Annotated in this window: 55 protein-coding genes (1 of these 55 cut by a window edge); 25 read left to right on the top strand and 30 right to left on the bottom strand. The window is 70.5% G+C overall.

All coding sequences use genetic code 11. The features are described from left to right. Together FY030_RS15975 and FY030_RS15970 are read right to left on the bottom strand one after the other, a co-directional pair. Positions 1–308: the start of an MATE family efflux transporter gene (locus tag FY030_RS15975; protein WP_158062500.1), read on the bottom strand. Its footprint begins 1,036 nt before the window's first position; only the first 308 of its 1,344 coding nucleotides appear in the window; it begins with the start codon at positions 306–308; its stop codon lies beyond the left edge, outside the window. Between the two features lie 54 nt (positions 309–362). Beyond that, the gene (locus FY030_RS15970; protein ID WP_158062499.1) at positions 363–842 is read right to left on the bottom strand and encodes an Hsp20/alpha crystallin family protein; all 480 of its coding nucleotides are present in this window, start codon (positions 840–842) and stop codon (positions 363–365) included. A 413-nt stretch (positions 843–1,255) separates the two neighbouring features. Here FY030_RS15970 and dnaB point away from each other — a divergent pair, with 413 nt between their 5' ends. Beyond that, positions 1,256–3,061: a replicative DNA helicase gene (gene dnaB / locus FY030_RS15965; protein WP_158062498.1), complete on the top strand. Its 1,806-nt coding sequence runs from the start codon at positions 1,256–1,258 to the stop codon at positions 3,059–3,061. 564 nt (positions 3,062–3,625) lie between these two features. On the opposite strand, the gene FY030_RS15960 is transcribed toward dnaB, so the two are convergent. Continuing rightward, positions 3,626–4,423 (bottom strand): class I SAM-dependent methyltransferase, encoded by a 798-nt coding sequence (locus FY030_RS15960; protein ID WP_238348466.1) that lies wholly within the window; start codon positions 4,421–4,423, stop codon positions 3,626–3,628. A 208-nt stretch (positions 4,424–4,631) separates the two neighbouring features. Between FY030_RS15960 and FY030_RS15955 the strand changes: the two genes are divergently transcribed. Continuing rightward, positions 4,632–5,879 carry an IS256 family transposase gene (locus FY030_RS15955; RefSeq protein ID WP_158062497.1) on the top strand — a complete coding sequence of 416 codons (1,248 nt, stop codon included), beginning with the start codon at positions 4,632–4,634 and terminating at the stop codon, positions 5,877–5,879. An 89-nt stretch (positions 5,880–5,968) separates the two neighbouring features. On the opposite strand, the gene FY030_RS15950 is transcribed toward FY030_RS15955, so the two are convergent. Together FY030_RS15950 and FY030_RS15945 are read right to left on the bottom strand one after the other, a co-directional pair. Next, positions 5,969–6,271, bottom strand: a complete 303-nt coding sequence (locus tag FY030_RS15950) for a hypothetical protein (RefSeq protein ID WP_158062496.1) — start codon at positions 6,269–6,271, stop codon at positions 5,969–5,971. Between the two features lie 21 nt (positions 6,272–6,292). Next, the gene (locus FY030_RS15945) at positions 6,293–7,480 is read right to left on the bottom strand and encodes an integrase core domain-containing protein (protein ID WP_158062495.1); all 1,188 of its coding nucleotides are present in this window, start codon (positions 7,478–7,480) and stop codon (positions 6,293–6,295) included. Positions 7,481–7,838: 358 nt separating this feature from the next. Here FY030_RS15945 and FY030_RS15940 point away from each other — a divergent pair, with 358 nt between their 5' ends. Together FY030_RS15940 and FY030_RS15935 are read left to right on the top strand one after the other, a co-directional pair. After that, the gene (locus FY030_RS15940) at positions 7,839–8,441 is read left to right on the top strand and encodes a GNAT family N-acetyltransferase (protein WP_192498653.1); all 603 of its coding nucleotides are present in this window, start codon (positions 7,839–7,841) and stop codon (positions 8,439–8,441) included. Between the two features lie 381 nt (positions 8,442–8,822). After that, complete coding sequence (locus FY030_RS15935) at positions 8,823–9,857, top strand: phosphotransferase enzyme family protein (protein WP_158062493.1); 1,035 nt, start codon at positions 8,823–8,825, stop codon at positions 9,855–9,857. A gap of 96 nt (positions 9,858–9,953) precedes the next feature. Here FY030_RS15935 and FY030_RS16485 read toward each other — a convergent pair whose 3' ends face one another. Together FY030_RS16485 and FY030_RS15930 are read right to left on the bottom strand one after the other, a co-directional pair. Then, complete coding sequence (locus FY030_RS16485) at positions 9,954–10,094, bottom strand: NAD-dependent epimerase/dehydratase family protein (protein ID WP_192498652.1); 141 nt, start codon at positions 10,092–10,094, stop codon at positions 9,954–9,956. Further along, positions 10,091–10,987 (bottom strand): EamA family transporter, encoded by an 897-nt coding sequence (locus FY030_RS15930; protein ID WP_158062492.1) that lies wholly within the window; start codon positions 10,985–10,987, stop codon positions 10,091–10,093. The genes FY030_RS16485 and FY030_RS15930 overlap by 4 nt, the downstream gene beginning before the upstream one ends. Before the next feature lie 102 nt (positions 10,988–11,089). Between FY030_RS15930 and FY030_RS15925 the strand changes: the two genes are divergently transcribed. After that, positions 11,090–11,620: a MarR family winged helix-turn-helix transcriptional regulator gene (locus FY030_RS15925; protein ID WP_238348465.1), complete on the top strand. Its 531-nt coding sequence runs from the start codon at positions 11,090–11,092 to the stop codon at positions 11,618–11,620. A 621-nt stretch (positions 11,621–12,241) separates the two neighbouring features. Here the strand turns inward: FY030_RS15925 and argS are convergent. Then, positions 12,242–13,972 carry an arginine--tRNA ligase gene (argS, locus tag FY030_RS15920; RefSeq protein ID WP_158062491.1) on the bottom strand — a complete coding sequence of 577 codons (1,731 nt, stop codon included), beginning with the start codon at positions 13,970–13,972 and terminating at the stop codon, positions 12,242–12,244. A gap of 201 nt (positions 13,973–14,173) precedes the next feature. Here argS and FY030_RS15915 point away from each other — a divergent pair, with 201 nt between their 5' ends. The 3 genes from FY030_RS15915 to FY030_RS15905 all read left to right on the top strand — a co-directional run bounded on the left by FY030_RS15915 (position 14,174) and on the right by FY030_RS15905 (position 16,195). Further along, on the top strand, positions 14,174–14,623 hold the full coding sequence (locus FY030_RS15915) for a VOC family protein (protein WP_158062490.1): 450 nt from the start codon (positions 14,174–14,176) through the stop codon (positions 14,621–14,623). A gap of 533 nt (positions 14,624–15,156) precedes the next feature. Then, a complete protein-coding gene (locus FY030_RS16980; protein WP_337692502.1) occupies positions 15,157–15,561 on the top strand; it encodes a phosphotransferase in 405 nt (134 codons plus the stop codon). A 160-nt stretch (positions 15,562–15,721) separates the two neighbouring features. After that, a complete protein-coding gene (locus FY030_RS15905) occupies positions 15,722–16,195 on the top strand; it encodes a GNAT family N-acetyltransferase (protein WP_158062489.1) in 474 nt (157 codons plus the stop codon). A gap of 100 nt (positions 16,196–16,295) precedes the next feature. On the opposite strand, the gene FY030_RS15900 is transcribed toward FY030_RS15905, so the two are convergent. The 6 genes from FY030_RS15900 to FY030_RS15875 all read right to left on the bottom strand — a co-directional run bounded on the left by FY030_RS15900 (position 16,296) and on the right by FY030_RS15875 (position 20,845). Then, positions 16,296–16,538 carry a helix-turn-helix domain-containing protein gene (locus tag FY030_RS15900; protein WP_158062488.1) on the bottom strand — a complete coding sequence of 81 codons (243 nt, stop codon included), beginning with the start codon at positions 16,536–16,538 and terminating at the stop codon, positions 16,296–16,298. A 3-nt stretch (positions 16,539–16,541) separates the two neighbouring features. Beyond that, positions 16,542–16,997 carry a hypothetical protein gene (locus FY030_RS15895; RefSeq protein ID WP_158062487.1) on the bottom strand — a complete coding sequence of 152 codons (456 nt, stop codon included), beginning with the start codon at positions 16,995–16,997 and terminating at the stop codon, positions 16,542–16,544. 321 nt (positions 16,998–17,318) lie between these two features. After that, positions 17,319–18,089 (bottom strand): HEAT repeat domain-containing protein, encoded by a 771-nt coding sequence (locus FY030_RS15890; protein ID WP_158062486.1) that lies wholly within the window; start codon positions 18,087–18,089, stop codon positions 17,319–17,321. A 115-nt stretch (positions 18,090–18,204) separates the two neighbouring features. After that, positions 18,205–19,044 (bottom strand): ABC transporter permease, encoded by an 840-nt coding sequence (locus FY030_RS15885; RefSeq protein WP_158062485.1) that lies wholly within the window; start codon positions 19,042–19,044, stop codon positions 18,205–18,207. Next, positions 19,041–20,024 carry an ATP-binding cassette domain-containing protein gene (locus tag FY030_RS15880; protein WP_158062484.1) on the bottom strand — a complete coding sequence of 328 codons (984 nt, stop codon included), beginning with the start codon at positions 20,022–20,024 and terminating at the stop codon, positions 19,041–19,043. The genes FY030_RS15885 and FY030_RS15880 overlap by 4 nt, the downstream gene beginning before the upstream one ends. Beyond that, positions 20,021–20,845 (bottom strand): alpha/beta hydrolase, encoded by an 825-nt coding sequence (locus tag FY030_RS15875; protein WP_158062483.1) that lies wholly within the window; start codon positions 20,843–20,845, stop codon positions 20,021–20,023. Before FY030_RS15875 ends, FY030_RS15880 begins: the two co-directional genes overlap by 4 nt. A gap of 195 nt (positions 20,846–21,040) precedes the next feature. On the opposite strand from FY030_RS15875, the gene FY030_RS15870 reads away from it, so the two are divergent. Together FY030_RS15870 and FY030_RS15865 are read left to right on the top strand one after the other, a co-directional pair. Further along, the gene (locus FY030_RS15870; RefSeq protein WP_158062482.1) at positions 21,041–23,401 is read left to right on the top strand and encodes a hypothetical protein; all 2,361 of its coding nucleotides are present in this window, start codon (positions 21,041–21,043) and stop codon (positions 23,399–23,401) included. 64 nt (positions 23,402–23,465) lie between these two features. Beyond that, positions 23,466–23,819 carry a VOC family protein gene (locus FY030_RS15865; RefSeq protein ID WP_158062481.1) on the top strand — a complete coding sequence of 118 codons (354 nt, stop codon included), beginning with the start codon at positions 23,466–23,468 and terminating at the stop codon, positions 23,817–23,819. A gap of 61 nt (positions 23,820–23,880) precedes the next feature. Here the strand turns inward: FY030_RS15865 and FY030_RS15860 are convergent, their stop codons facing one another. From FY030_RS15860 to FY030_RS15855, 3 genes are read right to left on the bottom strand one after another with little or no spacing between them, the layout of a single operon-like run. Beyond that, positions 23,881–24,513 carry a class I SAM-dependent methyltransferase gene (locus tag FY030_RS15860; protein WP_337692465.1) on the bottom strand — a complete coding sequence of 211 codons (633 nt, stop codon included), beginning with the start codon at positions 24,511–24,513 and terminating at the stop codon, positions 23,881–23,883. Then, the gene (locus FY030_RS17240) at positions 24,432–24,617 is read right to left on the bottom strand and encodes a hypothetical protein (RefSeq protein ID WP_337692464.1); all 186 of its coding nucleotides are present in this window, start codon (positions 24,615–24,617) and stop codon (positions 24,432–24,434) included. Before FY030_RS17240 ends, FY030_RS15860 begins: the two co-directional genes overlap by 82 nt. Before the next feature lie 60 nt (positions 24,618–24,677). Beyond that, positions 24,678–25,160, bottom strand: a complete 483-nt coding sequence (locus FY030_RS15855; protein ID WP_158062480.1) for a MerR family transcriptional regulator — start codon at positions 25,158–25,160, stop codon at positions 24,678–24,680. Between the two features lie 28 nt (positions 25,161–25,188). On the opposite strand from FY030_RS15855, the gene FY030_RS15850 reads away from it, so the two are divergent. Further along, positions 25,189–26,142 carry an NAD(P)/FAD-dependent oxidoreductase gene (locus FY030_RS15850; RefSeq protein WP_158062479.1) on the top strand — a complete coding sequence of 318 codons (954 nt, stop codon included), beginning with the start codon at positions 25,189–25,191 and terminating at the stop codon, positions 26,140–26,142. A gap of 68 nt (positions 26,143–26,210) precedes the next feature. On the opposite strand, the gene FY030_RS15845 is transcribed toward FY030_RS15850, so the two are convergent. Together FY030_RS15845 and FY030_RS15840 are read right to left on the bottom strand one after the other, a co-directional pair. Then, positions 26,211–27,431: a glycosyltransferase gene (locus tag FY030_RS15845; RefSeq protein ID WP_158062478.1), complete on the bottom strand. Its 1,221-nt coding sequence runs from the start codon at positions 27,429–27,431 to the stop codon at positions 26,211–26,213. A 75-nt stretch (positions 27,432–27,506) separates the two neighbouring features. Further along, the gene (locus FY030_RS15840; protein WP_158062477.1) at positions 27,507–27,965 is read right to left on the bottom strand and encodes a GyrI-like domain-containing protein; all 459 of its coding nucleotides are present in this window, start codon (positions 27,963–27,965) and stop codon (positions 27,507–27,509) included. A gap of 226 nt (positions 27,966–28,191) precedes the next feature. On the opposite strand from FY030_RS15840, the gene FY030_RS15835 reads away from it, so the two are divergent. Continuing rightward, positions 28,192–29,340: a 6-phosphofructokinase gene (locus FY030_RS15835; RefSeq protein ID WP_192498651.1), complete on the top strand. Its 1,149-nt coding sequence runs from the start codon at positions 28,192–28,194 to the stop codon at positions 29,338–29,340. 76 nt (positions 29,341–29,416) lie between these two features. Continuing rightward, positions 29,417–29,965, top strand: coding sequence for a hypothetical protein (locus FY030_RS15830; RefSeq protein WP_158062475.1), 549 nt, complete (start codon positions 29,417–29,419; stop codon positions 29,963–29,965). A gap of 173 nt (positions 29,966–30,138) precedes the next feature. On the opposite strand, the gene FY030_RS15825 is transcribed toward FY030_RS15830, so the two are convergent. The 3 genes from FY030_RS15825 to FY030_RS15815 form a co-directional block, all read right to left on the bottom strand. Then, complete coding sequence (locus FY030_RS15825) at positions 30,139–31,509, bottom strand: HNH endonuclease signature motif containing protein (protein WP_192498650.1); 1,371 nt, start codon at positions 31,507–31,509, stop codon at positions 30,139–30,141. 137 nt (positions 31,510–31,646) lie between these two features. Then, positions 31,647–32,096 carry an MmcQ/YjbR family DNA-binding protein gene (locus FY030_RS15820; RefSeq protein WP_158062473.1) on the bottom strand — a complete coding sequence of 150 codons (450 nt, stop codon included), beginning with the start codon at positions 32,094–32,096 and terminating at the stop codon, positions 31,647–31,649. Positions 32,097–32,129: 33 nt separating this feature from the next. After that, entirely contained in the window at positions 32,130–32,606 is a 477-nt protein-coding gene (locus tag FY030_RS15815; protein WP_158062472.1) for a cupin domain-containing protein, read from the bottom strand. A 181-nt stretch (positions 32,607–32,787) separates the two neighbouring features. On the opposite strand from FY030_RS15815, the gene FY030_RS15810 reads away from it, so the two are divergent. Then, on the top strand, positions 32,788–33,426 hold the full coding sequence (locus FY030_RS15810; protein WP_158062471.1) for a class I SAM-dependent methyltransferase: 639 nt from the start codon (positions 32,788–32,790) through the stop codon (positions 33,424–33,426). A 204-nt stretch (positions 33,427–33,630) separates the two neighbouring features. After that, entirely contained in the window at positions 33,631–34,656 is a 1,026-nt protein-coding gene (ctlX, locus tag FY030_RS15805) for a citrulline utilization hydrolase CtlX (RefSeq protein WP_158062470.1), read from the top strand. Between the two features lie 115 nt (positions 34,657–34,771). On the opposite strand, the gene FY030_RS15800 is transcribed toward ctlX, so the two are convergent. After that, positions 34,772–35,398, bottom strand: a complete 627-nt coding sequence (locus FY030_RS15800) for a GNAT family N-acetyltransferase (protein ID WP_158062469.1) — start codon at positions 35,396–35,398, stop codon at positions 34,772–34,774. Between the two features lie 250 nt (positions 35,399–35,648). Here FY030_RS15800 and FY030_RS15795 point away from each other — a divergent pair, with 250 nt between their 5' ends. The 6 genes from FY030_RS15795 to FY030_RS15765 all read left to right on the top strand — a co-directional run bounded on the left by FY030_RS15795 (position 35,649) and on the right by FY030_RS15765 (position 41,828). Beyond that, the gene (locus tag FY030_RS15795) at positions 35,649–36,854 is read left to right on the top strand and encodes a S8 family peptidase (protein ID WP_158062468.1); all 1,206 of its coding nucleotides are present in this window, start codon (positions 35,649–35,651) and stop codon (positions 36,852–36,854) included. Between the two features lie 81 nt (positions 36,855–36,935). Then, positions 36,936–37,571, top strand: a complete 636-nt coding sequence (locus FY030_RS15790; protein WP_158062467.1) for an HAD family hydrolase — start codon at positions 36,936–36,938, stop codon at positions 37,569–37,571. A 178-nt stretch (positions 37,572–37,749) separates the two neighbouring features. Then, entirely contained in the window at positions 37,750–39,156 is a 1,407-nt protein-coding gene (locus FY030_RS17235) for a GNAT family N-acetyltransferase (RefSeq protein ID WP_337692463.1), read from the top strand. Between the two features lie 86 nt (positions 39,157–39,242). Then, a complete protein-coding gene (locus tag FY030_RS15775; protein ID WP_158062466.1) occupies positions 39,243–40,415 on the top strand; it encodes an alpha/beta fold hydrolase in 1,173 nt (390 codons plus the stop codon). Between the two features lie 67 nt (positions 40,416–40,482). Next, positions 40,483–41,280: a methyltransferase domain-containing protein gene (locus FY030_RS15770; protein WP_158062465.1), complete on the top strand. Its 798-nt coding sequence runs from the start codon at positions 40,483–40,485 to the stop codon at positions 41,278–41,280. Next, the gene (locus FY030_RS15765) at positions 41,277–41,828 is read left to right on the top strand and encodes a GNAT family N-acetyltransferase (protein WP_158062464.1); all 552 of its coding nucleotides are present in this window, start codon (positions 41,277–41,279) and stop codon (positions 41,826–41,828) included. Before FY030_RS15770 ends, FY030_RS15765 begins: the two co-directional genes overlap by 4 nt. 102 nt (positions 41,829–41,930) lie before the next feature. On the opposite strand, the gene FY030_RS15760 is transcribed toward FY030_RS15765, so the two are convergent. Both FY030_RS15760 and FY030_RS15755 read right to left on the bottom strand, forming a co-directional pair. Next, on the bottom strand, positions 41,931–42,710 hold the full coding sequence (locus tag FY030_RS15760) for an ABC transporter permease (RefSeq protein WP_158062463.1): 780 nt from the start codon (positions 42,708–42,710) through the stop codon (positions 41,931–41,933). Next, positions 42,710–43,468 carry an ABC transporter ATP-binding protein gene (locus FY030_RS15755; RefSeq protein WP_158062462.1) on the bottom strand — a complete coding sequence of 253 codons (759 nt, stop codon included), beginning with the start codon at positions 43,466–43,468 and terminating at the stop codon, positions 42,710–42,712. The genes FY030_RS15760 and FY030_RS15755 overlap by 1 nt, the downstream gene beginning before the upstream one ends. Before the next feature lie 111 nt (positions 43,469–43,579). On the opposite strand from FY030_RS15755, the gene FY030_RS15750 reads away from it, so the two are divergent. The 3 genes from FY030_RS15750 to FY030_RS15740 all read left to right on the top strand — a co-directional run bounded on the left by FY030_RS15750 (position 43,580) and on the right by FY030_RS15740 (position 46,872). Then, positions 43,580–44,704 carry a sensor histidine kinase gene (locus FY030_RS15750; protein ID WP_158062461.1) on the top strand — a complete coding sequence of 375 codons (1,125 nt, stop codon included), beginning with the start codon at positions 43,580–43,582 and terminating at the stop codon, positions 44,702–44,704. After that, complete coding sequence (locus FY030_RS15745; RefSeq protein WP_158062460.1) at positions 44,701–45,378, top strand: response regulator; 678 nt, start codon at positions 44,701–44,703, stop codon at positions 45,376–45,378. Before FY030_RS15750 ends, FY030_RS15745 begins: the two co-directional genes overlap by 4 nt. 159 nt (positions 45,379–45,537) lie before the next feature. After that, complete coding sequence (locus tag FY030_RS15740; protein ID WP_158062459.1) at positions 45,538–46,872, top strand: MFS transporter; 1,335 nt, start codon at positions 45,538–45,540, stop codon at positions 46,870–46,872. Positions 46,873–46,887: 15 nt separating this feature from the next. Here the strand turns inward: FY030_RS15740 and FY030_RS15735 are convergent, their stop codons facing one another. Further along, entirely contained in the window at positions 46,888–47,910 is a 1,023-nt protein-coding gene (locus FY030_RS15735) for an LLM class flavin-dependent oxidoreductase (protein WP_158062458.1), read from the bottom strand. Positions 47,911–47,982: 72 nt separating this feature from the next. Further along, positions 47,983–50,337 (bottom strand): excinuclease ABC subunit UvrA, encoded by a 2,355-nt coding sequence (locus FY030_RS15730; protein WP_158062457.1) that lies wholly within the window; start codon positions 50,335–50,337, stop codon positions 47,983–47,985. Positions 50,338–50,413: 76 nt separating this feature from the next. Between FY030_RS15730 and FY030_RS15725 the strand changes: the two genes are divergently transcribed. Then, complete coding sequence (locus FY030_RS15725; RefSeq protein ID WP_158062456.1) at positions 50,414–51,187, top strand: DUF998 domain-containing protein; 774 nt, start codon at positions 50,414–50,416, stop codon at positions 51,185–51,187. Here the strand turns inward: FY030_RS15725 and FY030_RS15720 are convergent. The 3 genes from FY030_RS15720 to FY030_RS15710 all read right to left on the bottom strand — a co-directional run bounded on the left by FY030_RS15720 (position 51,099) and on the right by FY030_RS15710 (position 55,397). Beyond that, entirely contained in the window at positions 51,099–52,484 is a 1,386-nt protein-coding gene (locus FY030_RS15720; RefSeq protein WP_192498649.1) for an ArnT family glycosyltransferase, read from the bottom strand. The genes FY030_RS15725 and FY030_RS15720 overlap by 89 nt on opposite strands. Positions 52,485–52,597: 113 nt before the next feature. Continuing rightward, the gene (locus FY030_RS15715) at positions 52,598–53,881 is read right to left on the bottom strand and encodes a glycosyltransferase (RefSeq protein WP_158062454.1); all 1,284 of its coding nucleotides are present in this window, start codon (positions 53,879–53,881) and stop codon (positions 52,598–52,600) included. Positions 53,882–53,966: 85 nt separating this feature from the next. Further along, positions 53,967–55,397, bottom strand: a complete 1,431-nt coding sequence (locus FY030_RS15710; protein ID WP_202879725.1) for an NCS2 family permease — start codon at positions 55,395–55,397, stop codon at positions 53,967–53,969. Between the last annotated feature and the right edge of the window lie 142 nt (positions 55,398–55,539).

Below are 55,539 nucleotides of genomic sequence, written 5' to 3'. Positions count from 1 at the left end.
AGCAGCGCCAGCCACAGCCCGTCGATGCCGGCGCTGATGGCGCCGCGGTGGTCCCCGGCGCCGAGCTTGCGGGAGACCACTGCGGTCGTGCCGTAGGCCAGGAAGATGAACAGGTTGACCGCGGTCAGCAGCACCGCGCTGGCCACCCCGAGGCCGGCCAGGGCAGCCGTGCCCAGGTGGCCGATGATCGCGGAGTCGGCGAGGAGGAAGAGGGGCTCCGCGACCAGCGCCAGGAAGGCCGGGATGGCCAGACGCAAGATCTCCCGCGCCGGGGTCGGCGCGGGAGATCTCTGGTCGTCGGTGGTCACCGGCTGATTCTGCCACCGGGCCGGGGTGGGCCCGGTGGGGCGGTCCGGCCGGCGTCAGCTGGCCTGCGCGGTCTCCGCGTGGTCGTTGCGCGAGGTGACCTCGCCCTGCACGTCCTTGGTGCCGTTCAGGCGGTTGCCGCCGGCGGAGTGCGCGACCTGGATCTTGCGGGGCTTGGCCTCCTCGGCGACCGGGATGGTCAGCGTCAGCACGCCGTCCTCGTAGCCGGCCTCGATGCGGTCCAGGGCCACGCCGTAACCGAGGGTGAGCTGGCGGGCAAAGGTGCCGGAAGGGCGCTCGTGCGAGAGCCACTGCTCCACGTCCTCCTGCTCGTGGCGCTCGGCCCGGATGGTCAGGGTGCGCTCCTCGACGTCGACGTCGATCGAGCCGGGGTCCACGCCCGGCAGGTCGATCCTGGCGACGAAGGAGTCATCCGCGCGGTAGAGGTCCATCGGCATCGCCGAGCTGGCAGGGGTGCGGAGCGTCTCAGACATCAAGCGCTCCATGTCACGGAAGGGGTCGAAACGGCTCATCATCTGGTCCTCCTTGTTCACTTGAGCCTGGGGCTGGTGGAGTGCTCGATTAGCACTCTCACCTCTAGAGTGCCAAACGTCGATCAAGGGTGCAAGTCTTCCCACCGGCCTTGGCCGACACGCCCGGGAGAACTTTTCCTCCACAGGCTGTGAGTGATGAATGCGCAGGTCAGGGCAGTGATGGGGCGGAAGTTGCTGGCTTGTCCACAGGGATGTCCACATCTGTCCCCAGGCACCCCTGCGCGTCGTCCACCCTGTGTCCACACCCGGTCCACAGGAGGATGGTGCGCTCCCTCACGGGACGGCTTACGGTGGGGCGACCGCCCGCGTGCGGGATCGGCCGTGACCCGCACCGGCGGGGTCTGTCGGTGGCCGCTGGTGTCATCGGGGCTGTCATCGGATGGAGAGGGAGGCGCATGGCGCTGAGCGAGATGGAGGTCTACGGGCCTCCGGACACCGGTGGGGGACCCGAGGACCGGTTGCCGCCCCAGGACGTCGCCGCCGAGCAGAGCGCGCTCGGCTCGATGATGCTGTCCAAGGACGCCATCGCCGAGTGCTCCGAGATTGTCCGCGCCCAGGACTTCTACCGCCCCGCCCACGAGACGATCTTCGCCGCCTGTGTCGACCTCTACGCCCGGGGGGAGCCGGTCGACGCCATCACCGTGGGCGATGAGCTGACCAAGCGGGGCGACCTGCAGCGGGTGGGCGGCACGGCATACCTGCACCAGCTCATCGCCTCGGTGCCCACCGCGGCCAATGCCTCCTTCTACGCCGAGATCGTCGCCGAGCGTGCCGTGCTGCGTCGTCTGGTCGACGCCGGCACGCGCATCGTGCAGAGCGGCTACGCGGGCGGTGACGTGGAGGAGATCGTCAACGCCGCCCAGGCGGAGGTGTATGCCGTCGCCGAGACGCGGGGCGGCGACGACTACCGCCCGCTGGGTCAGCTCATCGAGCCCACGATGGACGAGATTGAGCACGCCGCTGGTTCCACGGGGGAGATGACCGGTGTGCCGACCGGGTTCACCGACCTGGACGAGCTCACCAACGGGCTGCACCCTGGCCAGATGGTCATCGTGGCGGCCAGGCCGGCTGTCGGCAAGGCGCTCGCCCTGGACACCCCGCTGCCCACCCCGCAGGGCTGGACCACGATGGGGGAGGTCGCGGTCGGTGAGGAGGTGCTCGGCGCCGACGGTCGGCCGACGACCGTGGTCGCGGCGACCGAGGTCCTGCTCGACCGGCCCTGCTTCGAGGTGGAGTTCTCCGACGGCTCGGTCATCGTCGCGGACGAGGAGCACCTGTGGCAGGTGTCGATCGACGGCGAGCCGCAGGTCGTCACGACCAGCGTCGTGCGGGAGCGTTGGCAGGGCAGCGCGGAGGTGACCGTGGCGCGCGGTCAGGGCGCGGGCGGACTCGACGAGCAGACGTGGAGCATCGTGGAGGTGCGGCCGGTGGCCACGGTGCCGGTGCGCTGCATCCAGGTGTCGAACGCCGACCACCTGTACCTGGCCGGCCGGTCGATGATCCCCACCCACAACTCGACCTTCGCCCTGGACATTGCCCGGTCCGCGGCGATCAAGGCGGGTATGCCGACGGTCGTCTTCAGCCTGGAGATGAGCCGGACCGAGATCACCATGCGCCTGCTCTCGGCGGAGTCGGAGATCCCGCTGCAGAACATGCGCAAGGGCACCATGCGCGATCGGGACTGGACCCGCCTGGCCGAGACCCAGGGGCGGATCACCGACGCACCCCTCTTCATCGACGACTCCCCGAACATGTCGCTGATGGAGATCCGGGCCAAGTGCCGCCGGCTCAAGCAGCAGCACGGGCTGAAGTTGGTCATCGTCGACTACCTGCAGCTGATGAGCTCGGGCAAGCGGGTCGAGTCCCGCCAGCAGGAGGTCGCCGAGTTCTCCCGTGCGCTCAAGCTCCTGGCCAAGGAGCTCGAGGTGCCGCTTATCGCGCTCTCCCAGCTCAACCGTGGTCCCGAGCAGCGCACCGACAAGAAGCCGCAGATGAGCGACCTACGTGAAAGTGGTTCGATCGAGCAGGACGCGGACGTCGTGATCCTGCTGCACCGCGAGTCGCTCTACGAGCGGGAATCCCCGCGGGAGGGCGAGGCCGACGTGATCGTGGCCAAGCACCGCAACGGCCCGACGGACACCGTGGTCGTCGCCTTCCAGGGGCACTACAGCAAGTTCACCAACATGGCCAGCAACTTCTGACCTGCTTGGTGGAAGACGAGCGAATTGACCACGGGCGTCAGCAGGGGGTCACGACGAGCAGGTCGTCGTCACTCGGGGTGGCACGCAGGGCCCGGTCGAAGGCGTCAAGGTCCAGGCAGCGGTCAAGGTCCTCTGGGTCCACGCCTGGGTATCGTGGGTCGCCCCCGCGCTCCAGGCACGCCTGCGCGGCATCGGACTGCCGGGCGCGGTCCAGGTACGGCTCTGGGTCGATCCGGACGTCACGGCCGGCAGCTACGAGCTTGGCCAGGTACTCGGCCAGCCGCCAGATCTTCGTCCCCCTCCGCGCAGCAGGGCGTCGGGGTGCCGCCCCTCGCGTGCAGACATCGCGGTCTCGACGTCGGGGGCGAGCAGCAACCGACTGGCCCCGCTGGACAGGCACCAGGGCGCCGCAGTGAACGCCGGATCACGTCGATCATCACTTCTATGGGTCAATGGCACGCTATGCATTGACCCAATTTTCAGTTCTCTCGATATCGTTCGTCGCCAGAGCTCCGTTGCGGTCAGTCCACACCGCTGCGAGCGGGACATTCGAGGGTCAGCCTGTCACGATCGCTGGGCGAGCACGACCCACTCCCGGTCCGGGCGGTCCGGGGCGTCGCGGACGTCCCGGATGGTGAAGCCGGCCGCGTCGAGGGTCCGCTCCAGGTCGGTCATCGACCGGAAGACCAGCGTCGACTCGCTGGGCACGACCGTGCCGTCAGGCAGCGTGTTGTCGGAGCGGAAGGTGACGTAGGGCTCCTCCACGCGGACCAGCTCAAAGGTGTCCCGCACCTCTCCCACGCCCTCGACGTGGTAGGCCGAGGAGCCCCACCGCGCCCACTCCTCCCAGGCGCGACGCTGGGGGATGCGGGTCTCGAAGACCAGGTGCCCGCCGGGGACAAGCACGTCGTGGATTGCACGCAGCGTGCCGAGCCATTCCTCGTCGGTGAGGAAGACCTGGGCGACGTTGCCGGTCATCACGGCCAGGTCGGCGGGCAGATCGGTCTGATGCCCGCCGCGTCGGTTGGTCTCCTGACCGCCGGAGGAGCTCGTGTCCTGGACGAGTGCGGGCAGGCTTTCAGCGGTCCCGTGCACCCACCGGACCTGCTCGGCACCTGCCTTGGCACGGGCCACGTCGAGCATGGCGCCGGCGGGGTCCACCCCGGTGACGGCATACCCGCGGCCCGCCAGCAGGATCGCCAGCACCCCAGTGCCGCAGCCGACGTCGACCACCGAGCGGCCGCCGAGTTCCTCAACGATGGCGGCGTAGTGGTCGAGGTCCTCCCGCGAGCCCTCTGCCATGTCGTAGATTGCGGCGGATAAGGGGTGGTCGAACTCGTTGGCCTGGTTCTCGTCAGTCACGGACCCGATAGTTCGCGACCACCACGGCCCGGGGCAACCCAATATTGACGCCCACCGAGCAGGACCGGGCTGTGGGCTCAGTTGAGTCCCGCATAGTGGTGTAGCGCGGTCGTCGACAGCGTCCTCGGCGTGTACGTCGGACGAGGACGCGGCCACCGCGTGATCCTTCGAGTGAACCTCTCACAGCACCCTCGAACGGAGTCACACGATGACCGCACCTCACATTGTCGACCCTGCCGGCCTGCTCGGCGAAGCCCTGGCCGAGGCGAGCCCGGATCTGATGCGGCACCTGCTGCAGTCGATCATCAACACCCTGCTGTCCGCGGACGCCGATGCTGTCGTCGGCGCCGAGTACGGACGTACGAGCCCCGACCGCCTCGCCCAGCGCAACGGCTACCGGCACCGGCCCCTGGACACCCGGGTCGGGACCCTGGATGTCGCGGTCCCCAAGCTGCGCAAGGGTACCTACTTCCCCGAGTGGCTCCTCGAGCGGCGCAAACGCGCGGAGTCCGCGCTGATCACCGTCGTGGCTGACTGCTACCTCGCCGGGGTCTCCACCCGGCGGATGGACAAGCTCGTCAAGACCCTCGGCATCGACTCGTTGTCCAAGTCCCAGGTCTCCCGCATGGCCGCCGACCTGGACCAGCTCGTCGAGGACTTCCGCCACCGCCCTCTCGGCGAAGCCGGCCCGTTCACGTTCGTGGCCGCCGACGCGCTCACGATGAAGGTCCGCGAGGGCGGGCGCGTCATCAACGCCGTCGTCCTGCTCGCGACCGGCGTCAACGGCGATGGGCACCGCGAGGTCCTCGGGATGCGCGTGGCCACGGCAGAGACAGGCACGGCGTGGAACGAGTTCTTCGCCGACCTCGTCGCCCGCGGCCTGTCCGGCGTGCGGCTGGTGACCTCCGACGCGCACGCCGGGCTGGTCGAGGCGATCGCGGCGAACCTGCCCGGCACGTCCTGGCAACGCTGCCGCACCCACTACGCCGCCAACCTGATGTCCGTGACACCGAAGTCGATGTGGCCAGCGGTCAAGGCGATGCTGCACTCGGTGTACGACCAGCCCGACGCCCCCGCCGTGCACGCCCAGTTCGACCGGCTCATCGACTACGTCACCGACAAGCTGCCCGTCGTGGCCGAGCACCTCGGCGAAGCGCGTGAGGACATCCTGGCCTTCACCGCCTTCCCAAAGGACGTGTGGACCCAGATCTGGTCCAACAACCCTGCGGAGCGTCTCAACAAGGAGATCCGCCGCCGTACCGATGCCGTCGGGATCTTCCCCAACCGGGCCGCGATCGTCCGCCTCGTCGGCGCCGTCCTTGCCGAGCAGACCGACGAATGGGCCGAAGGGCGCCGCTACCTCGGACTCGAGGTCCTGGCCCGCTGCCGCCTCAACATCGTGCCCACCACCAACCCAGAGATCGGAGCTGACCAACTACCCGCACTCACCGCCTGACCCCCATCATCGAAGGAGCGCAGCGCTATGTGATGTCTCAGTTCATCGTGCACGGATGTGTCTCAGGACATCGTGGACGCAGGTGTGTCTCATGACTTCGTGGACGATCGCCTCTCGGTGGGGCCGTGCCAGCCGCGGCGACGGGTCGGCTTGTCGTAGGTGGCGATCGTCTTTCCAGCCGGGTCGCTGATGGCCACGGTGGTGGCGTCCCAGGTGATCGTCACTTGCTCGCCTTGGCGTTTGTATCCGGCGTAGAACTTGCAGGCGAGAATGCCGACGTACCCGCCTTTGGAGACGGTGCGCTGCGCGGTGCCGACGGTGCCAGCTGAGGGGTTCTGTGCGGCAGTCTTCATCGGTGTGCCCTGGCGGGCGCTGCGCGGCCCGTAGTACATGCCGGTGGTCGCGGGGCGCGGTTAGGCGATGAGGTGCTCGCCGTCGTGGGTGAAGATCTCGACGGTGCTCTGGTTCCAGATGACGTGCACCTGCTGCCCGGCACGGCTGGTGGCGACATAGAGCAGGCAGCTGAGCACCTTGATCTGCCCGTTCTGTTTGACCTTCAACGTCGCGTCCCCCTCAGCCGGGTGCAGGGCCAGAGCTGCCCTGCTGCGGATAGACGTGGGCGTGCTCGCCGAGGATGGGATCGGCGGCATGCGCGGTTCGGCCGCCGGTTCCGGTGCAGGCGCAGTGGCAGCCCATGCCTCAGCCGGTGTGAGGCCATCGAGCCCTTGGTGGGCGCGCTCGTGGTTGTAGTACTGGTCGAACTCATCGATCAGCGCCTGTAGTGCGGTGATCGTCTTGGCCGGCGGTCTCGCGTTGAGCCACTTCTGCAGCGTCTGGTGGAACCGCTCGTTCTTGCCCTGCGTCGTGGGCCGGTCTGGCTTGCCGGTGATCGGCTTGACTCCCAGGCCGGTCAGGTAGTCCACGAGCTTGCCGGTGAACCCGCGGCGGGTGGGGTTGAACGCGAGCCCGTTGTCCGAGAGCAGCCGTTGCGGGACTCCCCAGCGCCGGACAGCCGTAGAGACGACCTGCACGGCCGCCTTGGCCGTCTCCCCGCCGGCGGCCAGGGACCCGAGCGCCATGCGGGAGTGGTCGTCGATGACCTGATGGATCGCGATCGACGTGCCGTCGGCGAGGGACCATGCGAACGCATCGATCTGCCAGCAGCAGTTCGGCGCCGGATAAACGAACCGGCGGTTCGCCGCCCGCGGCCGCTTGCGCGGCTCAGGCTTCGAGGCTCCGGCAGCAGCGAACGCCCGGGCCAGGGTCGCCCGTGAGGGCGGGTTCAACCCTTGGCGGAGCATCCTCGCGCGCACCGAGAGGGGGCCTGCATCAAGGCCCTGCTCGACCAGCCAGGACCGCACCGCCAGAGCGTGCTCGATCACCCTCTCGTCCGTGCGTGACGGGCTGTGGTGCGGACGCCGAGAGCCTGGTTCGCAGGCCCCGACCGGGCCTAACTCGCGCGCCTGGCGGCGGATCTTGTAGAACACCGCCCGGCTGATCTCGTGCCGTTCGCAGAAGAGCGTCACCGCGCCTCGCTCGGCGTCCTCGGGCCAGTTCGCGATCGCCCACCGCACGTCCGCGGGCACGTGGTTGAAGTCCATACAGAAAGCGAACACTCAGGTGAAGTGGCCACGATGTCATGAGACCGACTGTCCACGATGTCCTGAGACAGAACCGTCCACGAAGTCCTGAGACTTCACAAGGAGCGCAGCGCTACACCACTACCCGGGACTTGACCGTGGGCTCGGGACGTACGGCGCATGCGTCGCGCGCTGCCCAACTTTTCACGGCCCTGCGACAAGGAGCTGGTTATCAAAGGAGGCGGGCGGATTGTGCAAGGTTCACCGCATCTTGACAGCTGCGGGGGAGATCGCTCGACCGTGTGCGGAGGATCTTGCACACTTCAAGCTTCGGGGCGTCGTTGAGTGTGGGTTGCCAACTGCTTACTACGGTGGAGTCGTGCGGATCGAGCCGGAACCCGTGATCATTGCGAGCACCGTGGTGTTGCGGCCGTGGCGCGCGGAGGACATCACGGCGTTGACGGCGATCTATGGCGATCCGTTGTCCGTGCAGTACATAGACGTTCCGCAACCATACGACGCGGCCCGGGCGGCTAAGTTCGTGCGGCGAGCCGCTGGGTCTCGCGCGGCGGGGACCGCGTTTCACTACGCGGTGACCCTGCCCGACTCCGACACCGTCGTGGGGTCCGCATACCTGCACGACCTCGCCCCGGCGGAGGCCGCCAGTGATGTGTCGTACCTAATCCATCCCCGTCACCGTGGTCGTGGATGGGCAGCTGCGGCGCTGGTCACGCTGAGTGACGCTGCACTGCGAGCCGGCTTTCGGCACATCTTCGCTCGGATCAAACCGGGCAACCGCGCCTCGGAGGCTGTTGTAGCCCGGGCTGGCTTCACAGGCTTCGAGCCGACCACGGAGAAGTCTGGTGGCACACCACATATCGAGCCACGACCGACCCCTACGATGGAGACGTCATCCCCACACACCTCTGATCGGCTCAACCGCGAACCAGGTTTCATCTCCTTCAGGCTCACGACGCGCTAGATCAACGACTGCCATGCAAGACGCCGCCGGACGCGCCCTTGCCGCCCGCGGTCCTACTTTGCACAACCCCCGCCGCGGTTCCTGATCGTGCAAGGTTCACCGAACCGGGCGTGCAGTCTTCGCTGCATCTCGACAAAAGCGGCATTCCTATGATGCATATACGTTGATCTATATGAGGGCACCCTTCCCGCGTCCTCACCGTGCTGCGAGCCTCCCAGGCCCCGGCGCTGCGCCGAGGGGTCGGGGAGTCCGGACGGCTACCTTCGGACCCCCGCCGGCGGCGACGCTGGAAGGACCCGCGGCGTATCTCGGCGCCGAGATCGCCTGCAGATGTCTGGCCTACGGGCCCATCGCCTCGCTGTGCGCTCTTATTGATTGGCCGTGACGTCCATTGCTGCCGTTGACTGTCGTCTTGTGAACGCACCGACATCTGCCCAGCTCCGCCGCAGCTTCGACCTTCGCTCTGTCGATGAGAACTCGCTGTCTCCGTGGGCGAACGTCCACCAAGCTCTGACGCACGACGGCACTCCCGTGGTCGTCAAGCGGACCGCAAGTAGCCAGCAACGCGCCGACGCCATGGCCAGTTGGACTCGCACACTGGCGGACGCAGGAATCACCGTCGTCACTCCGACGGAACTTGACACTTCCAATCCCCAGCAGATCGAGGTGTCCCCGGCGGCCACCGATGAAGAAGCCGACACATCATGGTGGGTGGTGTACCCCTTCGTTGAAGGCCGCCCCTACAACGGTTCCCTCGGTGACATCGAGGCTGCTGGCGACCTCTTGGGCCGCATTCACGCCGTATCCCTGACGCCCCAACTCGAGGCTGGCCTGCGCCCCTACGAGTGGCCTGACACCGTCCGCGAGGACGTCGACAGCGACCTTGAGACACTGGGCGAAGTCCTGGCGCGCCACGCCGGAGACCGTGCGCAGAGTGCGACGAACTCTGTCCGTGCTTTGGCAGAGCGCTGGTGGACGACCGCGCTGCCCGGGCTCCGGGACGCCGACAACGCCGCCCCACTGCCCCGAGCAGGAGTCACCAGCGACTACAAGGCCAGCAACCTAGTCTTTGTTGACACGGAGCCGGTGCTGGTCGACCCGGACAACGGTGGAGTCGAACCGCGAATCCTCGACCTCGCCTTGGCGCTCGTCCTGTTCCACAACGAGTGCCCCACCGCCCCGGCGCGGCTGCTCACCTCCACCGAGTGGGGACGCTTCGCCACCGCCTACCTCCGGCATGTCACCCTGACCCAGCGAGAACGTGAGCTGTGGCCCCTTGCCATCGACCACATGCTCTGGGAGGAAGGCACCTGGGTACTGGAGGACAACGACGACGCTGCCTGGGTGGACACCCGCCAAGGCCCCCAGCTCCTCGATCTCGCACTGGCCACGCCCGACCGGTACCCGCTCCCGTAGAACCGTGGCGGGCGTTGTCGATGGCGCGCCCGCGACGGGGTCTCTCCGACCCGGGAGCCGGGGGCCACGTCGTGCAGGACGAGCGTGCTCGTGACATCACTCAACCGCCGTCAGCGGGGCGGTACGGCCTTGGGGCGGGCGCCGAGCCGCGACAATGACGTCGTGCCGGCGCCGCAACGCCTCGGCGAGGATGCGCGAGCCGGCATCGCCAGTAGCTCCGATGATGAGGATCTTCATCCGACACTCTCCCTGGGTGCGAGCCGGCGGTTGGTCACGCGTGAGGGGGTTTGCTGCGCGCAGGCGACAGCCAGCAGGGCGAGGACAAAGCCGGTGCCTTGGAGTGGGGTGAGCGCTTCGCCTAGGACCGCCCATCCCAGGACGGTGGCGACCAGCGGGGAGATCAGCGGCAGGAACGCGACCGCTCCGGTTGGCATCTGGCCCACACCCCGAAACCACAGGGTGTAGGCCAGCGCTGCACCCACCAGGCCGAGCCAGGCGTAGCCGGCTACGGCACTGACGTCGAGGGCCGGCGGCGGTCCTTCGAGGAGGACCGCGACAGGGGCGATGACCAGGCCGCCGGCGGTGAGCTGCCACCCGGCGTAGGCCACCGGCCCGACGGGTCTGCCCCAGCGCTTGCTCAGTACTGTTCCCAGTGCCATGCACAAGGTGGCGGCGATCCCGGCGAGCACGCCCGTGGGGCTGAGTGCCGCGTCCGGGCCCAGGACCATCAGAGCTACGCCCAGCACCCCGAGCGCGCCCCAGGCCAGGCGCCAGCGGGTAGGGCGTTCGCGCAGCAGGGGAAGCGCGAGTGCTGCGACGATCAGCGGGGTACTCGCGCCGAAGATCGCTGCCACGCCCCCGGGTAGCAGGTAGGCGGCCAGGAACAGTAGGGGGAAAAACACCCCGATGTTCAAGGCACCCAGCACGAACGCCTTCCACCACCACGCACCCCGCGGCAGCGAGCGGCCGATGGTCAACGCGAGCAGCCCAGCAGGGAGTGCCCGCAGCAGACCGGACCACAGCGGGTGCTCCGGCGGCAGGTACAGGGTCGTGACCACATAGGTCGTGCCCCACACCGCCGGCGCGAAGGCCGTCGAGGCCACCAGGCCCCACGAGCTCTGAGCTGCCATGCCGTACCACCGATCTTTTGATGTCAAAGGCTTCGACCTCAAACGAAGGTACGACGTGGTACCTTCACAAGTCAAATAGTTCGAGATCGAAAGGTGATGGTGGTGGGAGCGGACCGGGTCAGTGACTACTTGCAGCAGTGGCGCGAGGTGCGCCCAGACCTCGACGTTGCACCGATGGGTGTCGTGGGCCGGATCTCCCGGGCCAACGAGCTGGCCGGCCGTGCGACCCGCGCCTACTTCACCGGACACGGCCTTCAGCCGGGCGAGTTCGACGTCCTGGCGACGCTGCGACGCTCCGGGGCACCGTTCACGCTCACCCCGGGAGAGCTCGCGGAGAGCACCATGGTCAGCTCCGCGGCCATCACCAACCGGCTCAGCCGCCTGGAGACCAAGGGCCTGCTGCGGCGACGCACCGATCCACACAATCGGCGCAACGTGCTCGTCGCGCTCACCAAGGACGGACTTGCCCTGGTCGAGCAGGTCGTCGAAGGACACCTGGAGAACGAGCGCCGGCTCCTCGCCCCGCTCACACCCCAGGAGCAAACCCAGCTCGCCGGTCTCCTCGAGCGGCTCCTCGCAGGATCCGGGGACAGCAGCCGCACGAGCGGGTCAAAGTCCCATCACCGAGACTGAGGCGCAGACCGGCCCCGAGGGCGGCACCGGTCGAGAGGACCGCTGCTGCGACGCGAGTGGCGTGATCGCGCTTCGGCCGGATGCCATCACTCGTGGAAGGTGCTCAGGAACAGCTCCCCCGCGTTGGCGAGGGCTTGCCTTAACGGTGCCCTGATCGCCGGTCGCGCCTACCCACAGCGACGGTTGGTGCAGTAGCGCTCCACCTGCGGGGTCCACTCGGACTGCGTGTTGGGCCGGTGACCTGGGGAGCCGCCCTGCCTGCCTCCGTCAGACACACCGCTAACCAGGTGCCTAGTTGCACGGCCAAGGTGTCCAACCGGGACCGTGCAGGGTTGCCCGCTCAGGCTGTGCACTCTTCAATACACCTCGACACCCGGTGCGGGTGACCTAGTTCGCTCCGGGGCTGTCTCTGCGGCCGGTGACATGCTGTGGCCATGACGGGGAGGACAGCAGGACGTCGACCGACCGAGCCCCTGGTTGAGTTCGTGCCAACGGTTGAGGCTGGGAGGCTGGCGCGCCAACTGCTGTTGTCGAAGGCATGGTCGAGGTGGATGCAGTTCGATCCGACGGTCCTGGAGGCCGAGTTGGCGCGCTCCACCCATCTCCAGCTTGGGAGCCCCGTCACATCACCTCGGGTGAGTCGATGCCCAACAGCCCCAGCCCGGTGACGAGCACGTCGAGCGTCACGGCGCACAGCGCCAGGCGTGAGCCCTGCACTTGCGGGCCAGCGGCCTTGAGCACCGGGCAGTTCTCGTAGAACGCCGAGAACGCCTGCGCTACTTGGAACAGATGACTGCACAGCCGGTGCGGCTCGAGCGCCGTGCCCACGTGTGCGACCACCTCACCGAACTCGATGAGCTCCAGGGCAAGCTCCCGCTCGGCCGGCTCACTGACCACGATCCGGCCTCGTGCCTGCTCAGGACCCATACCGGCGGCGCGGAAGATGGAACGCACCCGGGCGGCGGCATACTGCAGATAGGGTCCCGTGTTTCCGGTGAGCGCGGTCATCCTGTCCAGGTCGAAGACGTACTCACTGTCGTGCGCGACCGACAGGTCGGCATACTTCACCGCCCCGATGCCGATCTGCGGGGCGATCGCCGCGCGGGTCTCCTCCGGCAGGTCCGGCCGGGCCTCGTCGATGACCGCTCGCGCCGCCCCAACAGCCTCTTCCAGCAGTGCCATTAGCCGTAGCGGAGCGCCGGAGCGTGTGCGCAGGATCTTGCGGTCCTTGCCCAGTACGTTGCCGATCTGGACATGGACGACCTCGACCGATTGCGGTAGCCAGCCGGCCAGCCGGGCCGTGTCCCACACCATGTTCAGGTGCAGTGCCTGTGGGGCGCCGATGACATACAGGATGCGGTCGGCGGCCAGGTCCCGCACGCGGTGCCGGACCGTGGCCAGGTCGGTCGTGGCATACCCGTAGCCACCGTCGGACTTGCGGATGATCAGCGGCACCGGTTTACCGTCGCGACCGGAGTAACCCTCAAGGAATACGCACAGGGCGCCGTCGCTCACCGTGGCGATCCCGGCCGCCTCCAGCTCTGCACAGATCGCCGCCAGGTCATCGTTATAGGTGGACTCACCGGCCAGGTCGGCGTCGGTCAACGTCACGCGCAGGGCGCCATAGATCCGGTTGAAGTAGTGCTTGGACAGTTCCACCAAGCCGCCCCACAGCCGCAGCGTCTCGGGATCCCCGGCCTGGAGCGAGACGACCCTGGCACGGGAACGGGTCGCGAAGTCGTCGTCGGACTCGAACCGGGCGCGGGCAGCCTGGTAGAAGGCATTGGGGTCGCTCTCCAGGAGCCGTGCTTCTTCACTGGCCTCACCGACCTCCAGCAGGCGCTCGAGCAGCATGCCGAACGGCGTGCCCCAGTCACCGATGTGGTTCTGCCGGATGACGTGGTGCCCCAGGTGCTCCAGCGTGCGGGCAAGCGCGTCGCCGACCACCGTGGTGCGCAGGTGGCCGACGTGCATCTCTTTCGCCACGTTCGGCGCGGAGTAGTCGATCGGGACCTGCTGCGTATCCTGTCGCGGTACGCCCAGGCGGTCGTCCGCGGCCATGGCACTCACCTGGTTGCTGATCCAGTCGCCGGCAAGAGTGAGGTTGATGAAGCCCGGCCCGCTGATCTCGACCTGCGCGAACGTCCCGTCCGTGGCTAAATGCCCCACGATGTCCGCGGCGATGTCGCGCGGTGCCCTGCCAACGCGCTTGGCGAGGCCAAGAGCAGCGTTGACCTGGATGTCTGAGAACTGGCTGGGCCGCAGCACGGGGTCAGCTCCGGTGAACTCCGCACCGAGCGCGGCCTCGATAGCGGCAGAGACAAGCGGAGCTAGTTCCGACTGAAGCGACATGGGCCACAACCTAATGCCAGCAGCCATCGATGCCCTGGCCGGTGGCAAGACCGCCGCGCGGACCCGTTCCACAGGCACTCGTCTGCCGTCAGGCGCTACCTTGCGCAACTCCTGTCGGGAGACTCTGATCGTGGAAGGCTGGCCGCTAGACGCGCACGTTGTCCGATTCTCACCGGTCGAAATGCAGATACGGTTGACGTCATGGCCACCTGGTTTGCCTACGAGTACTGCACGGACATCGCCGCCACGCGAAAGTTCTATGGCGAACTCGTAGGCTTGGACCTGATCTGGGATGAACCCGAGGACATCGCGTTTCGACACGATTGTGTGCAACTGTCGTTCCGGTTTGTCGACTCGCTTGAGCGGCCCATGGGCTGGGCCTTCCAACCCGGTTGGGGCCACGGCCAGCTGCCCAATGCGCCCACAACCGAACAGGTCAGGTCCATTTCCATTGCACTCCCACCCGTTGCCTTCGGGTCGGCCGTGACCAGGCTCAAAGCCGCCGGTGTGCCCGCGCTGAGGCCGGAGCCATTCTGGGTTGGGTACTGGTCCTTCGTCGTCCAAGACCCTGACGGACAGACCGTCGAACTCACCGACCCGGAGTCTCCCCAGGAACTATCGCTCGACGACGGACCAGCAGCCGGACGGTAGACCCCTGCCACTTAAGCTCCAGGGCAAAACCAGCATGGTCGTGACATCTCGACTTCGCCGATGACTGCGCACCCGCTCTCAGTCGCAGGCGCCGTACCGGTACTACGGTTCTGGGGTGACCGAGGATGTCGAGCAGACGCTGGCTAGCGAGGGTGTCACCCACGTGGTCCGGGTTGGGCAGACCGTGCGCCGTCCGGTGCGGCCGTTCACGGCCACCATCCAGGCGTATCTTGCGCACGTGCGCAGTCGGGGATTCACCGAGTGTCCCGAGCCGCTGGGGTATGACGCACAAGGACGGGAGATCCTCTCCTACGTGGCTGGTGACGTGCCGGTCGAGCCGTTACCTGCCTACGCGACGACGGTAGACGCGCTAGAGGCACTGGGGGCGCTCATTCGTCGGCTGCACGAAGCGGCAGACGGTTGGCTCCCGCCAACTGGTGCGACCTGGGGCGGAACTCCTGGAAGACGGCCTGCCGGGGTGGTCCCCCTGATCGACAAGGCGGAGGATCGACAAGGCGGAGCTCGTGTCGCACATGGACTACTGCCCCGGCAACGTTGTGTTCGCCGACTCACGCCCGAAGGCGTTGATCGACTTCGACCTTGCCCGGCCGACCACGCGTGTCGCCGACCTCGCCAACGCGCTCTACTGGTGGGCACCCCTTGTCGATCCTGAGGACCGGGCTTCCTCGCTGGTCAAGGCACACATTCCCACCCGGGTGCGCGCTTTCGCCGACGCCTACGGAATGACGGCGGGCCAGCGGGCCCAAGTGATTCCGTTGGCGAATCGGATGGTGGCCAACTTCGCTCTCACGGCGCAGGCTGCCGCCGAGGTTGACCCTGTCTTCCGCCGGTGGTGGGACGAGGGCGTGAAAGACAAGCTGCCCCGAGCCAGACACTGGCTGGCCAGACAGTCTGCTGCCATCCAGAGCGCCCTCTAGCTCCAGCTACCCCTTGTGCCGCCGTGGGGGGATCTCTGCTTGCCACGGTCCAGTCGCCAGGAGCGCGGTCGCACGCAACTGTCACGCAAGCTTGGAGGGACCCGGACCCGACACTGGACCTCGTCGTGGGTCGTCGCGTCACCCTTGTCATGCTGGCCCGATGGAACACCTCCAGGTGAGTGGTCGGCGGTACACCGTACGGCGTGCCACCATTCGCGACATCCCAGCGCTAGCCGTGCTGCTGGCCGACGACATCCTCGGCGCCGACCGCGAAAGGGCCGACTTGAGCGCCTACGAACAGGCCTTCGCCGAGATCGACGACGACCCCAACCAGTTCCTCGCCGTCATCTGCGACGAGGAGGACCTGATCGTGGCCACCCTGCAGCTCACGCTCATCCCGAGCCTGTCCCGAGAGGGCGCCAAACGGCTACACATCGACGCGGTCCGCCTCACGCCAAGCGCCCGCGGCACCGGAGTAGGAACAGCGATGTTCGTCTGGGCCCACGCGTACGGACGCCGGCGAGGCGCCACGCTTGCTCAACTGACCAGCGACAAGCAGCGAGCCGACGCTCACCGCTTCTACGAACACCTTGGCTACCAACCCACCCACGAAGGATTCAAACTCCCCCTGTAGTCACGCTGGGTTCTGCCCCAGAGCTGCCCGCCCATGCCGAGCGTCTAACGTCGGCGCGAACTCCGCACACCGATCGACTCTGCCGCTGGGCGCAAGTGGCCTATCCCCCGTCTGGGAGTACCTCGAGGAGTTCACCGACCGAGCAGTTCAGAGCTCGGCAGATTGCGGCGAGGGTGGAGAAGCGGATCGCGCGGCCGCGGTTGTTCTTGAGCACCGACAGGTTCGCGTAGGTGATGTCTACCTGCTTGGCCAGGTCAGCCAAGGTCATTCCGCGGTCGGCCAGCAGTTCATCGAGGTGGCATGTCACCTCCGATGGAGGAACCGCCTGTGTGCGTCGCGCCATCACCTAGATCAGGCCCTGGGTGTCACGTTCGGCCCGTTGAGCCCGGCGTAGCAGCAGCGCTAGGAGGAACAGCAGTGCGGCGAACAGGGCGAGCCACCAGTCGGTGTCTTGGATGGACCAGCCGGGCACCACGAACCACGGGTCGCCGTGCTGCGGATCGGTGGGGGCGGCGACAGCCTGGGCCACGAGTTGGTCGGCGGAGATGAGCGCCCAGGGAGCCAGTACCGCGACCGCAAGCGCAAGCGCCCCTAAACCTGCTGCCCACCAGGACATCGTTTGACCCAGGCCCAGCGTTCCACGCCACAGCCGCCAGCACAGGTAGACCACCGACAACAGCAGGACGATGGCCACCCCATATCGGCTGGCCCACGCCCAGATCTGCCAGGTGAGGAACGCGTGGTCGACCCCATGCGCCACCACGTCGACCCCCACCGTCATGGTCGCCGTGTCGTACTGCATGCCTGGCGGCAGAATTCCGTCAGCCTGGTCCTCTCCGAGCCCAACCAGTCGAAGCTGGGATCCCGGGTTCGTCCGCAGGCTGTGCACGTGGAGTGCCAGCAGCACAAAGGTGAAGGCGGAGCCCAGGAGAGTTAGGACGCTGATGATGATCAACGCAGCGCGACCTAGCAGCGTCTTCGAGCTCGTCTGTTCGGTGCTTGTCGTGATGTTCCCCTGCCACTGATGTATTGCTTATCGATACATCGAATATCGGCACACTAGCACCGAGGCAGGTCGGTGTCGAGCGCGCGACAACAGCCCAGCCAGAGCATCGCGGGAGCCTCAGATGCTGGCACTGGCGATAGCACGCACCCGAGCATCGTCATGAGTGGCTGCCGCGTGCTGCAGAGCGCTCCTGACGCTCGGGTGGTCGACCAGCTCACGTAGCGCGAGCGTGGCCGACATCCGCACATCCGGGTGGTCATCTCCCAGGAGACCGACCAGCGCAGTGATCGCCGGCACTGCCCCCGGGGCGCCGATGAAGCACAGCACGTCCGCGGCGTGCGCCCGGACGCTGGGATCCTCATCGCCCAAGGCAGACACGAGTGAGGGGACCGCGGCTGCGCCGAACTGGGCCAGCGTGGTGGTCATCGCGTCCCGCCCCGCCAGGTCCGTCTGCCCGAGCCGGTCGACCAGCAACGGGATGACCGAGGGGTCACCGATCCGCGCGAGGGCCCACCGTGCCTTGTCCACCACCCCCGGGTCGTGGTCCTCGAGCTGGGCAGCCACCACCGCAGCGGAATCAGGATCGGCGATCTTGCTGAGCACGTGCAAAGCCTGCAGACGCACCGAAGCGTCGGGGTCGGCCAACGCCGCAGTCGCGGCCTCGGTCGCGGTGGCGGGAGTGCGTGTTAGCACCCACGTCAGGGTCTCCCGGACGAAGAAGTCGCTCTCGCGCCACAACAGCTGGGCGATGGCGGGCGCAAGCCGTGGGTCAGCCCGTTCCCCCAGTCCCACAGCCGCCTGCTGGCGCACGTCCTTGTCCGGGTGGACCAACGCCGCAAGCGCAGTCGGCAGCGTCGTCTCGGCCTTGGATGTGCCTCGTGTGTCCATGCGTTGGACGCTAAGGGCTCACGGAACGGGAGGGTCAAGCCGCTGGGCAGCCGCTGCTGCCGCAGCGCCCCATCGGCGCGAGCGGCTCACGGCCTGCGTGCCCTCAGGCCGACCCTCACCGCCCCAGGCGCCGCAGCCGGGCCAGGGCCAGGAGCACGCCGGCCGTGGTGATCGCCAGCGGCCAGGCGACGGCCATCGCCACCGAGTGCTCGGCGACCCAGGAGGTGGACGCTGCGTTGGGACCCCCGAAGAGGCCCCGGATCGCGGTCACGGTGGCAGAGAGGGGATTCCACTCGGCCGCCCCGGCGAGCCATTCCGGCATCAGGGACGTGGGCACGATGGTGTCCGCGACCATCGCTAACGGAAAGATCAGCGCGAAGTACTTCATCGCCGCCTCCGGGCCGCTGACCAGCAGGCCCAGCAGGATGCCGACCCAGGACAGTGCCAGGCGCAGGAGCAGCAGCAGGCCGACGGCGGCGAGCGCCGCGGCGAGGCTGCCGTGCCACTGCCAGCCCAGCATCATCCCCAGCGCCATCAGGATCGTCAGCTCGACCAGGGCCGTCACGAGATCCGCCAGCGACCGGCCGGTGAGCAGCGCCACGTTGGACATCGGCAGCGAGCGCATCCGGTCCAGCACGCCGCCGCGGACGTCGGCCGCCACCGCGATGGTGGTGTTGCCGATCCCGAAGGCCATAGTCAGGGCGAACAGCCCCGGAAGCAGGAAGTCACGGTACTCACCACCGGGCACGGCCATGGCCGCCCCCAAGGCGTCACCGAAGACAAAGCCGAACATCAGCACAGCCATGACCGGGATCAGCAGCGTGCCCAGCAGCTCGTCGGGCCGACGCACCAGGCGCAGCAGGTGCCGCCGGGCCACCACCCAGGTGTCGGCAGCCGCCCAACCCAGGTCGGAAAGGCGGGTCCGGGGGAGGCTCTCCAGCGTCGGGGCGCTCATCGTCCCACTCCTTGCAGGTCCGGTATGTCGGTCAGGTGGAGGAAGACCTCGTCGAGGTCGGGGCGGCGCAGCGACACATCGGCCGGATCCAGCCCGATCTCGCCCACTGCGTGCGCCAGACGGATGAGCGCCTCGGCACCGCCGTGCAGCGGGAACGAGATCCGGCGCCCCACCGGGTCGACCTCGGGCGCTCCGCCCAAGACGGCGGAGACCGCCCCGGTGACGCCCAGCAGGTCCCTGCCCGGGGGCACCACGATCTCGACCCGGCTCCCGCCGACCCGCGATTTGAGCTCGGCGGGCGAGCCCTCGGCCACGACCCGACCCCGCTCCATCAGCGAGATCCGCGTGCACAGCCGGTCGGCCTCCTCGAGGTACTGGGTGGTGAGCAGCACCGTGGTGCCGGCTGCCGCCAGCTCGCGGACCGCACTCCACACCTCGCTCCGGCTGCGCGGGTCCAGGCCGGTGGTCGGCTCATCCAGGAAGAGCACCTCCGGGCTGCGGATGAGGCTGACGGCCAGGTCGAGCCGCCGGCGCATGCCGCCGGAGTAGTGGCCCGCTGGTCGGTCGGCGGCGGCCTGGAGGTCGAAGCGCTCCAGGAGCGCAGCGGCCCGCAGCCGCGCCGCGCCGGCCCGCATCCGGTGCAGGCGGGCGAACATCTCGAGGTTCTGACGACCGCTCAGGACCTCATCGACAGCAGTGTGCTGTCCCGCCAGGCCGATGCGGGCGCGCACGCCGGCGGGGTCCGTGGTCACGTCGTGGCCGGCGACCCGAGCACGCCCGGAATCAAGGCGCGCCAGCGTGGCCAGGATCCGTACGGCGGTGGTCTTGCCGGCCCCGTTGGGACCCAGCAGTCCGTGCACCGTGGCGGAGGCGACCATGAGGTCGAAGCCGTCCAGCGCGGGGCCCCGGCCGGGATAGTGCTTGCGGACCGCCTCGGCGCGGATAGCCACGTCCTGCTGCTCGCTGCCGTCGGTGATCATGCTCTTGCCAGTTCCGGCATGCTGGCGGTATGCCGCGTGGCCCCGGCGTCCCCGGGCGGGGTCACCTCGTCGTAACGGGCCAGGGCGATCCGAGCGACGTTGCGCAGCGACTCGCTGCCCTCGGTGTAGTAACCGCAGTGGCCGGCGACATCGCCGGTGCCGATGCGGGTGGCGCCCAGCTCGGGGTGCAGGGGGGAGCGACCGAGCCCGAAACGGCCTACCCGGACCTGCGGGAAGTGCCGGATCCAGTCTGTCGGGGCCTGGGCTGCCCACAGGCGGGCGCCGCCGAGCTGTGCGCGCCGCCGCACGCCCATACCGGGACTCCCCAGCGCCACGCAGTCCTGGACGCGTGCATGGGTGAGGGCCAGACCGCAGACCGTGCTGCCGTAGCTGTGCCCGACCAGCGTCAGGTGGGCGGACCGGGGAAGGTAGTCGGTGAACCGGGCCAGGTCGGGGGCACCGCTGACAGCGGGGGCGTTGGACACGGCTGAGGCCAGCCCGGGCGGTGCGTGGTAGCCCACCCACACCACGACCGCCGCGCGGCTCCCGGGGGCGAGGTCCTGCATCGTGCGTAGCAGGAGCTGGCCGCGTGCCCGGGGGGCGACGGGTCCGCGCTCGGTGAAGTAGTTGCCCTGGTGGTGGCCGTTGCCCGGCACGAGAACGGCGATGTGGTCGGCAGCGACGACGTCGCCGAGCGCCTCCACGATGCGTGCCCCACCCGGGGGATCGCAGGCCAGCAGCTGGTGCCCGTCGACATGTCGCTCGCCGTAGCGCAGCTGCTCTGCCCCGGCCCCGGGGTAGGTGAAGCGGTTTTCGTGCATGACGTTCACGATTCCGCAGTCACGGGGTCCCCGGACAGACGGCCACCCGGAGAAACTAGGTGGGGGTAGCCCCCGTCGGGTCGTCCCTCGCGCGCCACCCGGCAAGGCTCCAGGAGATCTCCAACCCGGCGGCCAGCCGCCTGGTGAAAGTGTGCCGTCGGCACGGTGGCAACGTGGCCCAGGCATGATGTGGTGATGACGACGCCGTCGCGGGGGAGTGCCGAGCTGAGGGAGCTGGTCCGTGCCCACGGCGCCGACCTGCACCGGCTGGCGGCGATGCTCACCGGTGCAGAGGTGCTCGCGACGTCGCTCACGGCTCGCACCCTCGCGCACCACGACCCGGTGTCTCCGGTGTCGCCCGACCGGGTGAAGACAGATCTGGTCCGGAACTACCTACGCTCTGCTCCCCGGCGACAGGAGGGGGTCCGGGCCACCGACGGTGATGCCGGCGACGTGCTCCGCCACCTCCGCCCCCGCGCAAGGGCCGCCGCTGCTCTGCAGCTGGTGGAGGGTTGGGACGCCGAGCCCACCGCCAGGGCCGTGGGAGTGTCGAGGAGCAAGGTCGCCACGTTGGTCCCGTCCGTGCCGGGGCTCGACTTCGCTCTCGTGGCCGTGGCCGACCAGCACGCCCTCGCCGGGCAGGAGCTGGAGGAGGCCGTCCTGGGCGCGACGCCCGACAGCGGCCTGGCGCCCACCCGGTGGCGTGGACGCGGACCGTTGATCGCGGCCGTGCTGGCCGTGGCACTGGCTGTCGGCCTCGTGCAGGCCGAAGACCGGGGCGACGAAGGCGGGCAGGGCGCCGGGGCGGAGCACCCCGAGACGCTGACGACGACCGGCCACACGGACCTCACCGAGGCCGGCTGGCTGCTGGACGAGGATGGTGACCCGCCGCGGTCGGTGAACGGTGTGCACCTGCGGGAGACGGTCACCCTGGACAAGGGCCGACGCGACACCTTGGTCAGCCTGCCGACCGCGCCCGAGTTCGCCTTCGCGGCCTTCGGCGTCCTCTGGTGCGACATGCCGCCCACCGAGGACGACCACCTCAAGGTCCCCGCCGGGACCCTGAGGGTTGACGGTGTCGAGATCACGCTGCCGTGCGCGGGCAGGGAGGGTTCACCGCCCGTCACCCAGGTGGTTGCGCTCCCGCCCAGCGGGCAGGGAATGCTGGAGCTCAGCGGTGACATGCCCGGGGACGGGGTCGCGACCCTGGGCGTCTACCAGGAGACGGAAAGCCATCTCATCCCGATGCCGCGGGGTGACCTGACCGAGGGACCACCCGTCGACGACGGCGCGGTCGAGCTCGACCTGTCGGAGGGCGGGCCGGGCATGCACCACAATTGGCGCGCGGTGCAGTCGTTCTCCGTCGGGCACGGGAGCACGATTCGGGTCTGGGCCGGACGGACCGGCGGCATCGCGGTGAACGTCGACGGGGTGCCGGCGACGGATGACGGCGACGTGGCGGCGGTGATGGCGCTCCTGGAGGCCCAGCTGGAGGAGCCCTCGGACGCCGCCCAGGTCATGATGCCCGAGCCGCGGGACTACGCCGACTGGTCCACCCAGCAGGCCGACGTCCGGGACGGTCGGTGGCTCGTCCCCGCCCCGGATGCGGTGCGGACCTTCACTCTCCCGAGCCAGCTCACCCCAGGAGCAGGCGAGCGCCGCACGGTCACGGTCGAAGTCGTGACCGAGAACGTCGATGACCACCTGCAGGTCGTGGTCACCGACGCCCTGCCTGCCGCGGTCGACACCGCACCGGTGGTTGCGCTGGCGACGCCGGACGCACCATTGTTCGTCACCGGCCACCGCATGGTCGGTCAGTGGGAGGTGCCCGCGGATGGGCACGTGCGGGAGCTGACGCTGGATGACTCCGGCCCGTTGCCCGAGGAGACGGTGATCCTGGCCGTGCGTGAGCCGGATCCGACCGGCTGGTCCTCCTGGGGCGAGGGCAGGCTCAGCCGGGGCGGCGAGGCAGTGCCCTTCTGGCCGCAGCGTGCCCTGGCCGGCGCGCTGCTGGAATTGCGGCGGCCGGAGTTCGCGCAGTTGCCGCCCGGTCCCGGGCCGCTGACGGTGGCTGTTCCTGCTGCCGTCGGCCACCCCGCCACCAGCATCCTCGCCTACACCCCGGTCCCCTACGAGGAGTTCGACTTCTCCGCCGCCGTCGTCCCGGCGGACATCTGGCCAGCGGGCTCACCCCCCACCGATCCGCACTCCCAATCACACATGGTGGGGTACGAGACGGTGACGACCATCGGGCCCCAGGACCTCCAGGACGGCCAGGTGACGGTGAGTGTCGAGCCAGGTGGCGAGGTTGCGGTGCAGGCCACGACGGAGGGCAAGGGACGGATCCGGTTCCTGGTCGACGGCCAACCCGCCGACGGTCTCTGGGCCTCCGATGGCTGGTGGTCCAGCTGGACGGTGCAACCGGTCACCTCAGTGGTCTCGGTCGCCCACTTCTTAACCCCGCGATCCACGATCGAGCTCACCGTGGTCGTGGAGGACTACGAGGATTTCTCCCTCCAGGTCCAGACGGGTGACCCCTCGTGGTTGTCCCCCTGACCCCACGACCGCCGCTTCCGGAGAGCGGCTGCAGCCCGGTCGCAACCGGGTCTAGGTTGACCCCATGGCACTGACATTGGGCATGGTGACGACCGACACGACCGACGCGCGCGCCCTGGCGAGCTGGTGGGCAGAGCAGACGGGGGCGGAGGTGCACGACAGCTACGACGGAGGGTTCGTGATGCTCATCGGGGGCACGCTGCCGGTGCGGCTGGCCTTCCAGAAGGTGGATGAGGTGACGCCGGGCAAGAACCGCCTACATCTGGACCTGACCGCGCCAGACCTCGATGCCGAGGTCGAGCGACTGCTGGCCGCCGGCGCCAGCCTGGTGGCCCGTCGCGGGGGCGAGAGCTTCCGCTGGGTGACCCTGGCCGACCCGCAGGGCAACGAGTTCTGCGTCTCCGGCCCCGACTTCTGACGGCAGGGGCTCCAGAAACGCGGACCGCAGATCCGGCGCCGGCGCCGACCAGCCTGCAGGGCTATCTCGACGTCGGGCTGAGAGCCGGTCGCGCCCGTCCTGGGCTCAGGGGCGCCTGCAGGGCGAAGAAGAGGAAGCAGACGAAGGCGGACCGCTCGCTGGCCTTGGGCGGCAGCAACTCCGCTGGCGTATCGGGCGACCACGGTGGCTCGCTCACCGTCAGGATGTGCAAGCCCGCCTGGGTGAAAGCGTCGGTCATCGCGTGCAGCGGACGGTGCCAGTAGGTCAGCACGGCGCTCTGCTCCCCGAACTCGAACTCCTCGGAGTATTGCGTCAGCGCGAAGTAGTCACGGTCCTGGTAGTTGAACAGGTACACGAACGGGTGCGGCACCGAGATGATGAGCCGCCCGCCCGGCCGCAGGACGCGCCGCAGCTCGGCCAGCGGTGCAGCCCAGTCCTCCAGGTAGTGCAGCGCCAGGGAGCAGACGATGACGTCGAAGGAGTCATCGTCGTAGGGGAGGCGCTCACCGAGGTCGGCGACCTGGACGTCCACGTCGTCCCCGAGGCGTTCACGGGCCAGGGTGACCATGCCGGGACTCAGGTCGAAGGCGCTCACGAGGGCACCCCGCTCGCGCAGGGCGGCGGCGAGGGGACCAGACCCGCAGCCGGCGTCGAGGACGCGGCGGCCGTCCACGTCCCCCCCAGCTCGAGCATTGCCGGTCGCTCGTACCAGGCGTTGAGCAGGTTGGTCTCGTTCGCGTTGGAGTAGGCCCGGGCGAAGTCGTCGTAGTCGGTCATGCCGTTCTCTCTGTGCCCCGGACGGTATGCAGCCTGGTCACGCCCGACCCTAGCGGCTGGCTACGGGCGCCGTGGCGGCACCACGGGCACCACGGGCACCGCGGCGTCCGGGCTCACCACCCCGTCGACCAGGTCCTGCACATAGGACGCGAAGCGTGGGCACTGGGCGATGTCATGGGCCTGGCAGCGCAGCGCGTGCTCGGTCATCAGCCGGGAGCGCTCCAGCTCCCGGCGCTGCTCCTCCAGCGTGGCGAGATGCGCCTGGAGCACCTCGTGGCGGGCGGCGGAGTCGACGTCGAGCAGGGCACGGACCTGGTCCAGGCTCATCCCAGCGGCCTGGCTGCTGCGGATGGTGAGCACTCGCACCAGGTCCTCCCGGCTGTAGCGCCGATAGCCGGAGCCGTCGCGCCGCGGTGAGAGCAGGCCGACGTCCTCCCAGTGGCGCAGCACGTGGGTGGCCAGCCCGAGCCTGCCGGCCAGCTCACCGATGCTCCAGGTCGCGCCGCCTGGGGCCGAAGTATCTGACGTTGGGCTTGCCTTCATGTCAACCTGAAGGTACAGCATCGGCTGCATGAACCAGACTCAGCACTCTGCAGACCGCCCCGGAAGCTCCCTGGACCGCCCGGTCCGGTCCGTCGTCGTGGTCGGGGGCGGACCGGCCGGTCTCCAGGCGACCCTCACCCTCGGCCGCGTTCACCGCGACGTCGTCCTGCTCGACGCCGGCGACGGCCGCAACGCCCCGGCGAGCGCGATGCACAACCTCATCACCCGCGACGGGACGCCTCCAGCGGAGTTCCGACGCCTGGCCCACGCCGAGCTCACGGCCTACCCGACCGTCGAGGTGCGAGCCGCGCGGGTGCGCGGGATTGAGGACGTCAGCGACCCGCAGCAGCCGGAGTCGACCCGCTTCCGGATCGACCTGGAGGGCGGGTCGGGCCTCACCGCGCGGCGGCTGGTGCTCGCGACCGGCGTGCGCGACCAGCTGCCCGACATCCCCGGCGTGGCCGAGCTGTGGGGCGACCTCGTCGCGCACTGTCCCTTCTGCCACGGGCACGAGTTCGCCGGCCGGCGGGTGGTGGTCCTCGGGGCCGGCCCGGCGGGCCACCTGCCCGGTCTCCTCGCCCCCGTCGCCAGCGAGGTCGTCGTCCTGACGAACGGCGAGGATCTGTCCGTCCCCGTCGCGGTCCCCGTGCTGACGGACCCGGTGGCGCAGGTGCGGCGGCATGGCGAGGGCGTGCGGATCGCGCTGGGCTCGGGGCAGGTGATCGAGGCCGCGGGCATCTTCGTCGGGACCGGGCTGCGCCAGTCGTCACCGTTTGCGGAGCAGTTGGGGCTAGAGCTCAACCCCTCTGGCTGCGTGCGGGTAGATGAGCGCGGGCGCGCCAGCCGGGCCGGCGTGTACGCGGCGGGGGACATGGCCCACGTGCCTGCCCTGCCGATGCCGATGGCCTCGGTCGCGCAGGCGGTCGCCACCGGCGCTCTGGCCGCGGCCACGGTGGTCGCCGACTCTCTCGCCGACGGCTGAACCCCGTCGCAGGGTCAGGAGCACTGCATACCGCCGGATCTCCCCGCCACGCTGGCCGCGCTGAGGCTCTACCGCAGCAGCTCACCCTCGATGAACGCGACCGCACCACCGACTCCGTCCTCCTGCCTGACGAGAAAGCCGACCTCAGCCGCCCGGTCCGCCACCGCCGGATCGAGCGCCGTCTCCAGCGCTGCCCGCAGCCGGTCCGGGGTCGCCTCTGAGGTCGGCACCGGCCGCGACCCGACCCCGATCTCGTGCACCCGCCGGGCGAAGAACGGCTGGTCCATCGTGAACGGCATCAGGACCTGCGGCCGGGACGCGCGCAGGGCCTGCGCAGTAGTGCCGGCGCCACCGTGGTGCACCACCGCCGCCGTCCGCGCGAAGAGCAGCTCGTGCGGGGCGTCTCCCACGAACAGGACCCGATCGTCATACCCAGCCTCCTCCTCGAGTCCCGACCCCCGCTGCACCACTGCACGGTGGCCCAGCCCCAGGGCGGCGTCGACGGTATGCCGCATCGCCTCCCGCACCGTGGGCACCGTGTGCGACCCGAGCCCGACGTAGACCGGTGCAGCCCCGGCGTCGAGGAAGTCAGCAACCGGTGCGGGCAGGGCGGAGCCTTCCGGGAGGTCGCGGAAGGGATACCCGGTGGCCCGGACCAGCCGTCCGCCCACCCGCCGGGGAGTCACGATCTGGGCGCTGTTGGCCACGAAGACCGGTGACGTCGCGAGCTGGCGCAGACCACGCAGCCGCTCGCGCCAGGTCGCAGCGGGATCGGCCGAGGCCAGGCGCATCGCCGGCCCCATAGCGCGGACGCCGGCGGCCAGGTTGTGCACCGACCGCCCGGGCCGGACCGAGAACAGGCTGGAGTCGCCCCAGGCCGACGGGATCGCGGGCACGAACATCATCAGGACCTGTGGCTTGCGCGGCCCACCGACCATCCCGGCCCAGGCCGAGGTCATCGCGGTCGTCACCAGCGCGTCATAGCGCGGCAGCAGGTCGGTCATCGTCGCGCGCACGGCGGGCGCCAGGGCCCGGGCCACCTCGCGGAGCAGCTCCAGCTGGGCCGCAAGCCCAACAGGCATGCCCTGCCGTAGCGCGTCGTCGCGGTAGTAGCCCATCGCGTCGACCGCAACCTCCTCTGGCCGCACCCCGGCCTTGCGCACCAGCCCGACGAAGTCGCTGGTCGCGGTGACGCCCACCTCGTGACCGCGCGCCGCCAGTCCGCGGGCGACGGCGAGCACCGGCTGGTAGTCGCCGCGGCTGCCGGCCGCGAGCATCGCGATGCGCATCTGCCCAATGTGCCCGCACCCAGCACCGCCGTCGCCCGCGAAGGAGTGGCAGGGCTGCGTGCCTCCGCCCGTCCGTCAGGCCACGGGGCAGAACAGGTCGGTCCGCAACGTCGAGGGATCGGTCTGCGGCGTGGGCTCGGTGACGTAGACCTCCCACACCGGGCCGGCCGGTGCCAGTCCTTGGTCACCGACCCACGTCATCAGCCCATCCCACGCCTCGCCCAGCCCGTCGTAGGCCCCGTGGAAGATCAACCGCGCCACCCGGCCCCCTGGCAGAGTGGAGGCCACGACGTCGCCGTCCGCCTCGACCGCCCGGTCCACGACGAATCCGACCTCGAGCTCGATCACGTCGGCCGGGGGCGCCAGGTAGCGGCCGAAGGTGCCCCGCGGCGAGACACCCTGACGCCCGAGGACCGCGGCGACCTCCGTGAAGGACCGGTCGTAGAAGCTGGTGATCTCCGTCACCGGCACCGATCCGCGGATCACCGCGGTGGGCGTCGGCTCGACCTCGACAAGCTCAGGTTCGGGGGTCATGGTCACGGTCCTTTCGATCAATCCAACGGGTCACCTCCGAGTATGTGGCCTGCCCGCACCTACCTGCCGCTATGGGACGAGTCATCGCTGCCCCGCGAGGGTGAAGCGCCCGCGCAGGGATCAGACCTTCGCCTCCTCAGGACGGGCGAGCGCATGCTCGGCTAGCCTGACCACAACCCAGGGCCCACCGACCGGCCGGGTCCACGACGGCGAGGGAGCGGCGAACGTGCGCATCGGCATACTGACCGGAGGCGGTGACGTCCCGGGGCTGAACCCGTGCATCAAGGCGGTGGTCAACAGGGTCCACGAAGAGGGGCACCAGGTCACCGGCATCCGACGCGGCTGGGGCGGCCTGGTCGGCACCAACCCCGACGACCCGGAGTCCGTGGCCGCCAACCTGCTCGAGCTGGACCCGTCCGTCGTCCGCACCGTGGACCGCACCGGCGGCACCTTCCTGCACAGCTCACGCACCAACCCGGCCAAGGTCCGCCCGCGGGACGTGCCGGACTTCCTGGCCGACCAGGTCAGCGGCGAGGGCCCTCATGATCTGACCCCGCACGTGCTGCGGGTCATCGAGGCCGCCGGCATCGACGTGCTGATCCCGATCGGTGGTGATGACACCCTCTCCTACGGTTTACGCATGCACAAGGAGGGCGTGCCCACGATCGCCATTCCCAAGACAATGGACAACGACGTCAACGGCACCGACTACTGCATCGGCTTCTCCACAGCCATCACCCGCGGGGTGCAGTTCATGCACAACCTGCGCACCTCCACCGGCTCGCACGAGCGGATCGCCGTGGTGGAGCTGTTCGGCCGCTACTCCGGGGAGACCTCGCTGATCACGGCCTACCTCTCCGGCGCGGACCGGGCGCTGATCCCCGAGGTGCCCTTCGACATCGACCGGGTCTGCGAGCTGCTGCTGGCGGACAAGGCGAAGAACCCGTCCAACTACGCGATGGTCGCCATCTCCGAGGGGGCCACCCTGGCCGGGGGCGACATGATGCTGTCCGGGGAGGCCGACGCCTACGGTCACCGCAAGCTCGGCGGCATCGGTCAGGTGACGGGTGAGCTCATCAAGGAGCGGACCGGGGAGGACATCGTCTACCAGCAGGTCGGCTACCTCATGCGCTCCGGCAGCCCGGACTCCCTGGACCTCATGGTGGCCACGAACTATGCGGTGATGGCGGCCGACCTCGCCCTCGACGGATCTACCGGCCGGATGGTGGCCCTGCGCAACGGCAGTTACAGCAGCGTGCCGATCTCGGTCACCGGTGAAGGTGTGAAGGGCGTCGACGTCGGCGAGCTCTACGACGCCCGGAACTACCGCCCCAAGGTCCGGCACGTGCGCGGCAAGCCGATGTTCCTCTACTGACGGGTCCGCCCCGACCGGGCGTCCAGCCCGGTTTGAGACAGTGGGGTGATGAGGCAGAGGTATGAGGTGAGCCGGCATGGCTGAGCAGGACCGGGCCCGCCGGACGGCGGGCCCGGCGGGGGAGGGTCTGGCCTCCGGCGAGCAGGAGCAGCTGGTCTACGCCCTGGAGGTGCGTTTCGCCACCCACCTGGACACCGCTGCTGCGGCCGTCCGTGAGGCCGAACGGGAGTTGACCGAGGCGCAGGTCCGCCTGGCCCGGGCCAAGGAGGCCGCCGCCCACGAGCGCTACACGTCCAGCCCGCTGCCATTCATGCGGGAGTCGCTCAGCGAGGAGGTCGAGGGCCTGGCGCGCAAGACCACCCCGAAGAAGGTCCGTGCCTCCTACCGGTTCCTGCTGGACCGCGCCGCCGAGCTGGCTGCGGCGGAGGTGCAGGGCTTCCAGGACGACCAGGCCCAGCTGACCCGGGAGCGGACCGACGGGATCGACGCCTGTCACGCCGCGGTAGAGCACGCGACGGCCGCGCTGGTGGCCACCCGCGAGATGCAGGAGCGGGTGCGGGCCGCCGAGCGGGCCGCCCGGAAGGGGCTGGAGGTCATGGTCGCCAAGCTCTCGAGCGAGGGCTGACCTCTCGCCTCGGCGAGCCACCTGCGCGGGGGGCCCGTCCAGGGTCGCGGTCCCCCTTTGGGGACATCAGGGGGCGCCGGATCAGACCAGCCCGATCAGCCCGATCAGCCCGATGAGCAGCGGTGCATGCCTCAGCGCCCGGCCCCCGGGAGGTCGGGCACGGGGCGTGGTCGCTAGACGTGCCAGACGACGTGACCGCCGATGACCTCTGCCTCGAGGTCGTGCTGGTGCACGTGGGTGTGGTGCCGCTCGCACAGGAGGGCCAGGGTGTCCATGTCGGTGGCACCGCCGCGGGACCACCAGATGATGTGGTGGGCGATGCACCACTCCGGTGGCACTGTGCAACCGGGGAAGGTGCAGCCCTTGTCGCGGAGCCGAAGCGTCTTGACCTGGGCCGGCGTGGCCAGCCGGTGCTCCCGACCGACGTCGAGAATCTCGCTGTCGGTGCCCAGGACCACCGGGATCAGCTCGGCCTCGCAGGCCAGCCGCCGCACCTGCCCCGGCGAGAGCACCTCACCGGTGGTGGTCAGGCCGGCACCCCGGGTCTGGCCCAGCAGGTCCGACAGGCTGATCGTGATCACGAGCGTCGCCCGCGGCATGGTCGGCGTGCCCGTCGGGCAGGTCGTGCCGCGTGTCAGAACCGACCAGAACGCGTCGTAGCGGCGCTGCGCGGCGGTGCGGGTGTCTGGGTCGTCCCCCGCGCTGGCCGGCGCGGCGAGCTTGGAGGTCACGATGCCGTTCAGCACCCCGGCGTCGTCCTCGGGGGCGTCGATGGTGAACCGGGTGAGTCCGTTGCCGAGTCGCCGGCTGGTGAAGGAGCGGGCCTCGCGGGCGACCTTCTCCCGTCGGTCCTTCTCGTTCTCGTCCAGCAGGGCCCGGACGGCGGTCTCGATGATCTCTCGCGGGTCCTGATCGCTGATCGTCGGCTTGCAGGCGGCGTCGACGAAAATCTTCACGAACGCCTCGTACCCCTCCGGATCCAGGACCAAGGACAGCTTGGTCAGCGCCCGCGCCACGATCGCCCCCCGGCGCACCGGCGTCCGCCCCTGCGTGACCGCGTCGATCAACGGGGCGTTCAGCCGGTTGGTCGAGGCTCGTGCGGCGGCGTCGATGTCGCCAAGCTCGCTGCGGGAGAGCCAGGGGCACCGCTGCCCCATCCAGTCGACCAGCCTGAAACCGGTCTCGCCCGGCAGGCCGCGCCCCTGCGCCTCCAGCGCCAGCGTGAACAGCGCCGCCCCCGTCGCCAGGGCCAGCGCCCCCAGCCGCCTGAGCCCGCCTCCGATGTCGTCCTCGAGCAGTCGCGGGGTCTGTTGGGCGGTCAACCACGCCTGCTCAATCCCGCGGCGAGCGGTGGTCAGGCCAGCATCGAGCTCCTGCGCCGGAGTGAGGCTCTGCGCGCCCTCTTCCAGGACCTCCTGCAGGGCTTCCTCGAGGTCGTCCATGACGGCGGACCACCACGCGGCCTCCTCGCGCTCAGCGCGCCGGACAGCGCGTGCGTCCGCCAGCAGCTCGTCCCCGACCCGACCCCACTCCTCGTCAGACACGCGGACCTGGGATGCCCGCGGAGCACCGTCGAGAAAACTGCCTCCCTCGGCTCCTGCGCTACCCCGCATCCCCTCCATGCACGCACTCAACCAGCCGGCACTGACACACCCGCCGGCCTGAGCTGCCCGCGCCGGCCTCACCGGCCTCGCGTCGACCCAGCCTGGCCGTCCAGCTCCCGGATCAGCGTGACCGGGGCGGTCAGCCGGTAAGACATCTCGACCAGCTCGGCCACCTCATCCCAGTCCACCCGGTCGACGTCGCCTACGCGGTGGAAACTGAGGCCCAGCCAGCCCGCCGGCCCGAGGTAGGCGGGGACGAAGAAGCAGTCGTCCTGCACCAGCGCCTCCCGCTCGGACTCGTCGGGCAGGAACAGCAGCGCGTTGCGGGCGACGGGTGCGTCATGGTCGCCCTTGAGTGAGCCGCCGAAGACCGCGAACACCTTGCGGGTGTAAAAGGTCGGCGAACCGTGAGACACCTTTTCCGCAGCACCGGGGAAGGGCAGGCAGATCCCGCGCACGCGGCGCAGACACTTCTGGGCGTGAGCGTCAGCGTCGGCGGACCAGGTCGGGGTGGCGCCCTCCGTCATCCACCGAGTATGCCGCGGCGCGCGGCCCGTGGGTCAGGCCGACTGGTCCGGCTCGCCGCTGCCAGGCTGCACGGTCCAGCTCGGCGGCTCGTCCTGGCCCGACTCCTCGTCGCGCTCGGAGTCGTCCGCGGTCTCGTGCACAATGCCGGCGGCGTGGTGCACCGGCGCGTAGATGGCGTAGACCTGCAGCGGCTCGTCGCCGGTGTTGATCACGTCGTGCCACATACCCGCCGGCACTTGAATCGACCACCCATCCGTGACCTCCTGCTCGAAGGTCAGGTCGTCCTCGGCCGGGCCCATGACGCACCGGCCTCGACCGGCGTCCAGGCGCAGGAACTGGTCCGTCTCCGGGTGCACCTCGAGCCCGATCGACTCCCCGGCCGGGATCGACATCAGCGTCACCTGCAGATACTTGCCCGTCCAGGCGACGGTCCGGTAGTTGGCGTTGGCGCGGGTCTCGGCCTCGATGTTGAAGGCGTTGGGTCGGGGGCCGTTGTCGGTCACGGACATGACTGCATGCTCCTCGTTCTCGTCGGACGTTCGGGACGACCCCAGCATCTCTTACCGGCCATCGCGGTGCGACTCGTGGCCCTGGATCGCACTTTGACGGACCGCGGGTGGGCGGCCCCGATGGCAGGATGACCGGGTGAGAGTCGCCTCACGATGATGATCAGGGCAGGGAGAGAGCACGATGGCCGGGAGGACCCGCCGTGAGGTGTGGGACCGCCACGCGCCGCGGTATGACGCCCGCACCGCCTGGCTGGAGCGGCGTCTCCTCTGGCACGGGCGCACCTGGGTCTGCGCGCGCGCCACCGGCAGGACCCTGGAGGTGGGTGTCGGCACCGGGGCCAACCTGGCCCACTACGGGCCGGACGTCGAGCTCATCGCCACCGACCCCAGCACCGGGATGCTCGAGGAGACCCGGCACAAGCTGACGGGCCTGGGCCGGGACCTGAGCCTGGCCCTGCCGGCCCGGCTTCTGCCAGCAGACGTGGGGGACTTGCCCTTCGAGGACGGCTCCTTCGACTCGGTGGTGGCCACCTACGTCCTGTGCTGCGTGCCCGACGTGCCGTTGGCGCTGACCGAGATCGCCAGGGTGCTGCGCCCCGGCGGCCAGCTGCTGCTCGCCGACCATGTCCGCTCCAGCGTCTGGCCGCTGCGGCTGGGGCAGCGCCTGCTGGAGACGGTCACCGTGCCGCTGCAGGAGGAGCACTTCACCCGCCGGCCGCGCACGCTGCTGGAGGCGGCCGGGCTGCAGGTGGTGGAGAGCCACCGCCGCACCGCCGGTGTGCTGGAGATGGTGCGCGCCGTGAGGCCCCCGGCCCGCTGAGCCGTCCCTTCGGGCCCACCGCACGAACGACCGGGCCCACAGCAGTTAGCCCATGACGAGTTTTCACGTGCCCATGGACGCCGACGAACCCGGAGGCCAGGACCGTGCTCCTTCGCCTGGCTTCGGGACCCCCAGGGCACACGAACTTGGTCTGGCCTGACCGGTGAGGGGTGGCCCCGCCGAGATGGGCTAGATTGCGCCAACGTGAGTGCCCAGTCCCCCTCTGCCGTCATCCTGATCCGCGCCCTGCGTTTCGTCCCGAACCCCGAAACCGCCGCGGACAACGCCTTCCAGGCCGACGTCCCCCGCGGGCAGTCGGTGGACGACACCGCCGCACGGGCGCTGGGCGAGATGGATGCGCTCGCGGCGGCGTTGCGGGAGGTCGGCGTCACCGTGCACGTCTTCGAGGACGAGGACCACACCCGCCCCGACAGCGTCTTCCCGAACAACTGGCTGTCCACGCACGCCGGTGGCTATGTGGCCGTCTACCCGATGTACGCCTCCAACCGCCGCCACGAGCGGCGCGCGGACGTGCTGGAGATGCTCAAATCGCGCTACCGGGTGCAGACGATCATGGACTACTCCGGCCTGGAGCCGGACGGGATCTTCCTGGAGGGCACCGGCGCGATGGTGCTCGACCACGTCTCGCGGGTGGCCTACGCCGCGCGCAGCCACCGCATGGACTCACACGTCCTGGAGCGCTTCTGCACCGATTTCGGCTATGAGCCGATGGCCTTCGACGCGGTCGACTCCGACGGTGTGCCGGTCTACCACACCAATGTGATGGCCTGTGTCGGAACGGATGTCGCCCTCTTCGCCCTGGACATGATCGTCGATGAGCAGCGCCGTCAGGAGGTCCGGGAACGGCTCTCGGTCAACGGGCGCCGGGTGGTGGAGCTGACCGAGGAGCAGGTCCGGGAGTTCGCCGGCAACGCCGTGGAGCTGTGCACCCGGACGCCGGACGGCAGGCGTCGCTACGTGATGGCGATGTCGGCCCGGGCCCGGCGCAGCCTCACGCAGGAGCAGGTCGCCGTCATCGAGGAGTCCTGCGAGATCGTCGCCGTCGATATCCCGACCATCGAGCTCGCGGGTGGATCTGTCCGCTGCATGATCGCCGGCATCCACCTGGACCGTCGCCCCAGCACGGAGCCGGACTTCAGCGCCGCCGTCGAGGGGATCGACGAGCACCCGCACACGGCGGACGGCCGGGACCGCGCCGAGGAGGGGTGAGCCTGCCCATGCCCGGGGAGAGGGGTGAGACTGCCCGGCACGGCGAGAAGGGGCAGCGCAGTCGCGGGCGCTGACCGGGTCATCTCGCGACGGTCGGGGGATGTCTCATCCGCAGTCACGGCGCCGGGAAAGGACCCCGGCTCGTCGCCTGGGGCGCGGAGTATCCGCCGACGGCCCCGCCCAGCCCTGCTGACGAGTCCAGCCGGACCGGGCGCCCCAGCTGGATCTCCGGGCCCTTGCTCTCCACCACCCGGAGCCCGGTCCGCTCGAAGCCGACCCCCTCGAAGGCGCGCCGGGCACGGCCGTTCTCCTCGTGCACCCACAAGGCCGAGCGGGAGATCGCGTTGTCGGCGAGCCACGACATACCCGCCTCCACCAGGCGGGTGAACAACCCCTGACCTCGGTGCTGGGGGTCGATCCATACCCCGATGAACTCGCCCCGGTCCGTCTCGACCGTCCCGCCGCCCAGCTCGGGGTCACCGGCCATCCGGATGAGCAGGGTGCTGGTCGCCACCCACTCCCCGAAGAGGGTGACCGCCACGAAGTCACGGATGAAAGGCGTCCCCTCCGCGTCGGAGCCGGCCATCTTGGCCCAGTTGCGCCATTCCTCCTCTGGTTTGACCAGCGCCTCGTCGTAGGTCTCGAAGAAGGCCACCGCGGCGTCCTCGTCCTGCAGGGCCCGCAGCTGCAGGTCCCGGGACTCGCGCCATTCCTCGGCCCGGACGGGGCGTATGTCGTACATGGCCCGACCATAGTGGGACCGCTCGCCCCTGGCGACCGTTCGAGGCGTGATGGGGCAGGGTGCGCGCGGACCGGGACACGCCGGGCAGGTGAACGACACGCGAACAAGCGGTCAAGCACGGGCAAACCGGCAGTCAGAGTTTGTCAAGGATCGGCCCGGATCGACCTCTGGGGTCTACCCAGTTAGCGGCCGGTGGGCCAGTCTTCCTAGCCACCGCGGAGTCCCCGCGCCCCCCTGCAAGGAGTGAGTAATGAAGCACACCCGACGCACCGCCTTGAGCCTCCTGGCCACCGCCGCCCTGGCTCTGGGCACCGGCCTGCCGGCCACCGCCTCGTTGACCTCCGATAAGGCCGACCTGGCACCCCTCTATGTCAACGGTGACACGATCGAGGGTTCGTACATCGTCATGCTGGAGACGTCCTCGCGTGGCACGGCCTCGATCGCCAAGGCGGCCGAGACCCACGCCCAGGTCGCCCGGGGGCTGGGTGCCACGGTCACCCAGACTTACACCACGCTCGGCGGGTATGCCGCGGAGCTCACGCCCGATCAGCTGGCCGAGCTGCGGACCAACCCCGACGTCGCCTACATCGAGGCTGACCAGGAGGTTTCCCTCTCAGCCACGCAGACCAACGCGACCTGGGGACTGGACCGGGTCGACCAGCGCGCCCTGCCGCTCAACGGCACCTACGTCTACAACAGCACCGGCGCCGGAGTGAGGAGCTACATCCTCGACACCGGCATCTCCCCGCACAACGAGTTCTCCGGCCGCCTGGCCGCCGGCGCCACCGCGATCAGCGACGGCCGCGGCACCACCGACTGCAACGGCCACGGCACGCACGTCGCCGGGACCGTCGGCGGCAGCCTCTACGGCGTCGCCAAGGGCACCACCCTGGTGCCCGTGCGGGTCCTGGACTGCGCCGGGCGAGGCAGCAACGCCGGCATCATCGCCGGGATGGACTGGGTCGCTGGCCAGTCGCGGGCCAACCCCCGCGTGGCCAACATGAGCCTGGGCGGGGGCGCCTCGACCGCCATCGACCAGGCAGTCGCTCGGATGACCAATGCCGGTGTGACCGTGGTGGTGGCAGCCGGCAACGAGTCGCAGAACGCCTGCAACGTCTCCCCGGCACGGGCCAGCAGCGCCTACACCGTGGGCTCGACCACGAGCAGCGATGCCCGGTCGGGCTTCAGCAACTTCGGCTCCTGCGTCAACATCTTCGCGCCCGGGTCCAACATCACCTCGGCCTGGCACACGAGCAGCACCGCGACCAACACCATCTCGGGCACCTCGATGGCGGCCCCGCACGTGGCCGGCGCCGCGGCGCTCTACCTTCAGCGCAACGTCAACGCCAGCCCCGCGCAGGTGCGGTCGGCCCTGACCAACCAGGCCACCACCGGCCGGCTCAGCGGCATCGGCACCGGATCCCCCAACCGGTTGCTCTACACCGGCGGTCTGTGACCCCGATCCCCACCACGCCTCGGTCGTCGGCCCCTGCGGGGCCGGCGGCCGGGCGCCGTCCTCGCGGAAGGTGCCCGGGAGATGACCGACCATCGTTGGTCGCGCGCAGTCCTGCTGGACCTCGACGGTGTCCTGCTCGACACGACGCTGACGCGCGACCTGGCCGGGCCGCACGAGGTCGGTCGTGCGATCCGCCCTGGGGTGCCGGGGCAACTGCAGCGGCTCGCGGGGTACCGGGTCGCCTGCGCCGCACTGACGACCCTGCCGTCCGGGTGGGCCGAGGAGCTGTTGCGGGCCACCGGGCTCAAGCCCTATGTCCAGGCCGTGGTGGCCCGTTCTGACACAGCCCGCTGGCTGCCGTCGCCGGTGCCGGCGCACCGGGCGTTGCAGCTGCTGCGCTGGGACGGATCGCTGTGCCAGGTGGCGGTCATCAGCGACTTGACCGGCGCTGTCACCATGGGGCGCAAGGCCCAGCTGCGCACCGTGGCGGTCACCTATGGACGCTCCTCGGCACCGGACCTCGCGGACGCCTGGCCGGACGTGCTGGCCGCCAACCTGCCAGACGCGGTCACCGCTGCGCTCGACCTCACCGACCGCTTCGACCGCGGTGACGCGTCCGTCGCGGCCTTACGCCTCCCAGGCGTCGGGGCGCTCGCCGGTGCTCACGATCAGACCCGTGGTCGTCCGCAGGGTCCGCGCCCCCGCGCAGTGGTGTGACCCCGCGCAGGGATCCGCCCCCGCGCAGTGGTGTCTAACCCGGCCCGTGTGGGGCCGGGTGGGGGAGGAGTCATCGCAGGCGCCAAGTCACGCCGCAGTCATGACGCCATGGAGGCCGTAGCCCCCGCCTCGAGGCCCCGGGCCACACGCGCGGGGGAGGGGTCGCGATGATGGGCAGGTGAGCCACGGACACATGCGCAGCGAGCACGTGAGCGTGGTCATCAGTCGGCCTGCGGCCGAGGTCAGCGCCTTCGCCGGTGATCCGAACAACCTGCCCGGCTGGGCGGCCGGCCTGGCCACGGGTGAGCTGCGCCGGGAGGGCGAGTGGCTGGTCGTGGAGTCCCCGATGGGCACGGTCCGGGTGCAGTTCGCGGGGGCGAACAGCTACGGCGTGCTCGACCACGTCGTCGTGCTGCCCGACGGTGAGGTGGTGACCAACCCGCTGCGGGTCGTGCCGCACCCGGACGGCTCAGAGGTCATCTTCACGCTCCGGCAGCAGGGTAGGGCGTCGGCCGAGCTGGAGTTGGACGCAGCCGCGGTGCGGGCCGACCTCGAGCGGCTGCGTGACCTGATCGAGGCCACGCCTGGGGACCCGAGCTCGTGGGAGGTCACGACGCACGACTGGGGGCGGCTGGTCGACCAGGACCACCTCAGGGAGATCAGGAACGACCCGGGACGGTACGCCGCGGGCGGGCTCCGGCACCTCATTCTGGAGGTCCTCGCCTACGCTGAGGAGGAGGCGGAGCACCGTGGCCGCACCGGGCACGTGGTCATCACCCAGCGCCGGGACGGGTCGGTCTCCGTCGTCGACGACGGGCGCGGCACCGACACCCGGCGGGACCCCGCGGGTCAGGTGATCCGCAAGCCCGTCATGGCCACCCGGGATGTCCGCTTCTTCGGGCAGCCCGATGCCCCGCTGCTGCCGGACGGGCTGCCGCGCCAGGGGATGTCCACCGTGGCAGCGCTCTCCACCTGGCTCGAACACAGCAACTACCGGGCCAGCGGGGCGTGGACGCAGCGCTACGAGCACGGCATCCCCACAGCCGAGCTGCGCGAGCTGCCCGGCACCGGCCGGACGGGCACCGGCGTCCAGTTTCTGCCCGGGCCCGAGGTCGAGGGTGACCCGCTCACCGCGGACGACCTCGACGGCTTCCCCTGGCTTCAGGTTGAGCTGCGGGTGCAACCGGACGTGGCTCTCGCGGTGCGCGGCGCCCTCACCGACGCAGAGCTGGACAACCTGCACGCCACGGCTTTCCGACACGAACCGGCTGGTGTCCCATGGCGCGAGCGGCTGGAGCGGCACAGCCTTTTCTGGGTGACCGCCCGATCGGACGGCGAGCTGGTCGGATTCGTCAACGTGGTCGGTGACGGCGGTGCGCACGCGATCCTCCTCGACACGTGCGTTGACCCTGCCCGCCAAGGGTGCGGGATCGGTGTCGCGCTCGTGCGCGCAGCCGCGGACGAGGCAAGGGCCCGCGGCTGTCGGTGGCTGCATGCTGACTACGCGGCGGAGCACACCGATTTCTACGAGCGCGCCTGCGGGCTCGTCCCCACCAGCGCCGGTCTAGGCGACCTCCTGAGCTGAACTGGGCGTGGCGTCACTGCCGCGACGGCTTTGGCCAGCGGGTCGAGGTGTTGTCCGACGCACGACGATCCGGCAGCATCGGCCCTATGACCTGGGCTGAGTTGACCGAGCAGATCGGCGCGCTGCTGGAGCCCTGGGACGTCGGGGACCCGCAGGGTGGGGAGGACTACCTGCTGTGGTGCGGCAACTACGCCCTGGTGCAGGAGCACCTTCCGCATCTGCCCCAGGTGCGGGAACAGCGATCCGGACGCGCCTGCATCGACCTCACCGTGGAGCGCGAGGCGGGCCGCGTGACCCGGGTCGACTACGAGGGCTACTCGCCGGGGGAGACGCTGTCGCATCTCGGTCTGGTCCGACAGTCGCAGGAGTATGCCGCTGCCGTCCCCGGGTCGGTCGCGAGCGCCGGGCCCGCAGTGCTTGCTGCCCTGCGGCTCCTCCTGCAACAGGAGGATGTGCGACACACCGGCGAAGGGGCCTACCGCATGCTCGGGACTGAGCCGGCGGGGACGGCTGAGCTTGGCCTGGACGTCGTCCGACCGGCGCTGGTCCTGCCCGGCGGCCCGCTCCTTGACACCCACTACCTCGGCGACCTGGGCGGGGCCGCCCATCGGCATCCCCTCGCCGTGGTCGACCTGCCCTGGCGCAGGGTGACCGAGCTGGTGCCGGTCGTCGACGCCGCGCGTGCCGACCTCGGCCCGGACTCGGTCAATCTCATCGCCCACTCGGCCGGGGCCGCGCTGGCCCTGGCCTACCTCGCTGCCCACCCTGACCGGGTGCGCGGGCTCGTCCTGGTCTGCCCGGCGATCCGCGTCGCCGGGGTGGTGGAGGACGCGGACGGGGTGGAGGCACTGATCGCCCGCCGCTGCGCCCAGGACAAGGAGTATGCCGCCGCCCGTGCGGCCGTGGACTGCTCCGGGACCCCGGTGGAGCATCCCCGCATCTCCTTCGGCCGGTGGAGCGAGCAGCACGAGGCGCTGGCGGCCACGACCACCGGGGACCGCGCCGACCGGCTGGCTGCCTACTACGCCGAGCCGCTGCCGGACACGGAGCAGATCCGCGAAGCCGCGGCAGGGTTCGCCGGCCCGGTCACCGTCCTGCACGGGGAGCTCGACCTGCACCCGACCACTCGTCAGGCCCGGGACCTTGCCGCACTTTTCCCGCACGGCGAGGCCGTGGAGCTGGCCGGCGCCGCCCACTACCCCTGGTTGGACGACACCGACACCTTCGTCGACGCTCTCCTGGCCGCCCTGCGCGACTGACCCGCCTGCCCTGCGCGACTGACGGGTGCCGACCGACGCCGGCTCCGCGCGGGCTACCGTGGCGCACGTGACGCGGACGAGCCATGAGTGGGACCCCGATCGCTATCTCTCCTACGCCGACGAGCGGGGCCGCCCGTTCGTCGAACTGCTCGCGCGGGTAGGCGCCGAGGCTCCCCCACGAGTCGTCGACCTGGGCTGCGGGCCTGGCAACCTGACCCGGCTGCTCGCCCAGCGCTGGCCCCAGGCGCACGTCCTGGGGCTGGACACCAGCCCGCAGATGGTCGAGAAGGCCCGGCAGGTCGAGGGGATCGACGCCCGGGTGGCCGACATCGTCGCGTGGGCCAAGACCCACGGCGACCCCGTCGACGTCCTCATCAGCAACGCGGCCCTCCAGTGGGTCCCGGGCCACCTCGAGCTGCTGCCCGCCCTGGTGGGCAGGCTCGCCCCCGGCGGGTGGTTTGCGATGCAGGTCCCCGGCAACTTCGACGAGCCCAGCCACACGATCCGCCGGGAGCTGGCAGCAGAGCCGGCGTTCGCGCCGCATACCCAGGGGGTGGCCGTGCCCTCCTCGCACGACCCGGGGGTCTACCTGCGGGCGCTCCAGGAGCAGGGCTGCACCGTGGACGCGTGGGAGACCACCTACCTGCACGTCCTGCCGGGCGAGCGCGCGAGCGACCCCGACCCGGTCTTCACCTGGGTCTCCGGCACGGGTGCGCGGCCGACCCTACAGGCGCTGCCGGAGGGGGTCCGAGAGAGGTTCGAGGCGGAGTTCAAGCGGCGGCTGCGGCAGGCCTACCCCGACCAGGGGTATGGCGTCGTCCTGCCCTTCCGCCGGGTGTTCGCCGTGGCGCACACACCAGCATGACTGCCGGGACACCGACCGTCCGGCGTCGGCGCCCGGGCGACCTGCCGGGCCTGGGCACGGACCTGCTGGAGCAGCAGCCGCGCACCCGGTATCCCTTCCGCGACCCGCTGCCGGTGAGCACCGACGTCTTCCTGCACGCCGAGGACGCCCTCGGCGCCTTCGTCGCTGAGATCGACGGCGACGTGGTCGGCCACGTGGGTCGCACCGGACCGGCGCACGGGTTCCCTGACTCCGCGCGGATGAACGCGGCGTGCGCGAAGGGCCACGGCTGCGCGGTCGAGGAGCTCTCCTACGTCTCCGGCCTGTTCACCGCAGAGCGCGCCCGCGGGCACGGCGTCGGCAGGGCCCTGCTCGAGACGATCGTGACGGACATCCGGGCCGCGGGTCACCACCCCTGCCTGGAGGTGCTGCCCCACCACGCCAGCGCCCGCCACCTCTACCTGTCCACCGGCTGGCGCGACGTGCTGGCGATCCGGCCGCCATGGCTCACCTCGGTCGTCGGGGACGAGGGCCCGGACGTCCTGGTCATGGTGCTGCCCACCGAGTGACGCGGCCACGCCCGTGATCTGGGCAGCTGGCGGGCACATCTGCAGCAGTCGATGACCCGGTGGGGTCTGCGTGCGGCACGGTGCCGCCCGGCACCGCCTCGGTCACTCCCAGCGGAAGAACGCCGTGCCCAGCCCCGCGCCGACCACGACGCTGACCCCCAGGGCGAGCAGGTGGGACGGCTCGACGTCGGCGCCGACCCAGGCCGCGCCCAGCGCCTGCACCGTCGCCCCGAAGGGCAGGTGCTCCCCGATCGTGGCCACCGGGCCCGGCAGCGCGTCCTGGCCGCCGAACAGGCCACCGACGGCGCCGATGGCGAAGAAGGCGACCAGACCGATCGCCACCGCCGAGTTGGGTGTGGGCGCGACCGCGGCGACGACGAGGCCGACGGCATACATCGCCGCGATGCCGAGCAGGCCGATCCCCAGCACGGTCAAGGGGGCGTCGGGCAGCCGGGCGCCGAAGCCGAGCATCGCGACGGCGAGCGCCAGCCCCATCCCGAGCAGCGCCTGCGCCAGGCTGACCAGCACCTGCGCCATCAGCACCATCGTGGGCGAGGCGGGCGTGACCCCAAGCCTGCGCAGGATCCCCGTCCGGCGGTAGTAGGCCAGGAAACTGGGCATGTTGATGATCCCGATGGAGGCGATCACCACCGCGAAGACGAGTGGCAGCACGTAGGCCTCCAGCCCGGTCAGACCCTGGGACCCCACGGCGTGCTCGGACGCGGCCGAGGCGCTCATCACCAGGATGAGCAGGGGAAGGCCCAGCGGGACGATCAGGCCGGCGGTGTCCCGGATGACCATCTTGGCCTCGGACTGCACCAGCATGCGCCAGGCGTGCGGCCCGGGCCGCCGGGCCTCGATCTGTGCGGTGTCGGTGGTCATCACAGTTCCTCCATCTGCAGGTCGTCGAGCGTGGTCCCGGTCAGCGCGACGAAGGCGTCCTCCAGGCTCGCCGCCTGCGCCTGCGCGGTGACCTCGGCGGGCGTGCCCTCCGCGATCACCTTCCCGTCCTGCAGGAGCAGCACGCGGTCGCACAGCCGCTCCACCTCGTCCATGGCGTGGCTGACGATGAGGATGGTCACGCCGTCGTCCTGCAGGGCCTCGATCGCTCCCCACATCCGTCGCCGGGCGCGGGGGTCCATCCCGGTGGTCAGCTCATCGAGGATCACCATCCGGGGCCGGCCGACCAGGGCCAGCGCTACGGAGAGACGTTGCTGCTGCCCGCCCGAGAGCTTCTCGAACTGGGTGTCCCGGTGCGCACCCAGCTCGACCAGGTCGAGCGTCTGGTCGGTGCCGCGCGGGTGGGGGTATAAGCTGCGGTAGAGTTCGACCAGCTCCCGCGCGGTCAGGGCGTGGTGCAGGTAGGCGTTCTGCAGCTGCACGCCGAGGACCTGCCGCAGCCGGGCGCGGTCGCGGGTCGGGTGCAGCCCGAGCACCTGGACCGAGCCGGTGTCCGGGGTGCGCAGGCCGGCGATCATCTCGACCAGGGTGGTCTTGCCGGCGCCGTTGGCCCCGAGGATCCCGACCGTCTCCCCTCGGGCGACGGTCAGGCTGATGCCGTCCACGGCCTGGGTCGAGCGGTAGCGCTTGCGCACCTGTTCCACCACCACGGCGGGGGGTGGGATCTGTGTCGTCCTCATGTGTCGACGGTATGGAGGTCGGGGCACCCCGCGCGCGTGCCGATCGTCACCGGTTCGGGCCATGACTTCCGGCACCCGCGCGGCCCAGGAAGGCCGCCCTACGCTGGGGACATGCGCAAGGTGGACGCCGAGGTCTGGGCCGGGCTCGTCATGCTCGCCGTGCTCCTGGCGATCGGGCTGCCCGTCCTGACCGGGGTGGTGAGCCCCGAGCTGCCGCGCCTCTGGTGGTCGCTGACCTACGTGGTGACCGTGGTGGCTCTCGTCGTGGCCGCGGCGCACTCGGAACCAGGCCACCCACCGGTGTCCGGTCGCGTCGCGCTCGGGGTCGCGACGGTCGGCGCATGGGTCCTGGTCGGCAGCGCGCCTGCCGGGTTTCTGTCGATCCTGCTGGTCGTGGTCGCCGCCCTGGCCGTCTATCTGGTGCCCTTCGGGCTCGTGCTGGCGATCGTCGGCCTCAACACGGCCCTCCTCGTCCTGGCCTGGGCCTGGGCCGACGGCAACGGTCCGTGGTGGGAGGTCGTCGCCGCCGCCGCGCTCTACCTCTTCCTGCAGATCGTCTCGGCGCTGTCCGTGCTCAGCCTGGTCCGGGAGCAGCGGTTGCGCCGTGAGCTGACCGCGGCCCACGTCGAACTCCGGGCAGCTACGGCCCTGCTGGGCGAGTCGGCCCGGACGGCCGAGCGGTTGCGGATCTCCCGCGACCTGCACGACACGGTTGGTCACTCGCTGACCGTGCTCAGCCTGGAGCTCGAGGCCGCCCGCCACCGGGAGGGGGAGGGGGCCCAGGCACACGTCGTGCGGGCCGGAGCCGTGGCCAGGGAGCTGCTCGGCGACGTGCGGGCGGCGGTGGACGAGCTGCGCACCCGACCCACCGACCTGCGCGAGGCGCTGGAGCAGGTGGTGCACGACATACCAGGGCTGGAGGTGCGCCTGGAGGTGGCGGGCGACGTCGAGGTGGGGGAGGAGGAGTCGGCCGCGCTGGTCCGGGCCGTCCAGGAGATCGTCACCAACACCCTCCGGCACGCGCAGGCCCGCACGCTCAGCGTGACCGTGGCACGGGACGGGGAGGGGTGCACGGTCCTGCAGGCCCAGGATGACGGTCGTGGAGCGGCACGGGTGCAGCCTGGCCACGGTCTGCAGGGCCTCGTCGAGCGGTTCGAGGCGCTGGGCGGGGAGGTTCGGTTCGACGGCCAGGGTCCGGCCGGTTTCGCCGTGGTCGCGCGGGTGCCGGCGGCATGACGGACCCACCGGCGGACGACCGGGTCCGGGTGGTGGTGGTCGACGACCAGACTCTGGTGCGGCAGGGCATCCGGACCTTGCTCGACCTCGCCTCGATCTGCGTGGTCGGGGAGGCCGGGGACGGTGCGGAGGCGGTGGCGGTGGTCGAGCAGGAGCGCCCGGACGTGGTGCTGCTCGACCTGCGGATGCCCCGCTTCGACGGGCTCTGGACTCTGCGCGAGCTGCGGGAGCGGGGCCTGGAGGTGCCGGTACTGGTGCTGACCACGTTCGACGACGACACTTTGGTGCTGGACGCCCTGCGCGAGGGTGCCCGGGGCTATCTGCTCAAGGACGTCACGCTGGAGCAGCTGGCCCGCGGGGTGCACACGCTGGCCGAGGGCGGCACGCTGATCGCCCCCTCGATCACCGGCCGGTTGCTCACCGCCTTGCGCTCCGGCCCAGCCCCCTCAGCCGCACACTCGCCGGCCAGTGCTGCCGTGGAGCCGCTGACCACCCGCGAGGTAGAGGTGCTGCGGCTGGTGGCCGAGGGCTACAGCAATCGCGAGATCGCCGGTGCGCTGCACCTGGCCGAGGGCACGGTGAAGAACCACGTGTCCGCCGTGCTGGTCAAGCTCAACGCCCGCGACCGCACCAACGCCGTGCTGCGGGCGCTGCACGAAGGGATCCTGGGCTGACCCTCCGTGGCGCAGGCCGCGAGGCCAGTGTCCCGGTGCTGCCTTCGGCGGCGGAGACGCAGCGCCTATCATCGGGGCAATGAGGGGGACCGGTTTCGCGCGCAGGATCGTCGCCGACCGATCGGTGGTGCGGGTCTGCACCATGACCGGAGCCGGCGGGTGAGCGCCCGCAACGCCCTGGTCGACCTCGCGCCGTTGCGGGCCAGCGCGCCCTTCCGGCGGCTGTGGGTCAGCGGGATCCTCTCCAGCCTGGGCCAGCAGGTCGCCGTCGTCGCGGTCCTCTTCCAGGTGTGGGACCTGACCCGCAACCCGTTCTGGGTGGGCGCCATCGGGCTCGCGCAGGCGGTGCCGATGATCGTCATGGGGCTGCTCGGGGGGCCGCTGGCCGACCTCTTCGACCGACGCGTTGTCGGAATGTGGTCCACGGGCGGGCAGGCCGTCGCGGCGCTGCTCCTCGCGGCCCAGCTCGTGCTGGGCGCCTACCCGCTGCCTCTTCTGCTCGGGCTCATCTCTTTGCAGACGGCGTGCAACGCCCTCGGTGCCCCAGCCCGACGCACCTTCATCGCCCGTCTCCTGCCGCGACACCTGGTTCCGGCCGGGGTCGCCCTGCACATGCTCTCCTTCCAGCTGGCCATGCTGGTGGGGCCCGCGCTGGGCGGGGTGCTGGTGGGGGCGGTGGGCCCGGCTTTGTGCTACCTGGTCAACGCCTGCGCGCTGGCCGTGTCGTGCTGGGCCGTGTGGAGCCTGCCCTCGATGCCTCCGCGTCGGGCCGATGAGCTCGAAGAGGTCGGCCCGGACCCGGTGGCGGGCGAGGTGGTCACGACGCCGGGTCGGGTGGCCCTGCTCTGGGGCCGGACCCGACGGGGCCTGGGCCACCTCACCGAGGGGATGTCCCTGGTGGCCCGGGACCCGGTGCTGCGCGGCTCGTTCCTGCTCGACCTGGCCGCGATGGTGCTGTCCTTCCCGGTCGCCCTCTTTCCGATGATCAACCAGCAGCTGTTTGACGGGGACCCGAGGACCCTCGGCCTGTTCATGAGCGCGGTCGCGGTCGGCGGGTCCATAGCGGGTCTGGCCTCTGGGCTGGTCACCCGTAGGACCCACCTGGGGCGGGTGCAGCTGCTCGCAGTGGGGGTCTGGGGCCTGGCCCTGCTCGGTTTTGGCCTGGCTTCCTTCGCCGGGCTGACATGGTGGGTGCTCGCCGCGCTGGTCGTGGCCGGCGCCGCCGACACCGCGTCGGTGACCTCCCGGGCAGCGATCGTCCAGCTGGCCACCCCGGACAGCCACCTGGGTCGGGTCTCGGCCGTGGAGCACGTGGTCGGGGTCGCCGGTCCCGACCTCGGCAACGCCCGCGCTGGCCTGGTCGCCGGGTTGACGACTCCGGCCGCGGCGGCCGTCCTCGGCGCGGTGTCGTGCCTGGCCGTCACCGTCGTCGTGGCGCTCACCCACCGTGAGGTCGGCCGGTTCCGTGTCAGCCCCCCCTCACCCAACCCCTGAGCGTCCGCGGGCAGGTCAGCGCCAGCCCAGCGCGGGGTCTTTGGCCACCTCGAGCACCTGCTCGATGATGTGGGCGCAGTAGTCCACACCCAGCTGGTTGGGCACGGTGAGCAGCAGAGTGTCCGCGGCGGCGATCGCCTCGTCCTGCGCCAGCTGGCGGACCAGTTCCTCCGGCTCAGCGGCATAGGTCTTGCCGAAGGTTGCCCGTCCGCCCTCCAGCATCCCGACCTGGTCCGCGCTGCGACGCTCCAGTCCGAAGTAGGCGTGGTCCTGCTCGCTCACCAGCGGAAAGATGCTGCGGGAGACGGAGGTCCGCGGCTCACGGTGGTGCCCGGCAGCCGTCCAGGCGTCGTGGAAGAGCCGGATCTGCTCAGCCTGCAGCTGGTGGAAGGGCACGCCAGCGTCCTCGGTCAGCAGGGTCGAGCTCATCAGGTTCATCCCCTGCCCCGCGGCCCACTCGGCGGTGGCCCGGGATCCCGCACCCCACCAGATGCGCTCCCGCAGCCCCTCGGAGTGAGGCTCGAGCCGCAGCAGTCCGGGCGGGTTGGGGAACATCGGGCGCGGGCTGGGCTCGGCGAAGCCCTCGCCCTCCAGCGCCTGCAGGAAGGCCGCGGTGTGCCGACGGGCCATGTCCGCATCGGTCTCTCCCTCCGCGGGCTGGTAGCCGAAGTAGCCGTAGCCCTCGATCACCTGCTCCGGGGAGCCGCGGCTGATGCCCAGCTGCAGCCGCCCTCCGGAGATGAGGTCGGCGGCGCCGGCGTCCTCGACCATGTAGAGCGGGTTCTCGTAGCGCATGTCGATCACGCCGGTGCCGATCTCGATCCGCTTGGTGCGGGCCCCGACCGCCGCCAGCAGCGGGAACGGGGAGGCCAGCTGCCGGGCGAAGTGGTGCACCCGGAAGTAGGCGCCGTCACCGCCCAGCTCCTCGGTCGCGACCGCCAGGTCGATCGACTGCAGCAGCACATCCGACGCGGATTGCGCCGCCGACTGCGGGTGCGGGGTCCAGTGCCCGAAGGAGAGAAAGCCGATGCGCTTCATACCTGGGTCAACGCGGTGGAGGAACAGGCATTCCGGAGCTGACACACGCACCGGTGGTGCCGGCCCAGATCTCTACCGCCCCAGCCGCTCGCGAAGGTACTGGGCGGTGAGCGTGTCCGACACCTCGACCATCTGCGCCGGGGTGCCCTCGAAGACGATGCGCCCACCCTCGTGGCCGGCGCCCGGCCCGACATCGATGATCCAGTCGGCCTGGCTGACGACCGCCAGGTTGTGCTCGATGACGATGACACTGGTGCCGTCGTCGACGAGGCCGTGCAACATCCCCAGCAGGGTGTCGGTGTCGGCGAGGTGCAGCCCGGAGGAGGGCTCGTCGAGGACGACGACCGGCGAGGTGCGGAGCTGGGAGGCGAGCTTGAGCCGCTGGCGCTCGCCGCCGGAGAGGCTGGTCAGTGTCTGCCCCAGCTTGAGGTAGGGCAGGCCGACGTCGAGCAGCCGCCGCAGGATCGTCGCCGTCTTGCCGGTGGTGAACACCTCCGCCGCCTCTGCCACGGACAGCCGCAGCACCTCGTCGATCGCCAGCCCGTGCAGGGTGTAGGCGAGCACCTCGTCCTGGAAGCGGCGCCCACCGCACGCCTCGCAGGGGGTGACGACGGGCGGCATACCGGGCAGCTCGGTGTAGATCTCCCCATAGCCGTTGCACGCCGGGCAGGCACCCTCGGAGTTCGGGCTGAACAGGGCGGCCTTGACGCCGTGCTCCTTGGCGAAGGCGGCGCGGATCGGGTCGAGCAGCCCGCTGTAGGTCGCGGGGTTGGACCGCCGGGACCCGCGGATCGCCGACTGGTCCACGACGAGCACCTCCTCCCGTCCGGCCAGCGAGCCGTGCACCAGCGAGCTCTTGCCCGAGCCGGCGACACCGGTCACCGCGACGAGCATCCCGAGCGGGATGTCCACGTCGACGCCGGCCAGGTTGTTGCGCCGCGCGTCCCGGATCTCCAGGTATGCCGTGCCCTCCCGCGCCGGGTCGCGCAGGCTGGGGCGCCGGTCCAGCAGGCGACCGGTCACCGACCCGGAGGCCTCAAGACCGGCGCGGGGCCCGGCGTACACGACCTGGCCGCCGTCGCTGCCTGCCCCGGGACCGATGTCGATGACATGGTCGGCGATGTCGATGACCTCCGGCTTGTGCTCGACGACGAGGACGGTGCTGCCGGAGTCGCGCAGCTGGCCCAGCAGCGTGTTCATCCGCGCGATGTCGTGCGGGTGCAGACCGACGGTGGGCTCGTCGAAGACGTAGGTGACGTCGGTGAGCGCCGAGCCCAGGTGCCGCACCATCTTCACCCGCTGCGACTCCCCACCGGAGAGGGTGCCGGAGGCGCGGGAGAGCGAGAGGTAGCCCAGGCCGATGTCGACCATCGCACGCAGCATCTCAGCCAGCGCCTGCTGCACCGGTGCCACGCTCGGCTCGTCGAGATCCTCGACCCAGGTCAGCAGCTCGCTGATCTCCAGCTCGCAGCACTCAGGCAGGGTGGTGCCGCGGACGGTCGCGGTGCGGGCCGGCTCGTTGAGCCGGGTGCCCCCGCAGGCCGGACACGGGCCGGTGGCCGCCACCCGTTCCTTGAAGGCGATCATGTGCGCCTGCTTCGGCGGGCGCTCGCCGAAGAGGGTCTGGCGGATGCGTGGGACCAGGCCCAGGTAGGTCATGTTGATGCCGCCGACCTTGACCTTGGTCGGCTCGGCGTGCATGAGCCAGTCCCACTCCTCGGGGGAGTAGTCGCGCAGCGTCTTGTCGGGGTCGAGGCGGCCGTTCTCGGCATACGCGCGCCAGCCCCACGAGTCGGGCGGGTAGCCGGGCAGCAGGATCGCGCCCTGGGCCAGGCTCTTGCTGCGGTCGACCACGGCATCCTCGTCGATGGCCGCCAGGGTGCCCATACCCTCGCAGTCGGGACACATGCCGCCCAGCACCTGGAAGTGCTTGACCTCCTTGACCGGCTTCCCCTGCCCCTTCTGGACCGTCACCGCGCCCTGGCCGGAGGCGGCGGCGATGTTGAAGGAGAAGGCGGCCGACGGCCCCACGTGCGGCGTGGACAGCCGGCTGAAGATCACCCGGAGCCAGGCCAGGGCGTCGGTGGCGGTGCCCACCGTCGACCGCGGGTTGCTGCCCATCCGCTCCTGGTCGATGACGATCGCGGCCGTCAGTCCGTGCAGGTGGTCGACGTCGGGGCGGGCGGCCGTCGGCATGAAGGTCTGCACGAAGGAGGAGTAGGTCTCGTTGATCAGCCGCCGCGACTCCGCCGCGATGGTGCCGAAGACCAGTGAGGACTTGCCCGACCCTGAGACCCCGGTGACCACCGTGAGACGCCGTTTAGGCAGGTCGACATCGACGTCCTTGAGGTTGTTGACGCGGGCGCCCCGGACCCGGATGGTGTCATGGGTGTCGGCCGGGTGCAGGCGGGCATCGGCGGGGTTCATGGCGATCAGTGTGCACCCATGCCCCGACGTGCCCCAAGAGGCACGGCGAAGTGGGAGGCACCTCTAGGATCGCCACATGGCACTCCGTTCGCGCGCCAGCGGCGCAGGCGGTCGCGGTGCCGATCGGGCGTCGGCGGAGGTCGCCCTGCGCGACCGGCTCGGGGCGGTCGCCGTGCTGGCGGGGGTGGGCGTCTTTGTGACCGTCTTCGCGCTCGCCGTCCGCACACCGGGCACCGCCTACGTGTGGCACCTGAACATGGTGAGCGACCTGGGTGACCGGTCCTGCCACGTCCGTGATGCTCGGTGGATCTGCTCACCCGGTCACGTCCTCTTCAACAGCGGACTCATCCTCACCGGGGGGCTGCTGGCCGTGGCGGGCTCGCTGTTGCTGCGGCTGTGGGGACGCATCCTGGCGGGCAGCGTGGTCGTGATGGGCGTGGGGTTGGTCGTCGCTGGGCTGTTCACCGCGACCGACCACGGGGCGATCCACCTGGTCGGGGTCGTCCTTGCCCTCGTCGCCCCCGGACTGGGCCTGCTGTGGTCGGCGGCCCGGCCCGAGACGGGCTGGCTGGACTCCCACCGGGTCGTGCGTGGTCTGCTCGGGGGAGCAGCGCTGCTGCTCGCCGCCGAGAGCCGCCTCCCGGATGCGGTCCTCCCGCGTGGCGCGGGGGAGCTGGGCATCGTGTTCTTCCTCGTCAGCGCCCTGGTGGTGGAGGCGATGCGCCTGCGGCCCGGCGGTGGTGCCGGGGGCTCGCAGGGTCCTACCAGCCGCTCAGCCGACGGAACTGCGGCCACACCGTCTGCCAGTCAGTCACCGGTTCCTCGCAGTGCAGCATCGGCGGACCGATGAGCTGGGGGTGCGCGACGGGCCTGGCCTGCAGGGTCCCCGCCGGGGTGCACGTCCGGAAGGCCGCGCTCTGGGCCACGGCGTGCTCGCCGACCAACAGCACCCGGTCTCCGCGGGGCGGCCCGAGGTCCCACAGCGCGTTGTGACCTGAGTGCACCCGGGCTTGTTCCTCCGGTGAGCCGTAGCGGTGCAGGGCCCCGGCGAGGGCATAGGTGTCGGTGATGACCGCCTCGCCTTCGCGTCGCACCTCGCGCACCTGGTCCACGTAGTCCAGCCATCCGACCTGGTCGCGGATGGTCGGGTTGATCCGTGACTGCAGCGACAGCCACGGGTCGGTCGCGGGGAGCAGCGGTAGACAGACCAGGCTGGCCATGACCGCGTTGGCGGCGATGACGCCCTGCCTCTTGGCGGGCGACCAGCGCGCCCGCAGGCGGGGGCTTGCCCAGCCCATGGCGAGCGCCGGCAGGAGCGCGCCGGCGGGATAGTGCGGCTGTGCGGGGTTGGCCAGGGTCCAGGCGACCAGGAGCAGCAGGGTCGGCAGCAGGAAGCGGCCCGGCCCGCCCGGGGTCCGCCAGGGGTCGACCAGCCCGGCCACCCAGACGAGCAGCAGCGGCGGGCCGACGAAGAGGAAGAGGGTCGGCACCAGGGTGAGCCGGACCAGATCCCCCTGCGCCTCGACCAGACCGGCCGAGACCTGCGCCATCGGCATCCCGTTCAGGAGCTGGGCCAGGCCCTGGGGCGCCGCCAGCAGCCCGAACAGGACGACGCCGATGACGGTGTGCCGCGTCCGCAGCAGCTGCCGGTCCGTGAGCAGCAACCCGACGAACAGCGCGACCAACAGGACGACGACGAGCAGCTTGTTCCACGCGGCGAGCCCGGCGATGGTCCCGGCCCAGACGAGGCTGCGCGGGTGCCCGGCGGTGGCCCGGAGCACGAGGAGAATGACGACCTGCCAGGCCAGCAGGTCGATGGCTGCCGTGGTGAAGATGTGCCCCATCATCAGCGGGTAGACCGTGAAGGCGTGCGCCCACGCCGCCAGCCGCTGGGCCCGTGGACCGGCACCCAGGACCCGGGGGTACAGCCCCGCGACGAAGGCGCCCAGGGCCGCAGCCGTCACCGCGGGCAGGCGCTGCACCCAGATTGCGTCGCTCAGCTGGGTGGCCAGCCAGGACAGCCACACCGTCAGCGGTGGCTGATCGACATACCACCAGTGCAGCGGCAGCATCCCGAAGTACAGCTCGTCCCAGTGCGGGCCGTAGCGCGGTGCGACCGCCAGCAGGAGGATCGTGATCGCGATCATGGGTGCGGCGGCGACCCTGAGCGGCCCGACCGGCCGCTGCCGTGGTGTCGCCCCGGTGGTGCCCGCACCCGCTGCCCCGGTCGCGCCGGATGTGCTCCCCGGGCCCGCGGCGGTCACCCGCTCCTCGCCTGGACCAGCCATTCCTCGACCTGGCGCACGGCGTGCCCGCAACCGTCCTCGCTGCGCACTCCGTCCGCCAGCTCGGCTGCACGCCGGGTCATCTGGGGTGCAAGGGCCTCCTCGATGCGCCGGGCCAGCAGCCGTTCGGACGAGAAGGCCCTGGGGGCGTGGCGCGGGGCCACCCCGAGGGAGTAGAGGCGAGACGCCCAGTAGAACTGGTCGGCAAAGTGCGGGACGACCACGGAGGGGACGCCGCTGCGGACGACGGCGCCCGTGGTGCCCGCGCCCCCGTGATGGACCACGGCGCGCGTCCGGCCGAACAACTCGTCGTGCGGCTCCTCGCCGATGCACAGTAGGTGCGGGTGGGGGCTGCCGCGCACCTGCCCGAGCTGCACGACGGCCCGGACCCCGAGGCGTTCGCACGCCGCATCGACCCGGGCCAGCAGCTCGTCGGGGTCGTCCTGCTCCATCGAGCCGAACCCGACGTAGATCCAGTCATCACCGTCGTCGAGGGCCTGCGCCACCTCGGGGGAGAGTTGCGGCGGGTCCGGATCGGTCCACCACCCCGTCACGACGCCGTCGGAGGGCAGCGGTGCGACGAGGCGCGGGCTGAAGGCGTACAACGACCCCAGGGTCGCCGTCGTCAGGCCGACGGGGTGCCTGGCGACCAGATGCAGCCGTCCACGCTCCCACCACCCGTCCAGGCCACCCAGGAACGGCTCGGCGCGACGCAGCGCACCGCGGGCGAGACGCCGTGCCGGCCCGGGCAGGAGCCACCCGTACGGGAGCAGAGGCATCGGCCCGGTCAGCCCCGAGTACTCCGGCCACATGTGAGCCCGGACGACAGGGACGGACTGTCGCAGCGCCTCGTCGACTGCCGCGACGGCGAACGTCGAGGCGATGAGCAGGTCAGCACCGGGCAGGACCGCGCCGGCCGGCTCCTGGGCGGCGTGCAGGAAGTCAGCGAAGTGATGACGCGTGCGGTTGAGCCCACGCGGGCTGGCCCGCCGCACCGCCCGCGCGGCCGGGCCCGCCAGCAGCGCCCTCGGGTCGCTGGCGACGGGGGCGAGGCGGAGCGAGGGGTTGGCGAGATGACTGTAGGCCGCGTGGGTGACCAGCGTGACGTCGTGCCCCGCCGCGGCCAGGCGGGCGGCCAGGTTGGCGAACGGCACGACATCGCCGCGGCTGCCGACCGCCGCCACGACCACCTTGCTCGGCCCCGGCCCCTGCGGGGCACCTGTGCGGGCCTGGGGAGACGGGTAGGGATGATCGGCCATGCGTGGCCCTCCCTCGCCTCGACGACTGTGGAGGACCACGCTAATTCACGGCATCCCGCTCCAGCGACGAGGTCCGGGCCGCCGGTCAGCCGTCGGCGAAGAAGATGTATCGGGAGAGCAGGAAGGCGGCGATGAGGTAGAGCGGCCAGGACACCTTGCGGCCCTCACCGATCGCGAGCTTGATCGCGCAGTAGCTGATGATGCCCAGCGAGACGCCGTTGGCGATTGAGAAGGTCAGCGGCATCAGGATGATGGTGAGAAAGGCCGGCACGCTCTCGGAGACCTTCTCCCACTCGATGTGCCGGATGCCCTGCATCATCAGCGCGCCGACGAGGATCAGCGCCGGTGCCGTGGCCGCGCCGGGCACCATGGCCGCCACCGGCCACAGGAACATCGCCAGCCCGAACAGGACGCCGGTCATCGTGGCGGTCAGGCCGGTGCGGCCGCCCTCCTCGATGCCGGAGGCGGACTCGACGTAGGCGGTCACCGTGGAGGTGCCCATGAAGGCGCCGAACATGCCCGCAACGCCGTCCATCGAGAAGGCCCGCTTTGCGCGGGGCATGTCGCCGTTCTCGTCCAGGTAGCCGGAGCGGTGCGCCAGGCCGGTGAGCGTGCCGGTCGCGTCGAAGAAGTCGACGATGAAGAAGGTCAGCACCACAGTCACCAGGCCCAGGCTGAGTGCGCCCATGATGTCCAGCTGCCCGACCAGGTCACCGGGCCACACCGGCAGCGCGACGACCCCGTCGGAGAAGCCGGGGAAGGCCTGCAGCGTGTCGTCCTCGCCCCCGCTGTAGACCGGGATGCGAGACACCACGGCCACCAGGGACATCACGAGGATGCCCCACAGGATCGCGCCGGTGACCTTGCGGGCCATGAGCGCCGCGGTCAGGCCCAGGCCGAGCAGCGCCAGCCAGGCGGTGGGCGCGCTCAGGTCGCCCAGGCCCACCAGGGTGGCCTCGTTGGACACGACGATCTCGGCCGTGCTGAGCCCGAGCAGGGCCAGGAAGCAGCCGATGCCGGCGGTGATCGCCAGCTTCAGCCCCATCGGCAGCGCACGCACGATCGCCTGCCGCACCCCGATGAGGGAGAGCACGACGAAGAGCAGGCCGGAGATGAAGACGGCACCCAGCGCGGTCGGCCACTCCACCCCCATCCCCAGCACGACGGTGAAGGAGAAGAAGGCGTTCAGCCCCATCCCCGGCGCCTGCGCGAAGGGGTACTTCGCGACCACGCCCATGATCACCGAGCCGAACATGGCGGCGATGCAGGTCACCATGAGCAGCTGGACGAAGCCGTTGGGGACGTCGATCGCCGCGCTGAGGACCGAGGGGTTGACGAAGATGATGTAGCTCATCGTCAGGAAGGTGGTCAGCCCGGCCCGCAGCTCGCGCGGGATGGTGGAGCCGACGGCGGTGATGCCGAAGTAGCGGTCGAGCAGGCCCGTGGCCCCGGTGCCGGGGCCCGGGTCGTGCGGTCGGGAAGGAGGTGGGGTGTTGGCGGGTTGGGTGGTAGCCAAGGCAGTTCCTAGCGGGGCGGGACAGCGGGGCGGGGAAAGACGCGGACCGATGGCAGCCGGGTGCCGGTCAGTGTCGCGACGGGGCGGGCGATAGGGTAGCCCCTCGCTGGCGTGACCCGTCAGGGTGTGCGGATAATCGGGG

Source organism: Ornithinimicrobium pratense, assembly GCF_008843165.1.
Lineage (GTDB): Bacteria > Actinomycetota > Actinomycetes > Actinomycetales > Dermatophilaceae > Ornithinicoccus > Ornithinicoccus pratensis.
The sequence above is the reverse complement of the archived record's forward strand: the minus strand, read 5'-3'. Positions and strand labels throughout refer to the sequence as shown.

Bases quoted from the DNA above. Each gene is read 5' to 3' on its own strand.
- FY030_RS15865 (WP_158062481.1), top strand. From the start codon at position 23,466: ATGGCACTGACATTGGGCATGGTGACGACCGACACGACCGACGCGCGC.
- FY030_RS15915 (WP_158062490.1), top strand. From the start codon at position 14,174: ATGGCCACCTGGTTTGCCTACGAGTACTGCACGGACATCGCCGCCACG.
- FY030_RS16980 (WP_337692502.1), top strand. From the start codon at position 15,157: ATGGACTACTGCCCCGGCAACGTTGTGTTCGCCGACTCACGCCCGAAG.
- FY030_RS15820 (WP_158062473.1), bottom strand. From the start codon at position 32,096: ATGACGGAGGGCGCCACCCCGACCTGGTCCGCCGACGCTGACGCTCAC.
- FY030_RS15845 (WP_158062478.1), bottom strand. From the start codon at position 27,431: ATGCGCATCGCGATGCTCGCGGCCGGCAGCCGCGGCGACTACCAGCCG.
- FY030_RS15755 (WP_158062462.1), bottom strand. From the start codon at position 43,468: ATGAGGACGACACAGATCCCACCCCCCGCCGTGGTGGTGGAACAGGTG.
- FY030_RS15875 (WP_158062483.1), bottom strand. From the start codon at position 20,845: ATGCACGAAAACCGCTTCACCTACCCCGGGGCCGGGGCAGAGCAGCTG.
- FY030_RS15775 (WP_158062466.1), top strand. From the start codon at position 39,243: ATGACCTGGGCTGAGTTGACCGAGCAGATCGGCGCGCTGCTGGAGCCC.
- FY030_RS15750 (WP_158062461.1), top strand. From the start codon at position 43,580: ATGCGCAAGGTGGACGCCGAGGTCTGGGCCGGGCTCGTCATGCTCGCC.
- FY030_RS15900 (WP_158062488.1), bottom strand. From the start codon at position 16,538: ATGGCGCGACGCACACAGGCGGTTCCTCCATCGGAGGTGACATGCCAC.
- FY030_RS15810 (WP_158062471.1), top strand. From the start codon at position 32,788: ATGGCCGGGAGGACCCGCCGTGAGGTGTGGGACCGCCACGCGCCGCGG.
- FY030_RS15950 (WP_158062496.1), bottom strand. From the start codon at position 6,271: ATGTACTACGGGCCGCGCAGCGCCCGCCAGGGCACACCGATGAAGACT.
- FY030_RS16485 (WP_192498652.1), bottom strand. From the start codon at position 10,094: ATGAAGATCCTCATCATCGGAGCTACTGGCGATGCCGGCTCGCGCATC.
- FY030_RS17240 (WP_337692464.1), bottom strand. From the start codon at position 24,617: ATGACCGACTACGACGACTTCGCCCGGGCCTACTCCAACGCGAACGAG.
- FY030_RS15930 (WP_158062492.1), bottom strand. From the start codon at position 10,987: ATGGCAGCTCAGAGCTCGTGGGGCCTGGTGGCCTCGACGGCCTTCGCG.
- FY030_RS15730 (WP_158062457.1), bottom strand. From the start codon at position 50,337: ATGAACCCCGCCGATGCCCGCCTGCACCCGGCCGACACCCATGACACC.
- FY030_RS15955 (WP_158062497.1), top strand. From the start codon at position 4,632: ATGACCGCACCTCACATTGTCGACCCTGCCGGCCTGCTCGGCGAAGCC.
- FY030_RS15945 (WP_158062495.1), bottom strand. From the start codon at position 7,480: ATGGACTTCAACCACGTGCCCGCGGACGTGCGGTGGGCGATCGCGAAC.
- FY030_RS15760 (WP_158062463.1), bottom strand. From the start codon at position 42,710: ATGACCACCGACACCGCACAGATCGAGGCCCGGCGGCCCGGGCCGCAC.
- FY030_RS15885 (WP_158062485.1), bottom strand. From the start codon at position 19,044: ATGAGCGCCCCGACGCTGGAGAGCCTCCCCCGGACCCGCCTTTCCGAC.
- FY030_RS15830 (WP_158062475.1), top strand. From the start codon at position 29,417: ATGGCTGAGCAGGACCGGGCCCGCCGGACGGCGGGCCCGGCGGGGGAG.
- FY030_RS15895 (WP_158062487.1), bottom strand. From the start codon at position 16,997: ATGCAGTACGACACGGCGACCATGACGGTGGGGGTCGACGTGGTGGCG.
- FY030_RS15720 (WP_192498649.1), bottom strand. From the start codon at position 52,484: ATGATCGCGATCACGATCCTCCTGCTGGCGGTCGCACCGCGCTACGGC.
- FY030_RS15795 (WP_158062468.1), top strand. From the start codon at position 35,649: ATGAAGCACACCCGACGCACCGCCTTGAGCCTCCTGGCCACCGCCGCC.
- FY030_RS15970 (WP_158062499.1), bottom strand. From the start codon at position 842: ATGATGAGCCGTTTCGACCCCTTCCGTGACATGGAGCGCTTGATGTCT.
- FY030_RS15880 (WP_158062484.1), bottom strand. From the start codon at position 20,024: ATGATCACCGACGGCAGCGAGCAGCAGGACGTGGCTATCCGCGCCGAG.
- FY030_RS15735 (WP_158062458.1), bottom strand. From the start codon at position 47,910: ATGAAGCGCATCGGCTTTCTCTCCTTCGGGCACTGGACCCCGCACCCG.
- FY030_RS15890 (WP_158062486.1), bottom strand. From the start codon at position 18,089: ATGGACACACGAGGCACATCCAAGGCCGAGACGACGCTGCCGACTGCG.
- FY030_RS15905 (WP_158062489.1), top strand. From the start codon at position 15,722: ATGGAACACCTCCAGGTGAGTGGTCGGCGGTACACCGTACGGCGTGCC.
- FY030_RS15800 (WP_158062469.1), bottom strand. From the start codon at position 35,398: ATGTACGACATACGCCCCGTCCGGGCCGAGGAATGGCGCGAGTCCCGG.
- FY030_RS15815 (WP_158062472.1), bottom strand. From the start codon at position 32,606: ATGTCCGTGACCGACAACGGCCCCCGACCCAACGCCTTCAACATCGAG.
- dnaB (WP_158062498.1), top strand. From the start codon at position 1,256: ATGGCGCTGAGCGAGATGGAGGTCTACGGGCCTCCGGACACCGGTGGG.
- FY030_RS15870 (WP_158062482.1), top strand. From the start codon at position 21,041: ATGACGACGCCGTCGCGGGGGAGTGCCGAGCTGAGGGAGCTGGTCCGT.
- FY030_RS15850 (WP_158062479.1), top strand. From the start codon at position 25,189: ATGAACCAGACTCAGCACTCTGCAGACCGCCCCGGAAGCTCCCTGGAC.
- FY030_RS15790 (WP_158062467.1), top strand. From the start codon at position 36,936: ATGACCGACCATCGTTGGTCGCGCGCAGTCCTGCTGGACCTCGACGGT.
- FY030_RS15765 (WP_158062464.1), top strand. From the start codon at position 41,277: ATGACTGCCGGGACACCGACCGTCCGGCGTCGGCGCCCGGGCGACCTG.
- FY030_RS15725 (WP_158062456.1), top strand. From the start codon at position 50,414: ATGGCACTCCGTTCGCGCGCCAGCGGCGCAGGCGGTCGCGGTGCCGAT.
- argS (WP_158062491.1), bottom strand. From the start codon at position 13,972: ATGTCGCTTCAGTCGGAACTAGCTCCGCTTGTCTCTGCCGCTATCGAG.
- FY030_RS15855 (WP_158062480.1), bottom strand. From the start codon at position 25,160: ATGAAGGCAAGCCCAACGTCAGATACTTCGGCCCCAGGCGGCGCGACC.
- FY030_RS15715 (WP_158062454.1), bottom strand. From the start codon at position 53,881: ATGGCCGATCATCCCTACCCGTCTCCCCAGGCCCGCACAGGTGCCCCG.
- FY030_RS15840 (WP_158062477.1), bottom strand. From the start codon at position 27,965: ATGACCCCCGAACCTGAGCTTGTCGAGGTCGAGCCGACGCCCACCGCG.
- FY030_RS15745 (WP_158062460.1), top strand. From the start codon at position 44,701: ATGACGGACCCACCGGCGGACGACCGGGTCCGGGTGGTGGTGGTCGAC.